The organism is Pseudomonas sp. MD330_10 (assembly GCF_042610415.1).
Lineage (GTDB): Bacteria > Pseudomonadota > Gammaproteobacteria > Pseudomonadales > Pseudomonadaceae > Aquipseudomonas > Aquipseudomonas rhodesiae.
The window spans coordinates 280,698-338,368 of record NZ_JBHGZU010000006.1 but is presented as its reverse complement, the minus strand read 5'-3'; the positions used below and the strand labels follow the sequence as shown (position 1 = coordinate 338,368).

Here is a 57,671-nt window from a genome sequence, read left to right as displayed (position 1 = left end):
CGCGGGGACTTCCACGGGCAGTGGCCCACAGCAGTGTTTCCAGTTGCCGGGGGCGCAAACCAAATACCGCCTGGGCAACGAATGCGAGCAGTACGCCGAACTGGAACTGCGTCAGGACCTGTTGACCTTCGACGATGGCTCGGTACTCAGCGTCGATGCGATGGCCTCGCTCTACAACAAGTACGACCGCGCCCTTAAATTCCAAGGCGAAGACAACGGCTCGGCGCGCATGCCGCAGATGTATGCGCAGTGGTCGAACCTGCCTGCCCTCAACGGTGGTTCGCTGTGGGCCGGTCGGCGTTACTACAAACGTAACGACATCCATATTTCCGACTTCTACTACTGGAACCAGAGCGCCACGGGCGGCGGTATCGAGGACGTGCTGATCGGCGACCTCAAGTACAGCTATGCGATTTCCCGCAAGGACAACCTGTACCAGAAGGAATACGCCACCCGTCACGATTTCAACGTCGCGGGCTTCAAGACCAACCCCGGCGGCGAGCTGGAGCTGGGCTTGAGCTATATCGAAAAGGCCGGTGGGCGCGATACCCACAGCGGTTGGGCGCTGACCGCGCAGCATGTGCAAAAACCCTTCCTGGGCGGCAAGAACAAATTCGCCCTGCAGTACGGCGAAGGCCCCGGCACCGGCCTGGGCTACACCGGCAATACCTTTCTGGACAACAGCAGCAAAAGTTATCGCGCCGTGGAGTTTTTCGACTGGCAGGTGACCCCGCGTTTCGGTGGGCAGATCGAGGCGGTGTACCAGAAGGACATTCGGCCCGGCAGCCAGGATCAGACCTGGATGTCCATCGGCATACGGCCTGCGTATGCGCTCAGCGAACAATTCAAACTGGTCACCGAACTGGGGCACGATCAAGTCGACGCCACCGGCGGCACGCGCAAACTAAGCAAATTTACCTTCGCCCCGACCTGGTCGCCCAAAGGCCCGGATTTCTGGGCGCGACCGGAAGTGCGCTTGTACTACACCTATGCGACCTGGAACGAAGCGGCCAAGCGTGCGGCGAATGAACTGGCGGCGGGCTCGGCGTTGTCCGACACCGGTTCCTATGGCACGGCGCGGCATGGGTCGAACGTGGGCGTGCAGGTTGAATACTGGTGGAAATAAGTCACCCCTGGCATTCGCATCCACCCCGTGATTTTTACAGAACAAAACAGCAGGTGAAGTCATGATCGCAACGCAAACCCTGGAATTGCGGGCGCCCTTGTCGGGTGTACTGCTGGCGCTAGACACGGTGCCCGACCCGGTATTCGCCAGCCGCATGATCGGCGACGGCCTGTGCATCGACCCAACATCGCAGACCCTCTGCGCACCGCTGGCCGGGGTGATCAGCAATATCCAGGACACTGGGCATGCGGTCAGCATCACCGATGACAACGGCGTGCAGGTGCTGATGCATATCGGCCTGGACACTGTAAGCCTGGCCGGCAAGGGCTTCACCCGTCTGGTCGAGGAAGGCCAGAGGGTGGAGGCAGGGCAAGCCCTGATCGAATTCGATGCCGACTATGTGGCGCTCAACGCGCGCAGTGTGCTGACCCTGATGCTGGTGGTCAGCGGCGAGCCCTTCACGCCTCTGGCAAGCGGCCTGGTGGAACTGGGCCAGCCCGTGTTGCAGGTAGCCCCTGGCAATCGGGTAGAAGAGGCCGATGAGGAGGAGGGCGACGCCCTGTTCTCCAAGCCGCTGACCTTGCCGAATGCCAACGGCCTGCACGCCCGCCCGGCGGCTGTATTGGCCCAGGCCGCGAAAGCGTTTAGCGCAAGCATCTACCTGCACAAGCAAACCCAGAGCGCCAATGCCAAATCGCTGGTGGCGATCATGGCCCTGCAAACCTTGCAGGGCGACAGCGTGCAAGTGAGTGCGGCGGGGGAAGACGCCGAGGCCGCGATCGCGGCGTTGGTTGCGTTGTTGACGCAAGGCTGTGGCGAGGCCGTTACGACACCGACAGCACCGGAGCAACCGGTGTTGCCGGCCACGCTACTAAGGGGCGTGTGTGCATCGCCGGGGGCGGCGTTCGGCCAAGTGTTTCAAGTGGCCGAGCCTGTGTTGAACATCACTGAGCAGGGCGCCGGGCAGGCCGTTGAGCAGGCAGCGTTGGCCCGTGGTCTGGCGGCTGCGACCCAAGCGCTTCAAGCCTTGCAGGACGATGCCGTCGGCAGTGCCCAGGCGGAGATCTTTCGTGCCCATCAGGAACTGCTTGAAGACCCGACGTTACTGGAACAAGCCCACGGATTATTGGCCGAGGGCAAGAGCGCAGCCTTTGCCTGGAACCGCGCCACCGCCGCCACCGTGGAACTCTTCCAGGGCTTGGGCAATGCGCTGATCGCCGAGCGGGCCGCGGACCTGGCGGATGTCGGCCAGCGTGTGTTGAAACTGATCCTCGGCATTCAAGACAGCGCTTGGGACTTGCCCGAGCGCGCGATCCTGATCGCCGAGCAACTCACCCCTTCGCAAACCGCCAGCCTGGACACGCGCAAGGTGCTGGGCTTTGTCACGGTCGGCGGCGGCGCCACCAGCCATGTCGCCATCCTCGCCCGGGCCCTTGGCCTGCCGGCGATTTGCGGCGTGTCGCCTGAAGTGCTGGCGCTGGCCAATGCTCGGTATGTCTTGCTGGACGCCGATCAGGGTACGTTGCAGTTGGACCCGGACCTGGCGCAAATCGAGCAGTTGGAAACGGCGCGCGCGCAACAGCTGCTGCGTCATCAGCGGGACATGGCGCAGGCCGGTGTTCCTGCAATCACCCGCGATGGGCATCATGTCGAAGTCACCGCCAACGTTGCTTCGTTGCCGGAAGTGGAGCAGTCCCTGGGCCTGGGCGGCGAAGGCGTCGGCCTGCTGCGTTCGGAATTTCTCTACCTGGACCGCAACCGCGCCCCCAGCCCCGACGAACAAGCCGCCACCTACACCGCCATCGCCCGTGCCTTGGGCACCGAGCGCAACCTGGTGGTGCGCACCCTGGATGTCGGCGGTGACAAACCTTTGGCCTATGTGCCGATGGAGGCCGAGAACAACCCATTCCTCGGTCTGCGCGGCATTCGCCTATGCCTGGAGCGGCCGCAATTGTTGCGCGAACAGTTCCGCGCGATCCTCGCCAGCGCCGGTTTCGCGCGGCTGCATATCATGCTGCCGATGGTCAGCCTGCTCTCTGAGTTGCACCTGGCTCGGCGGATTCTTCAAGAAGAAGCATCGGCGCTCGGGCTCGCGACGCTACCGAAACTGGGCATCATGATCGAAGTGCCGTCCGCTGCATTGATGGCGGACGTCTTCGCTCCCCATGTGGACTTTTTCTCCATCGGCACCAATGACCTGACCCAATACACCCTGGCCATGGACCGCGACCATCCGCGCCTGGCCAGTCAGGCCGACAGCTTCCACCCGGCGGTGTTGCGGCTGATCGACACAACGGTCAAGGCTGCCCATGCCCACGGCAAGTGGGTCGGCGTGTGCGGTGCGTTGGCGTCCGAAGCGCTGGCGGTGCCGGTGTTGATCGGGTTGGGGGTGGATGAGCTGTCGGTCAGCGTCCCGTTGATCCCCACTATCAAGGCCACGGTGCGCGAACTGGACCTGGCTGACTGCCAGATCATCGCCCGTCAGGTCCTGGGCCTGGAAGAAGCCGCCCAAGTGCGCGAGGCATTGCGCATGTACCAGGCGGCCACCGTTGAAACCTCACCTGTCGTGGAGCTTTGAGCATGTTCGAGAAATTGCAGCGGGCGTTCTGGAAGGCCCTTACTCCGGATCTGGTGGCGGAAACCGTAGCCGCGCCAACGCAGAATGAGTTGTCGGCCGAGGTGCTGAGTGCGTTGGGCGGGGCGGATAACCTCAAGTCGCAACAGCGCGTGGCACTGACGCGGGTGCGGGTGCAGTTGGAGGATGCGGGGCGGCTGGATGAGGCAGGGTTAAGGGCGTCGGGTATTGCTGGCGTGATGGTGTTACCGGGCGGCGTAGTCCATCTGCTCACCGGCCTTTGAGCCAAGTAAAGCCAATTGGCGGAGTCTGAAAATATTGCGCTTAGAGTGGCGGGGTGTCTTCCGGCGGCTTGGTCTTGTCGATACCCGGCACATGCAGGTTGCCTTCGACCACCTGGTTGCCTTCCAACTGCGGCTGGGTCACCCAGGTGAGAATGTCGTAGTAGCGCCGGATGTTCGCCACAAAGTGCACCGGTTCGCCGCCCCGCGCGTAACCGTAGCGGGTCTTGCTATACCACTGCTTCTGCGACAGGCGCGGTAGCATTTTCTTTACGTCCAGCCATTTGTTCGGGTTCAGGCCTTCGCGCTTGGCCAACGTGCGAGCGTCTTCCAGATGGCCGGTGCCCACGTTGTAGGCGGCGAGGGCGAACCAGGTGCGGTCCGGTTCGGCGATCTTGTCGTCCAGTTCGTCCTTGATCTTCGCCAGGTACTTGGCGCCGCCCATGATGCTTTGCCGGGCATCCAGGCGGTTGGACACGCCCATGGCCTGGGCGGTGTTCTGGGTCAGCATCATCAGGCCGCGCACGCCGGTCTTGGAGGTGACGGCCGGCTGCCACAGTGATTCCTGGTAACCGATGGCCGCCAGCAGGCGCCAATCGACCTTTTCTGCCTTGGCATATGCCCGGAAGTGCTTTTCATATTTGGGCAGGCGTTGCTGCAAATGCTGGGCGAAGGTGTAGGCGCCGACATAACCCAGTACATCGACATGCCCGTAATAGCGGTCTTTTAGCCGTTGCAGGGTGCCGTTCTTCTGCACCTTGTCGAGGTAACTGTTGACCTCGTTGAGCAGGCTGTTGTCATCCCCGGCGGCCACGGCCCAGCTTTGGTTGCTGGCATTGCCCAAGTCGAAGGCCACGCGCACATTGGGGAAGTACACCTGGTTCATCGCCACTTCGTTGGAGTCCACCAGGGTCAGGTCGATTTGGCCCTCGTCCACCATGCGCAGCAAATCCACCACCTCGACCGCGTCGGATTCTTCGTATTCGATGGCAGGATTTTGCTTTTTCAGCTCGGCCAGTTGTTCGGCGTGGGTGCTGCCCTTGAGCACCATGATCTTCTTGCCCACCAGATCCGCCGCGTTGGTCGGCCGCGATTGGCCGTTGCGGTAGATGATCTGCGGAGTGACTTCCAAATAAGGATGGGAGAAACGCACCTGTTGCTGACGCTGTTCGCTGCTCACCAGGCCGGCGGCGGCGAGCACCGGGCCGTTGGGTTTGCCCAACTGGCCGAACAGGTCGTCAAGGTTGTCGGCGGTCTCGATTTCCAGCTTCACCCCAAGGTCATCGGCAAAACGCTTGACCAGTTCGTACTCGAAACCGGTTTCACCGTTGCGGTCCTGGAAATAAGTGGCTGGACTGTTTCGAGTAACCACCCGCAATACGCCATCCTCCTTGATTCGCTCGAGCGTGCTGGGTTTATCAACACAGGCGCTGAGCATCAGGAAGAGTCCGGTTGCGATGAGCCATCTGGCGCATCGCGGGCGCAAAGCAGTTGGGGAGAACATCTGCGCAGTATACGCAAACGGCCCACGGCGCCATATCTCGACAGCGCAGGACTTGTCTGCTAGCGCCGCCAAAACTGTGCTGCAGCCCGCAGAAATGGGCGTTGGCGGGCGTTTGTGACGGTTAAAATAACTGCGCGGAATGCAGCGGATGACGCCGCGATAAGGTGCAATCGCGGCCAACTGACGTTCGGCAGCGGCCAGCGATGCCGTTTCGGGTGCCGTTGGCGGCGGTTTACGCTAGAATGCACGGCCTCAAAGCACACCCCTTCCCGAGGCTGTCCCGAAGATGTTGATCCTGCGCGGCGCTCCTGCCCTTTCTGCCTTTCGCCACAGCAAACTCCTTGAGCAACTGAGCCAGAAGGTTCCAGCTGTTACAGGCTTGTACGCTGAATTTGCTCACTTCGCCGACGTGAGCGGCGTTTTGACCGCCGACGAACAGCAAGTGATGGCACGCCTTCTGAAGTACGGCCCAAGCGTTCCCGTTCAAGAGCCGACCGGCCGCTTGTTCCTGGTTCTGCCACGGTTCGGCACCATCTCGCCCTGGTCGAGCAAGGCCAGCGACATTGCCCGCAACTGCGGCCTGTCGAATATCCAGCGGCTGGAACGCGGTATCGCCTTCTACGTCGCCGGGCAGTTCAGCGAGGCCGAAGCCGAGCTGATCGCCAGCAGCCTGCACGACCGCATGACCCAGATCATCGTCGGCCAGTTGGAACAGGCCGCCGGTCTGTTCAGCCATGCCGAGCCCAAGCCGCTGACCGCGATTGACGTGCTCGGCGGTGGCCACGCCGCCCTCGAGAAGGCCAATACCGAACTGGGCCTGGCCCTGGCCGAAGACGAGATCGACTATCTGGTCAACGCCTTCAACGGCCTCAAGCGCAACCCCCACGACATCGAACTGATGATGTTCGCCCAGGCCAACTCCGAGCATTGCCGCCACAAGATCTTCAACGCCAGTTGGGACATCGACGGCGAAAGCCAGGAAAAAAGCCTGTTCGGCATGATCAAGAACACCTACGTGATGCACAGCGAAGGTGTTCTTTCTGCTTATAAAGACAACGCCTCGGTAATCGTCGGCTCCGTCGCCGGCCGTTTCTTCCCGGACCCCGAGACCCGCCAGTACGGCGCGGTGCAGGAGCCGGTGCATATCCTGATGAAGGTCGAGACCCACAACCACCCGACCGCGATTGCCCCGTTCCCAGGCGCAGCCACCGGTTCCGGCGGCGAGATCCGCGACGAAGGTGCTACCGGTCGCGGCGCCAAGCCCAAGGCCGGCCTCACCGGTTTCACCGTCTCCAACCTTCAGATCCCGGGCTTCGAACAGCCGTGGGAAGTGCCGTACGGCAAGCCCGAGCGCATCGTCAATGCGCTGGACATCATGATCGAAGGCCCGCTGGGCGGCGCCGCGTTCAATAACGAGTTCGGCCGTCCGGCCCTGACCGGCTACTTCCGTACCTTTGAACAGTCCATCACCACCCCCCGTGGCGATGAAGTGCGCGGTTACCACAAGCCGATCATGCTGGCCGGCGGTATGGGCAACATCCGTGAAGAACACGTCAAGAAAGGCGAGATCCTGGTCGGCTCCAAGCTGATCGTGCTCGGCGGCCCGGCGATGCTGATCGGCCTGGGCGGCGGCGCTGCTTCCTCCATGGCCACCGGCACCAGCTCGGCGGACCTGGACTTCGCGTCCGTACAGCGTGAAAACCCGGAAATGGAACGCCGTTGCCAGGAAGTCATCGACCGTTGCTGGCAACTGGGTGACAAGAACCCCATCAGCTTTATCCACGACGTCGGCGCGGGCGGTCTGTCCAACGCCTTCCCGGAGCTGGTCAACGATGGCGACCGTGGTGGCCGCTTCGAACTGCGCAATATTCCAAACGACGAGCCGGGCATGGCCCCGCACGAAATCTGGAGTAACGAATCCCAGGAGCGTTACGTGCTGGCCGTCGGCGCCGACGACTTCGCGCGCTTCCAGGCCATCTGCGAGCGTGAGCGCTGCCCGTTTGCCGTGGTCGGCGAAGCCACTGCCGAACCGCAACTGACCGTCACCGACAGCCACTTCGGCAACAGCCCGGTGGACATGCCCCTCGAAGTGCTGCTGGGCAAAGCCCCGCGCATGCACCGTTCGGCGGTACGTGAAACCGAACTGGGCGATGATTTCGACCCAAGCAAGCTGGAACTGGCCGACAGCATCGAACGCGTGCTGCATCACCCGGCCGTGGCGAGCAAGAGCTTCCTGATCACCATCGGCGACCGCACCATCACCGGCCTGGTGGCCCGTGACCAAATGGTCGGCCCGTGGCAGGTCCCGGTGGCTGACGTGGCCGTCACCGCCACCAGCTTCGACGTTTATACCGGTGAAGCCATGGCCATGGGCGAGCGTACCCCGCTGGCCCTGCTGGACGCTCCGGCGTCGGGCCGCATGGCCATTGGCGAAACCCTCACCAACATCGCCGCATCGCGCATCGGCAAGCTGTCTGACATCAAATTGTCGGCCAACTGGATGTCCGCCGCCGGCCACCCGGGTGAAGACGCGCGCCTGTACGACACCGTGAAAGCCGTCGGCATGGAGCTGTGCCCTGAGCTGGGCATTACCATCCCGGTGGGCAAGGACTCGATGTCCATGGCCACCCGCTGGAACGAAGACGGCACCGACAAGAGCGTCACCTCGCCGCTGTCGCTGATCGTCACCGGTTTTGCGCCGGTTACCGACATCCGCCAGACCCTCACCCCGCAACTGCGCATGGACAAGGGCACCACTGACCTGGTGCTGATCGACCTGGGCCGTGGCCAGAACCGCATGGGCGCCTCGATCCTGGCGCAGACCCACGGCAAGCTCGGCAAGCAGGCCCCGGACGTCGACGACGCCGAAGACCTCAAAGCCTTCTTCGCCGTGATCCAGGGCCTTAACGCCGACGGCCACCTGCTGGCCTACCACGACCGTTCCGACGGCGGCTTGCTGACCAGCGTCGTGGAAATGGCCTTCGCCGGTCACTGCGGCCTGAACATCGTGCTCGACAGCGTTGCCGAGGATGCGTCCGAGATCAACGGCATCCTGTTCAACGAAGAGTTGGGTGCAGTGATCCAGGTCCGTCAGGACGCCACTCCGGATGTGCTGGCTCAGTTCAGCGCGGCCGGCCTGGCCGATTGCGTCGCGGTGATCGGTCAGCCGATCAACAACGGCGAAATCAATATCTCCTTCAACGGCGACACCGTGTTCAGCGGTCAGCGTCGTCTGCTGCAACGCCAGTGGGCCGAGACCAGCTACCAGATCCAACGCCTGCGCGATAACGCCGACTGCGCCGAGCAGGAATTCGACGTGATCCTGGAAGAAGACAACCCGGGCCTGAGCACCAAGCTCAGCTTCGACGTCAACCAGGACATCGCCGCGCCGTACATCAAGAAAGGCATCCGCCCACAGGTGGCGGTGCTGCGTGAGCAGGGTGTCAACGGTCAGGTGGAAATGGCGGCGGCGTTCGACCGCGCCGGCTTCAATGCGATCGACGTGCACATGAGCGACATCCTCGCCGGTCGCGTCGACCTCAACGAGTTCAAGGGCCTGGTGGCCTGCGGCGGTTTCTCCTATGGCGACGTGCTGGGTGCCGGCGAAGGCTGGGCCAAGTCGGCGCTGTTCAACAGCCGTGCCCGCGATGCGTTCCAGGGCTTCTTCGAGCGCAACGACAGCTTCACCCTGGGTGTGTGCAACGGTTGCCAGATGATGTCCAACCTTCACGAGCTGATCCCGGGCAGTGAGTTCTGGCCGCACTTTGTGCGCAACCGCTCCGAGCAGTTCGAAGCCCGTGTCGCCATGGTGCAGGTGCAGGAGTCCAACTCGATCTTCCTGCAAGGCATGGCCGGTTCGCGCATGCCGATCGCCATCGCCCACGGTGAAGGCCATGCCGAGTTCGAAAGCGAAGAGGCACTGCTGGAAGCCGACCTGTCCGGCACCGTGGCCCTGCGTTTCGTCGACAACCACGGCAAGGTCACCGAGACCTACCCGGCCAACCCGAACGGCTCGCCGCGTGGGATCACCGGCCTGACCAGCCGCGACGGCCGCGTGACCATCATGATGCCGCACCCGGAGCGCGTGTTCCGCGCGGTGCAGAACTCGTGGCGTCCTGAAGAGTGGAACGAAGACGGTGCCTGGATGCGCATGTTCCGCAACGCGCGCGTGTGGGTGAACTGAGGCGGTGTACAAGCTCAGCTTCTTTGTGCCCGACAGCCATGTGGAGACGGTGAAAACCGCCGTCTTTGCAGCTGGCGGCGGGCGCATCGGCGACTACGACAGCTGCGCCTGGCAAGTGCTGGGCCGCGGCCAGTTTCGCGCGTTGGACGGCAGCCAGCCGTTTCTCGGGCAAGTCGGCGAGGTTGAAGTGGTCGATGAGTGGAAAGTTGAGATGGTGGTGGCGGACGATTTGATCGTAGCCGCAGTGGCTGCGTTAAAGGTCAGCCATCCCTACGAAACACCTGCGTATGAAGTGTGGTCGTTGGCGGATTTCTGATCTGCCGGCAGCCACTCCAAGCAACCCGCCGAGCCTTTATGGTCGGCGGGTTTTTTGTGGCCGGTGTTCAGGGGGCCGGTGTCAGTTTCACCTCTTCCCTCAAGGCTTCGATCAGGGTGTTCTGGAACTCGAAGCGCTGTTCTTTCATGTTCCAGCGGTCGATGAAAAACAGCCCGTTGTCATCCACCTGGATGGGCGTGGAAACGATCTCGCCGCTACGGGAGCGGTGCAGGATGTTGGTTTCGGCGGCTGATGGGCGTTCCACCAGAAAGAAACCGGGTCGAGTCAGTTTCGAGCGGTCGGCGGCAGGAAAGGGCAGGGGCGTCTGGGTGCCTGCGATACCGACGTCCAGCTTGAAGTCGCTACGCACGGCAATCCAGTAGGCGCCCTGAATGTCCGTCTCCCAATAACCGCGATGCAGGCTGCGCGACAGGGTGGGCGCGACGTCGCGAATATGCAGGCTGATGGCGCCCTGCAATTCGGCCAGCCCCGGCACCCCGAGCTGAGTATTGGTGTGGCCGCTGCCCACGAACGCCACCCATTTGTGCGGGCCATGGGCCGTCTGGTCTGCCTTGATTACCTGAGCGGCAAAATAGCTGAACAGTTGATTGCGATCGGTGATGCCCTCCAGGCCTTTGACGTGATAGCTGGCGGTACAGTCCAGGGCGCGAACGCGAATGCCGTATTTGCCGGCGGCCTGAATCACTTCGGAATAACTGTTAGGGCCTCGGTACAGCGGCATATGCCCGCTGTCCTGGCGCTTGAGGTAAGCCTTGAGCCCGTCGGGCAGGCGCTGGGTGCGATGGAACAGGTCCAGTTGTGCCTGATGCAGGTCGGTCAGCAGGTGCTCGACATATAAGGTTTTGAAGCCTTGTTGCTTGAGGGTCTTCATCTGTTTGCGCAGGAACGCTTTGCTGGCCTGGGCCGAGTGGGCTTCGCCAATCACCAGCCCCGAGAACGTGCTGTCACTGACCTGCTTGAGGAAAGCTTCCGGTGTGGTGTCCGTTCTCAGGTGCGGCAGTTCCGGTCGGGGCGTGGCGTGATAGTCGGCAAAAAACGCTCGGGCCTTGGCCTTCAACTGCGTGCGTAGCGCCACAAAGGCATCGAATGCTGCACGACTGCGGGCACCGCTGGGGGCGTAACGCGTGTCCAGGCCCCTGGGGTGTTCGGCCAGGCTGGCGATGTCGTCCCTGAAGGTCGGCGCAATGTCGAACTCACTGAAGTGACCGGGCTGGGGTGCACTCTCCGCGATACTGGGTTGGGGGGCTTTGTAGCCGGTGTGCAGGGTCATACGGTAATCGGCCTTGGCCAGTCCATCGCCGGGAATCGCGCCGGGAGTATCCAGCTAAAGGCCGACAGGTTGGTTCGCACCCACGTCGTCGATGCGCAACGCCACCGCATTGTGCAGGTCGGCCAGCCCCGGGGTTTGATTGAAGCTGCGCATCCGGGACGGTTCGACCAAGGCCACCCAGCGTTCATCCATGGCGTCGACGCTGTCGGCTTGAATCACTTTATGGGAGTAGAAGTTTCTCAGGTCATTGCCCCGTGGCGTGGTGGACGGCGTATTACCGAGCAGGGTCAGCGAGTCTTCGAGTTGATAGGACGTCGTGGCATCGAGGGCGCAGATTTGCACCTTTTTTTCCTGCGCTTTACCTAGCAGGGCAGCGTAGGAAAACTCGGCGTCGTCGGCGATGCCGAAGGCGCTGTCGATACTCCGCATATGCTGCTGGATGTGCCGCCAGGACTGGCCCTTGTTGAATTTCTCCAGTTTCGGCCGGAACACGTCCCCCGGCAGGTATTCCACGTACAGGCGCTTGAAGCCTTTTTCGATCAGGGCGTCCATCTGTTGCATCAGCACCTGTTTACTGGCGATGGAGCCAGGTACCGCCCCAATGACCAGGTTCTTGTTGCCGGCGAACACATCGCTGTCGAGCAGTTGCCTGAAGGTTGTGCTCGCCTCTATGGGCGGCGCGGGCGCGCGGGTGGGGATCGGGTCGAGGAATCGGAAAAAATTGCGCGCATCCTTGATCAGCCGCTCGACTTTCTGCACGTAAACCGGCTGCAAGTGTTTCACGCTGTCGGCCGCGGACGACAACACCGTATAAGCCGGCACGTCGCGTTCGCGGCCCAGCCGTATGAGTTCTTCGCGCACGTTCGGGTTGATCACCGTCGTCAGGTCGCGCCAGTGTTTCTCCGGCATTTCATACTGGGCAAACGGTTGTGGTGTCTCTGGCAGCGCTTCATATTTCGGGCCGCCGCCGGCCACTCCGGTACGACGCCAGACGCCCTCGGCATTGGGGGCGGCCACGCGGGTGGTCGAGACCAACTTGCCGCTGAGCGGATCGAGCCGATACAGCAAATAGCGCCCGATCACATCCGGCGTACGGCTCGCCCACAAGGCTTGCCCTTCGAACATCACCGGCTGCATGTTGGCGGGCACCGCAGGGGCGGGCTCCAGTTGCCGGATCAATTTCATGGCGCGCAGGTGTTCGTTCTTGGCTGCGGCCAGACGCAACGGTTTGCCAGTCGGCCTGAGGCCGCGCAATACCGGGCGCAAGTCGGTGAACACCGCGCCGGCGCTGTTGAACAGGTACCCGGCCAGGTGTTCCAGTGTCGCGCCGGTGTCGCCCTGGTGATAGGCGTGCAGGGCGAGCATGGCGTCCTTGAAAGCCAGCAACATCCCGGTGCTCAGGCTCAGCACCGGGTAGGGCGCGGTGGCGATAGCGGTGACCCATTCCACACAGGTCCAGAGAATGCCGGTTACCATTTGCGTGCGGTTGACCGTGGTGCCCGTGACGTTGTCGATCTTGCGTTGCAGTTTCATGTTGTACAGCAGCTGGCGCAGGTCGGTAACAGGCGGCACGCCGGCTATGGCGTCGTAGCGCGCCGGACTGAGGCTGGTTCTATCCAAGTGCGCGGGCAGCAGGCGCCGCGCTTCTTCCAGAAAGCTGCGCACTCGCGCCTGGGATTGAACGCCGACCCGGTTGACCAGGTAGCCGATCCAGCCGGGCTGGGTCTTGAGCAGGTAATTGAACAGCCGAGCCTCGCGAAAGCTGATGCCGTCGGGCGCTTGCGGGGTGTACAGCAGGACCGGGTTGTCGGCGTGGCTGAACAGGTAGGTGTCGATCACCCAATCGCCATCGATCATCAAGCGGTGGATGGCGTAGGTCTTGCGGGTTTGCACGGTGGTGTCGCCCAGGCTGGCGATGCTTTTCTTCAGCCAATTCAAGTCCACCCCGGCGATGTCGCCTTTGAGCTGCGCCTCGATGGCGGCACTGAGCAGCTGGCGTTGGGTGATGGCCAGAATGGCATTGCGCCGGAAGTCATAGGCCGGGCTTTCGGCATTCAGCAGCTCGCGTCTGACTTTGTCTGTATAGCGCTGACCGATCCACACCCCTGTGACCGAGCGCGCGACCTTTTCGGCGGTCAGTGCGCTCAGGTCGATACCCTCCGGGCCCCTGAAGGTGGCCGAGCGGGAAAATTTCTCATCGAGAAAGCCCACCCCGTCGGCGTAGCCGTCGCGAAACAATTGGGTGTAGGTCATTGGTTCGGGGCGCGAGGCAAGAACTAATGTCGGCGGGGCATAGACCCAGACGGTATCCGGGTCGACGTCATTTCCTGGGCGGCCCAGCAGGCCATTCAAGCGTTGTCGGGCCTGGTCATGGAGGTAGGTGTTGAAGCTGTGGAAATTAGCCTCCGAGAGCGGATGTTCGTGGTAGGCCTGCAGCGCCCCTTCGGCGTCCTCGGCGGCGGTCACCAGTTGTTTGCGCACCTCATCGGTGGTCGAGCGGTACCAGTTCGGGGTGCTGAACGCATAGTCGTCGATACGCGCCGACAGCACATGGCGCGACATCGCTTGCAGGCATTCGGCGTGGCTGGCGGTGGTGCTGAAGGTGACCTCTTTGTATTCCTCGGCGTGGTATTTGAGGCTCAGGTTGCTGAGTACGTGCTGCATGGCCGCGCGAAAACGCAGCGGCACGCGGGTGATCAGGTAATCGGTCATGCTCCCCGGCGCGGCCTTCAGGCCGTTGTCCAGGGTCCAGCCGAGGATATGTTGCTGGCAGGCCCGTTCCGTGTCGAAGGCCTTGAATTGCTGGTCGCGTGGCGCTTCAGGGGTGCACAGCAGCACGCGGTCCACGACGCCGCTGGCGTTCGTGCGGCGCAGCACCCACAGGTCCTGAAGCTGTGCGCCGTGCAGCGACAGGGTATTGGCCCCCACGGTGGCGGCGCTGAGCTGCGGGTCGGTGCCTTCGCGCAGACGCTCAAGCAGTTGCAGGTCGCTCTCCAGCAGATGACCCTGCAGGTGGGCGATATACGCCAATGCGACGATACGCTGATCAAGCATGTGCTCGACCGCGCGCCGCACTTCTGCCCGGCCATGCAAATCGCGTTGCGCATCGGCGAAGTCCAGGCGCGGTTGCAGGGTGACCATTTGCTGCGCCAGCCAGGCGACGTTCAGATCCTGATAGGCCGCTGGCAGGGGCGCATCCTGGTAGGTGAGGACGGTGTTGGCGAGGAAGTCGGAGCCCGGCTTTTCATCGTCGGTGTGCAGGCCGCGCAAGGCCAGCTCGATCAGCGTGCGGTCGTGATCGTAATGGCCGACATTGGGGACGAAGCGTCGGGTGCTGACCAGCAGGTGCTGGGGTTCCAGGTCGTGGATGTCCAACTCGTCCGCCAGCCGTTCCAGCCATTGATAGCGTGCCAGCGTGCGGGGGGTGGTGGCCGGGTTCAACACCTCCAGCATTGCCCGGCGCGCCTGATCGTAGCCCTTGAGGCGCTCGGCCAGGGTGCTGCGCGCAACCTCGCTGGCGCTGCGGTACCAGTCCGGCGCGCTGTAACGCAGGCAGCGTTCGAGCAGGGTCTGGGCCCGCAGTTCAAGGCGGGCGGTGAGGTCGGGCAGGGCGGCCTCGATGGCATGCTCGACAGCCTCAATGAGTTGCGCGGCGTTCTGGTCCGGGTTGTCCACAAGGCTTAACGCGCGCTCGATGTCCAGGGTGCGCCGGTCGATCAGCACTTCGTTGACGTGCTCGAACAGCGGCTTATCGCTGATGGGCGACAGCGTTAGCGGCCAGATTCCGCTGCTACCCAGCGCTTGGTAGCGCACTGGCAGCAGCGCCCTGAATTCCTCGGTGCTGGCGGGGTGTTCGAACTGCTGGTGCAGGCGTCTGTCCAGCAGCGCCAATGAATCAAATGACTCGACGCCCCGCGCTGGAGTGAACAGCAGCACCTGGCCGACATCCTGCGGGGCGGTGAGGCTGCTCGGCACGGGATGGTTTTTTTCGGTCACCACAAACGCACCGGCCAGCTCGACGGTCTGCTCCTGATAGCTGAAGCGCAACGCATACAGCCCCGGGCGCAAGGTCGGGTACAGCGACACCTTTTCAAGCATCGCGCCTTCTTGCGGGTGCAACAGCCGATCCTGCACGCCGAGCTTGGCTTCGTGGGTCAGCGCGATGAAGCCGGCGTCGAAGGTCATAAAGGATTTGCGCGGCTTGCCGTCGATCTGGTGGGCCAGATCCAGTTGTCGCAACCGGGTATCGAGGTTGGCCTTGAGGGTGGCGAGCAAGGCTTGTCCTGCTTCGCTGCGCAGATCGCTGTCGCGCAGTGTTCCGTAGTGGACACGCGCATGTTCAAGGTATTGCCGGCGGGCACCACGGATCAGCCCGTTCAAGCGTTCGAGATAACGCAGGTCGGGCGAGGGGGCTTTCTCCGGGATCAACAGTGTGGGGGATTCGAGCAGATGCTGGCCGATCTGATTGAGGTAGGCCTTTATCTCATCGAACGTCGGGGCAATAGGGGGGCTGGACGTGCTCACGGGCACATTCTCCATGCTGAGGGAAAGAACCCTTAGCTTGGAGAATGGCGCCGTGAACGGGCTGTAGATAAGTCAGTGGTGCCCCCCGCCGGTCAGGCGTTGAGCGGGCGGGTCAGGCGTTCCAGCGCCTCGCCCAATCCGGTTGCCTTGTCACCGACCAGCAGGTGCCAAACGCCGCTGTCGAGCTGGCTGACGCCCTGGCAGCCCAGCGCCGTCAGTTGCGCTTCGGACAAGGCTGAATCATCGCCCAGCACCACCCGCAGGCGGGTCATGGCCAGCGCTTCCAATTGGCGCACATTCGCGCGTCCGCCCAAGGCGTTCAGCCATTGCTCGGCGTGCTGCTCATTCACGGCTTTCGGTTTATCCACAGGTGCCGCTGCCACCGGTGCGGTAGCGACGAATGACGGCATGGCCAAGCGAATTTCATCGGCGATGCTATCGGCCATCGGCCCGACCACCACCTGCAGGCTGCCACCGTTGCCGGGGCGCACTACGGCCATGGCGCCCAGCGCCTTGAGGTCGGCATCCAGCGCTTTGTTGCGATCCACCATGTCCAGGCGCAGGCGGGTGGTGCAGGCGCCGACGCTGAGCAGGTTGTCCGCACCGCCCAGGGCGCGGATATAAGCGCTGGCGCGTTGGTTGTCGGTCAGGGTTTGCGTCGGCGCGGCTTGGATATCTTCACGGCCCGGCGTTTTCAGGTTGAAGCGGCGGATGCAATAGCTGAACACGCTGTAGTAGATCAGCGCATACGCCAAGCCGACCGGGACCACCAACCAACCATTGGTGGACTTGCCCCAACCCAGCACCATATCGATAAAGCCACCGGAGAAGGTAAAGCCGAGGTGGATGTTCAACATATTGGTGACGGCCATCGACAGACCTGTCAGTACCGCATGGATCAGGTACAAAAATGGCGCGAGGAACATGAAGGCGAATTCGATCGGCTCGGTCACCCCGGTCAGAAACGATGTCAGGGCCATCGACAGGAAAATCCCGCCCATGACCTTTCGCCGCTCCGGCAAAGCGTTGCGGTACATCGCCAGGCATGCGGCGGGCAGGCCGAACAGCATCACCGGGAACATGCCGGTCATGAACTGGCCGCCCTTGGGGTCGCCGGCAAAGTAGCGGGTCAGGTCGCCAGTGACCACCGCGCCGGTGGCCGGGTCGGTAAAACTGCCGAACACGAACCAGGCCATGTTGTTGAGGATGTGGTGCAGACCGGTGACGATCAGCAGGCGGTTGAACACGCCGAATACGAATGCGCCGAGGCTGCCGCTTTCCATCAGCAGTACGCCGAAGCTGTTGATGCCATGCTGGATCGGTGGCCAGATCAGGCCGAACACCACGCCCAAGCCCACGGCGGAGAACCCGGTAACAATCGGCACGAACCGCCGGCCGCCGAAAAACGCCAGGTACTCCGGCAGCTTGATGTCCTTGAAGCGGTTGTACAGCGCCCCGGCCATCAAGCCGCTGGCGATACCGGCGAGCATGCCCATGTTGATCGTGGTGTCCATCACCTTGAGGGTGGAGATCATCACCAGATAACCGATGGCCCCGGCCAAGCCGGCGGTGCCGTTATTGTCGCGGGCAAAACCCACGGCGATACCGATGGCGAAGATCAGCGCCAGGTTGGCGAAAATCGCCTGACCGGCATCGTGCATCACCGCAATGTTCAGAAGGTCGGTGTCGCCCAGGCGCAGCAGCAGGCCGGCGATCGGCAGGATCGCAATCGGCAGCATCAGTGCACGGCCCAAGCGTTGCAGGCCTTCGATAAAGTGCTGGTACATGGCATGTCTCCCTTTTTCTTGTTGTTGTCAGCTCAGCGGCCAGTGGCGTTGACAGGCTTGGCGAACGGCCGCGGCACTGCTCAGGTCGAGCAGCCCTTGGCTCAGTTGCCGGCAGTGCGCCGCCTCCAGATGGCGGACGCGGTCTTTGATCTCGGCTATTTGAAGCGGGCTGACGGACAGCTCGCTGACCCCCAGCCCCACCAGTACCGGGGTGGCGAGTGGATCGGAGGCCAGGGCGCCGCACACGCCAACCCAACGCCCGTGCTTGGCCGCGCCGGCGCAGGTTTGGGCGATCAGGCGCAACAGCGCCGGGTGCAGGGCATCAACGCGGGCCGCGAGCCCCGCGTGGTCGCGGTCCATGGCCAAGGTGTACTGGGACAGGTCGTTGGTGCCGATGGAGAGAAAATCCGCATGCCGGGCCAGTTGCTCGGCCAATAGCGCGGCGGCAGGCACTTCGATCATCACGCCCAGTTCCGGACGCACGCTCAGTTCCAGCTCCATACACAGTTGGTCGAGACGCTGGCGGATGTGCAGCAGTTCGTCGACTTCGCTGACCATCGGCAGCAGGATGCGGCAACGCTCCAGCGGCGTGACTTGCAACAGCGCGCGCAGTTGTTGATCGAGCAATTGGGGCCGTACCTGGGCCAGGCGAATACCACGCAAGCCCAGCACCGGGTTGGCTTCCGCCGGCAGCGGCAGATAGTCGAGCTGTTTGTCACCGCCCACATCGATGGTGCGGATGATCACCGATTTGTCGCCCATGGCATCCAGCACCGCTTGATAGGCCTGGCGTTGCTCCTGCTCATCCGGCGCGGTGCGACGGTCGACGAACAGGAATTCGGTGCGCAGCAGGCCGACGCCATCGGCACCGTTCTCGAACGCTACCTGTGCCTCGGCGCTGGAGGCGACATTGGCCGCCACTTCAATGCTCACCCCGTCGCGGGTCTGCGCCGGCTGGTGTGCCTGGGTTTGTTGCTGCTGGCGCCGCCGTTTTTGCGCGTCGCGAATCCGATGCACTTCGGCGTGACGTGCCTCGCTGGGCGCCAATTCGAGGCGCCCATTGGCCGCGTCGAGCACCACCCGTTGGCCTTGGGGCACGTCGAGCACTTCAGCGCCGAGGGCGACCACACACGGCAGCCCTTTGCCTCGGGCGAGGATCGCCACATGGGAGGTGGCCCCGCCTTCGGCCATGCATAGGCCCACCGCGTGTTGTGCACTCAATTGCAGCAGGTCCGATGGGGTCAGTTCATGGGCGCTGATGATGGCCCCGGCGGGCAGTTCGAACTGCCAGGCTTCGCCAAGCAATGCACGTAGCACCCGTTGCTGCAGGTCGCGCAGGTCATTGGCGCGTTCGGCGAACAGCGGCTTGCCCAAGCCCAGCAACACCTGGCACTGGGCCTGGATCGCATCGCGCCAGGCGTGGGTGGCCGCGCTGCCGCGTTCGATGGCGGCGTTGGCGGCGTCCAGCAACGCGGGGTCTTCCAGCAAGGCCAAATGGGCGGAGAAGATCTCTTCTTCCTCCACGGCTTTACGGTGGCGGGCCTGTGCCAGGGTGGTGCGGATTTCGCCGCGCACTTGTTCCAGCGCCGCGTCCAGACGCTGCAATTGTTCATCGGCTTGATGATCGCCGGGATCGGGCGCCAGCTCCACACCGGCCATGCGCAACAGCGGCCCGCACACCAGCCCGGGCGCCGCGCACACGCCTTGCAGCACGCCGGCCTCGGCAGTGACCCGCACGGGCGCGGCGGCGGCCGGCGCGTGAGGGGCATCGCCTATAGGCTGGGACAGCGCCGTCACCAACGCTTGCAGTGCGGCTTCGCAATCCTTGCCGCGGCATGTCACGCGCACCTCGTCGCCTTCTCCCACGCCCAGCCCCATCACGCCCATCAAGCTGTCGCACGCCGCCGAGTGCCCGGCAAAATGCAGGCGTGACTGGCTGCTGAACCCCTGCGCCGCCTTGCGGATCAGCGCCGCCGGACGCGCATGCAAACCGCCCCGATGCGTGACGCGCACCTGGGCGCTGGCTTCAGCGTCGCTGTTGTCCACAGCCGTGTGCACCGAAGCGGCCGCGCGCGCCGTAATCTGCATCAACGGCTCGCCGACCTTGACCGAATCAATCCCCAGCGGATGCAATTGGAAGTGCTCGCCATTGGTGATGATGATCAGGCTGATCAGGCTTTTGCAGTGGCGTGCGACGCGGTCCAGGTCGAACTGCAGCAACACCTGGCCCCGGCTGACCCGCGCGCCCTGTTCTACGCGCAGGGCAAAGCCCTGGCCGTTGAGCGCCACCGTGTCGATGCCCACGTGCATCAGCAGTTCGGCGCCGTTGTCGGCGCGGATCGTCAGCGCATGGCCGGTGTGGGCTACTTGGATGATCTCGCCGTCGCACGGCGCGTGCAGGCAATCGTTCAACGGATCGATGGCCAGGCCGTCGCCCATGGCACCGCTGGCGAATACCTCGTCGGGCACATTGCCCAGGGCCAGCACCGGCCCGCTTAAAGGGGCGCTGAGGGTCAGGTCATTGTTGTTATTGGACATGGGCAAGGTACTCATCAGGAAAACACGGCAAGCGACTCAGTGGGTGCGGGTGACTTTGCTCAGGTGGCGCGGCTGGTCCGGGTCCATGCCTCGCGCCACCGCCAGGCCGGCCGCCATCACGTAGAAACTCTGGATCGCCAGGATCGGGTCCAGGCTCGGGTGTTCGGCGCGGCTCAGGGTCAGGTCGCGTTCGGCGATATCGTCCGGCGCGGCCAGCAGCACGCGGGCGCCGCGTTGGCGCATGTCGGCGGCCAAGCTCAGCAGACCAGCCTGCTCGGCGCCGCGCGGGGCGAACACCAACAGCGGGTAGTTGTCATCGATCAAGGCCATCGGGCCGTGACGTACTTCGGCGCTGCTGAAGGCTTCGGCCTGGATCGCCGAGGTTTCCTTGAGCTTGAGCGCGGCCTCCTGGGCAATGGCGAAACCGGCGCCACGACCGATCACCATCAGGCGTTGGCTGTCGCGCAGGGCGTTGATGGCGGGGGTCCAATCCTGCTTGGCGGCGGCGCGCAATTCATCGGGCAATGCGCGGCAGGCGCGCAGCAGCTCGGCTTCCTGGTTCCAGTGGCCGATCAACTGCGCCGTGGCGCTGAGGGTGGCGATAAAACTCTTGGTGGCGGCGACACTCAGTTCCGGCCCGGCGCACAGCGGTACGTGGAATTCGCACGCGGCTTCCAGGGGCGAATCTTCGGCATTGACCAACGAGATGCTCAAGGCGCCACGCTTGCGCAGCAGGCGCAGGCTGTTGACCAGATCCGGGCTCTGGCCCGATTGGGAAAACCCGAACGCCACCTGGCCACTGACCTTCAACGGCGCTTGCAGCAACGTGACCACCGACATCGGCAACGACGCCACCGGCACACCCACATGCTGCATGGCCAAGTAGGCGAAGTAACTGGCGGCATGGTCGGAGCTGCCGCGGGCGATGGTCATCGCCACTTGCGGCGGCTGGCGACGCAGGCGACCGGCAATCTCTTCCAGCAACGGATCCAAACGTTGCAACTGCGCGGCAACCGCGTCAGCGGAGGCCAGGGCCTCTTCAAGCATTTTTGAAGTCAATGGTGTCTCCTTCGACCATTACGTCAGTGAGGTGCAGGGAACGGTCCAGGCGCACGCAGTCGGCAAAGCTGCCGGGTTGCAGGCGGCCGCGTTCTTCCAGGCCCAGGTAATCCGCGGGGAATTGCGACAGGCGCTGCGAGGCTTCGTGAAGCGGCAGGCCGATCTTCACCAGGTTGCGCAGCGCCTGATCCATGGTCAGGGTGCTGCCGGCCAGGGTGCCGTCGGCCAGACGCACGCCGCCCAGGCATTTGGTCACGGTGTGGCTGCCCAGCTTGTACTCACCGTCGGGCATGCCGGCGGCGGCGGTGGAGTCGGTGACGCAGTACAGGCACGGGATCGACCGCAACGCCACGCGGATGGCGCCGGGGTGTACGTGCAGCAAATCCGGGATCAATTCGGCGTAGGTGGCATGGGCCAGCGCGGCGCCGACAATGCCGGGTTCGCGGTGATGCAGGGGGCTCATGGCGTTGTACAAATGGGTGAAGCTGGTAGCGCCGGCGGCCAGGGCCGCAACGCCCTCTTCATAGCTGCCCAGGGTGTGACCGATCTGCATGCGCACGCCGCGTTGGCTGAGGGCGCGGATCAGGCCGTCATGGCCGGCGATTTCCGGAGCAATAGTGATCACCCGGATCGGCGCCAGTCGCAGATAGGCTTCCACTTCGGCCATCAGCGCGGTGTGGGCGAAGTTGGGTTGGGCGCCGAGTTTTCCTGGATTGATGTAGGGCCCTTCCAGATGCACTCCAAGTACCCGGGCGCAGCCAACGGGGCGTTGCTCGCAGAACGCGCCGAGTTGGCCGAGGACACTGGAGATTTCATCCACCGGTGCGGTCATGGTAGTGGCCAGCAGCGAGGTGGTGCCGAAGCGCACATGGGTGCGGGTGATGGTCTCGAAGGCCGTAACGCCTTCCATGATGTCCTTGCCGCCACCGCCGTGTACATGCAGGTCGATGAAACCGGGCAGCAGGTAGGGCAGGTCGTTGTCGGCCGGGTCGCACGGCTGGCCGTGGACGGCGATGACCTTGCCGTGCTCGTGCACCAGGCGGCCGCGCACCCAACCTTGGGGCGTAAGGATATTGTCTTCGGACATGGGCAGTTCTCTGTGTCTGGCAAGGGGTCGCAACGTCGGTGCCGCACGGTGTTTTAACGTCGAAGTTCGGCAACGAAGTCGTAGTAGTCGTTGCGACAGTAGGTGTCGGTGATTTCGATCGGTGTGTTGTCGGCGGTGTAGCCGACCCGGGTCATCAGCAGCATGGCGGTGCCGGGGGCGATGCCCACCAGGTTGGCGAACTCGTCCGAGGCGTTGATCGCCTGAATATGCTGCAGCGCGCGCATGATGGGTTTGTTGACGCCGTCCAGGTATTCGTACAGCGAGTTGCCGACGGACTGCGGCTGCGGCAGTACGCTGGCGGGCAGGGTGGTCATCTCGATCGCCATCACCGTGTCATCGGCCTTACGCAGGCGCTTGAGCCGCGCGACTTTGTCGGTGGGCGACAGGCCCAGGCGGATCAGTTCTTCATGGGTCGGCGGGGTGATCTCGCGCTCCAGCCACTGTGAGCTGGGCACGAACCCCTTGAGGCGCAACATCTCGCTGAACCCCGACAGGCGCGACAACGGCTGCTCCAGGCGCGGCGTGATAAACGTCCCGGAGCCCTGGCTGCGGCGGATCAGGCCCTGGCTGAGCAACACTTCCAGCGCCTTGCGCGCGGTAACCCGCGAAATGCTCAACTGCTCGCTGAGTGTTCGCTCCGACGGCAGAGCTTGTTCGGACGTCCATCGACCGGCATGAATGGCGGCCTCCAGATTGCGCGCCAATTGCAGGTACAGCGGCGTGGATTGTTTGTCGTCGGGGCGCAGGGTGAGGATGTGGTTCATTTGTGAGGTGTCCGATGCGGTTATTGGTGTTCTGGCACTCGGTATGGGGCGCAAGCTAATACCACTTAAATACCATGTCAATGCTGCCAAAACGGTGCGAATCCATGATTTAGGGCGCGATATTGGTGCTGTTTGGTAAGTGGTATTAGAGAGGTCTTTGTGGCGCGCAGAAATGCACAGGCCCGCGCGGTGAACTGGTATTCACCGGTAGGCCTCGCCAGGGGCGATAGAAGTTTTTGAATTATTTTACGAGCGGTCGACGGTTACGGCCGGATCTCGATCAGGGTGCCGTCTTTGACCAGGTTCCAGACTTCGCGCATGTCGACGTTGCGCATGCCGATGCAGCCGTCGGTCCAGTCCAGGGTATGAAACCACTGCTCCGGGTAGTCCTCGGTGTCGGGGGTGCCGTGGATCATGATCATGCTGCCGGGCTTCACGCCTTCACGGCGCGCGCGTGCGGCATCGCTGATATTGGGGTAGGAAATGTGCATGGCCAGGTTGAAGCGCTCGCTGGTCTTGCGCCAGTCGATCCAGTACAGCCCTTCGGGGGTACGGCGGTCGCCTTCGATCAGTTTGTGGCCTTTGGGGTTTTTGCCCAGGGAAATGCGATAAGTCTTGAAAGGCTTGCCGTCATTGATCAACTGCAATTGATGAGCGGACTTGAGCACCAGCACCTTCTCGACCGTTTTACCGCTCGCGGTTTGCAGGGTGGAGGCTGACGACAACATGGCGAACGACAGGCAGAACAGAGCAAGCAACCAACGCATTGAAACGATTTCCCTTTGAAGGCCGTCTGCCGTTGTTATTGGGCGGGTTTGGCAAGTGGCGGCACCGACTCGCTGCGCACTGGGTAGGCGTGCTGGCGGCGGTCAGCGAAGAAGCATTCTAAGGTACGCCCGACGGTGCGGAAAGCCAGCTCGGACCAAGGGATGTCAGCCTCGGCGAACAGCTTCACTTCCAGGCTTTCGGCGCCGGCGGCGAAGTCCAGGTCGATCAGCTCGGCACGGTAGAAAATATGCACCTGGCTGATATGCGGCACATTGATCAAGGTATAGATGCTCAAGTCCCGTACGCGGGCGCAGGCTTCCTCCAGGGTTTCGCGCATAGCGGCCTGTTCCACGGTTTCGCCGTTCTCCATGAAACCGGCGGGCAGGGTCCAGTAACCCAGGCGCGGCTCGATGGCGCGGCGGCACAACAGCACTTGATCGCCCCACACCGGCACGGTGCCGGCGACGATGTTGGGGTTCTGATAATGAATGGTCGAACAGTGATCGCACACATAGCGCAGGCGCGCGTCGCCGTCGGGAATGCGTTGGGTCACCGGTTTACCGCACTGGCTGCAGAATTTCATGCTGGGGTTCCTGGAAAGTCCATCCATCTTGGCTTGGGGTCAGGCGTTCCTGCAAGTTGTCGTTTCGCGACACGGTCATGGTTTTGGGGTTGGGCGCCTGCACGCTTTGGTGCATGATGCCAGGTAGCCAACAGATCGAGATGACTCATGCTGGACGAGCTACTTCGCCGGGTAAGCAACCACACGCCGCACACGTTGGAGACCGACGGACGTTTCCCCGAGGCCGCCGTGCTGGTGCCGATTACCCGCAGTGACGAACCTGAGCTGATCCTGACCCTGCGCGCCAGCGGCCTGTCGACCCATGGTGGCGAAGTGGCCTTTCCCGGCGGGCGTCGCGACCCGGAAGACCCGGACCTGGTCTTTACCGCCCTGCGTGAAGCCGAAGAAGAAATCGGCTTGGCGCCGGGCCTGGTGGAGGTCATCGGGCCACTCAGTCCGCTGATCTCCTTGCACGGTATCCGCGTCACCCCCTACGTAGGTGTGATTCCGGATTACGTGGAGTACCTGGCCAACGATGCCGAGATTGCCGCGGTCTTCAGCGTCCCGTTGGATTTTTTCCGACAGGACCCGCGGGAGCATACCCACCGAATCGATTACCAGGGCCGCAGTTGGTACGTGCCCAGCTACCGTTTCGGTGAATACAAGATTTGGGGGCTGACGGCGATCATGATCGTCGAGCTGATCAACCTGCTCTATGACGACGCGCAGATCAGCCTGCACCAGCCGCCCAAGAGCTTTATCCATAAATAAGCCATCCATTCAATGGCAACGCCGTGAGGGAACACCATGAAATACCGCCTGGGCGATGCCCGCGTCGAGACCCATCCACACAGCTGGGTGGCGCCCAACGCCACGCTGGTGGGCAAGGTCAAACTGGAGGAGGGCGCCAACGTCTGGTTCAACGCGGTATTGCGCGGCGACAACGAACTGATCCTGATCGGCAAGAACAGCAACGTGCAGGATGGCAGCGTGATGCACACCGACATGGGCTACCCGCTGACCCTCGGCACCGGCGTGACCATCGGCCATAACGCCATGTTGCACGGCTGCACCGTCGGCGATTACAGCCTGATCGGCATCAATGCGGTGGTGCTCAACGGCGCGAAGATTGGCAAGCATTGCATCATCGGCGCCAACTCGCTGATCGGCGAAGGCAAGGAGATTCCCGATGGCTCGCTGGTGATGGGGTCGCCGGGCAAAGTGGTGCGTGAGCTGACCGACGCGCAAAAGAGGATGCTTGAGGCCAGTGCCGCGCACTATGTACACAATTCGCAGCGTTATGCCCGTGACCTGGCTGAGCAGGAAGAATGAGTGCAGTTGAACGACCTGTTGCATCGCCCTGCGTGAGCATTTGCGCGCTGGATGATGACGACATCTGTACCGGCTGCCAGCGTACCGTGGATGAAATCACGCGTTGGAGTCGCATGGATAATGCCGAGCGCCGGGTAGTGTTGGGCTTGTGCCATGAGCGGGCCTTGGCGAATGGGTTGGTGTTTATGGCTTCTGGTAAATCTGGCGCCTGAACCATTGCTATCGGGGGCAAGCCCCCTCCCACATTTGAAAGCGTGTGGGGAGGGGCTTGTCCCCGATAAGGCCCCCCAGACGACATCTGTCTTAATGTGAAGTACCCTGTGCCCCTTATACACAGGGCCCATCCCGCCATGCTCTTCCTGATCGCCTATATCAGCAGCGTCGTGCTGATCAACTTCGCCTTCTCCACCGCCCCGCACCTGGATGTGATCTGGTCCGCCTGGGGTGGCCTGGTGTTTATCCTGCGCGACATGGTGCAAACCCGCTTCGGCCACGGTGCGATCATCGCCATGCTGGCCGCGCTGGTGCTGTCCTATATCACCTCCGACCCGTCCATCGCCCTGGCCAGTGCCACGGCATTCGCGGTGTCCGAGTGCATCGACTGGCTGGTATTCACCATCACCAAGCGCCCGCTCCACGATCGCCTGTGGATAAGTTCGGCGCTGAGCATCCCCCTCGATACGTTCATCTTCTTCGGCCTGATCGGCGCGTTGACGCCGATGGTGGTGGGCACCGCGCTGGTGTCGAAATTCGCCGGGGTCACTGCGGTGTGGCTGATCATGGCCTGGCGCGTGCGCAAACGGGCGGTCGCCAACTGAGGCCAATTTTTACAGTTCATGTAAAATGCCGGCCTTTCTCCCCATGATCCGCTCCCCTGAGGACCTGAGATGACCCGAATCGGAACTCCATTGTCGCCAACCGCGACCCGCGTTTTGCTGTGTGGCTGCGGTGAACTGGGCAAGGAAGTGGTAATCGAACTGCAACGCCTGGGCGTTGAAGTGATTGCCGTGGATCGTTACGCCAATGCGCCGGCCATGCAGGTGGCCCATCGTAGTCATGTGATCAACATGCTTGACGGCGCCGCCTTGCGTGCGGTGATCGAAGCGGAAAAACCGCACTTCATCGTGCCGGAAATCGAAGCCATCGCCACCGCTACCCTGGTGGAGCTGGAGGCCGAAGGCTTCACCGTGATCCCGACCGCACGCGCCACGTCGCTGACCATGAACCGTGAAGGCATCCGTCGCCTGGCCGCCGAGGAACTGGACCTGCCGACCTCGCCGTACCACTTCGCCGACACCTTCGAGGACTACAGCAAGGCCGTTCAGGACCTGGGCTTCCCGTGTGTGGTCAAGCCGGTGATGAGTTCGTCGGGCAAGGGCCAGAGCCTGTTGCGCAGCGCCGATGACGTGCAGAAAGCCTGGGACTATGCCCAGGAAGGCGGACGTGCCGGTAAAGGCCGGGTGATCATCGAAGGCTTTATCGATTTCGACTACGAAATCACCTTGCTGACCGTGCGCCATATCGGCGGCACCACGTTCTGCGCGCCGGTTGGTCATCGTCAGGAAAAAGGCGACTACCAGGAATCCTGGCAGCCACAGGCCATGAGCCCGATTGCCCTGGCCGAATCCGAGCGCGTGGCCAAGGCCGTGACCGAGGCTCTGGGCGGACGTGGTTTGTTCGGCGTGGAATTGTTCATCAAGGGCGATCAAGTGTGGTTCAGCGAAGTATCGCCGCGCCCTCATGACACCGGCCTGGTGACCCTGATTTCCCAGGACCTGTCGCAATTCGCCTTGCACGCACGCGCCATTCTCGGCCTGCCGATCCCGTTGATCCGACAGTTCGGGCCATCGGCGTCGGCGGTGATCCTGGTGGAAGGGCAGTCGACCCAGACCGCTTTCGCCAATCTCGGCGCGGCATTGAGCGAGCCGGATACGGCATTGCGTCTGTTCGGTAAGCCAGAAGTGAATGGCCCGCGCCGCATGGGTGTGGCGTTGGCGCGGGATGAGTCGATTGAAGCGGCTCGGGCCAAGGCTACCCGTGCTTCTAAAGCCGTTGTTGTAGAACTCTAAAAGCATCGGGGGCAAGCCCCCTCCCACATTTGACTGTATTCACAAATCAAAGTGGGAGGGGGCTTGCCCCCGATAGCGGCCTATCAGCCCACCCTGTTCAAATCGTTATCCCGCGTCTCTTTCAGGCACAGCACCGCAATCAAACTGAGCAGTGCCGCCGCCGACACATATCCACCGACATAACTCAGCCCGCCCATCGCCACCAGCTTGGTCGCGAAAAACGGCGCGGCCGATGCGCCAACGATGCCACCCAGGTTATACGCCGCCGAAGCCCCGGTATAACGCACGCGGGTCGGGAACAGCTCCGGCAGCAAGGCGCCCATCGGTGCGAACGTCACGCCCATCAGAAACAGCTCCAATGCCAGGAACAAGGCCACGGCCCAGGTGGAACCATGGGTCAGCAGTGGTTCCATGGTGAAACCGGACAGAATCGCCAGAATCGCACCGACGATCAGCACGGGTTTGCGGCCATAGCGGTCGCTGGCCAAGGCGGCAATCGGCGTGGCCAGGCCCATGAACAACACGGCGAAGCACAGCAGGCCGAGGAACGTCTCGCGGCTGTAACCCAGGGTGGAAACACCATAGCTCAGAGAAAATGCGGTGGTGATGTAGAACAGCGCATAGCACACCACCATCGACGCGGCGCCCAGCAGCACTGGCAACCAATGCTGGCTGAACAGCTCCACCAGCGGCACTTTCACTGGTGCTTGCTTGGCTACGGCCTTGGCGAACACCGGCGTTTCATGCAGCTTCAGACGCGCATACAAACCGACCATCACCAGCGCGGCGCTGAGGATGAACGGGATGCGCCAGCCCCAACTGCGGAACTGTTCGTCGCTCAGGCTCATGGCCAGGATAAGAAACAGGCCGTTGGCCGCCAGGAAGCCAATCGAGGGGCCTAGTTGCGGGAACATACCGAACCAGGCGCGCTTACCCTTGGGCGCGTTCTCGGTGGCCAGCAGCGCCGCGCCACCCCATTCGCCGCCAAGGCCCAGGCCTTGCCCGAAACGCAGCACACACAACAGGATCGGCGCCCAGGCTCCAATGCTGTCATAGCCGGGTAGCAAGCCGATCAGCGTCGTACACACGCCCATCAGCAGCAACGAAGCCACCAGTGTGGACTTGCGGCCGATGCGATCGCCGAAATGGCCGAACAGTGCCGAGCCCAGCGGGCGGGCAATAAAGGCGATACCGAAAGTGAGGAAAGACGCCAGCATCTGCGCGGTGCCCGAACTCTGCGGGAAGAACACCGGGCCGATCACCAGTGCCGCAGCGGTGGCATAGATATAGAAATCATAGAACTCGATGGCAGTGCCGACGATGCTCGCGGTGGCGACCCGTGCGGTGGAGTTGCTCGGGGCGGCGGTCGCGGCCTCGTTATAGGTGGTGCTCATGGCGGTATCCCTGACGGTCGTTGCGCGTTTGGACGCGGATTATTATTGGTCGAACACCCATGGATCAGGGTTGCACGCGGGGCGGCTCGGGATGGGAGCGAACACCGGTCGGACATGGTGAATCGATGCCTGGACGCGCTGAGTGCGGGTAGCACGCGGTCTGGCAGAGCTTGGATAAGCCGCAGGGATTATAGGAAGGGGCGTGGAATTGTAACAAGGCCTGACACGGTGCAAATCAACCTGTGGAGAAGGGGCCCACGTTTAATTTTGGTTGATCAGAAGTTATGCGGCGACAGGCATTCTGCTGGTATGCCAGATCAACACCTTGCTCACGCGGTTATCTTCGGTCTCGAGGATTTCCAGGCGGTAACGCCCGATCTTCAGGCACACCGCGCAATCCGGGATGGTTTCCAGCGCTTCGGTCACCAGGCCGTTGAGGGTTTTGGGGCCGTCGCTGGGTAAGTGCCAGCCCAGGCTTTTGTTCAGCTCACGGATCGAGGCGGCGCCGTCGATGATGTAACGACCATCCGGCTGGGCCTGGATGTGCGGGTTATCCGCGCTTTGCTCGCTTTCGAATTCGCCGACGATCTCTTCGAGGATGTCTTCCAGGGTGACAATCCCCAGCACTTCACCGTACTCGTCCACCACCATGCCCAGACGACGCTGCTGCTTGTGGAAGTTCAGCAGTTGCAACTGCAGCGGCGTGCTTTCCGGAACGAAGTAGGGGTCGTGGCAGGCGGCGAGCAATGCCTCTTTGGTCAGGCTGGCGTCGGGCAGCAAATGCTGGATCTGCCGCGTATTCAACACCGCCTGCACCTGGTTGATATCGCTGTGGAACACCGGCAAGCGCGTACGCTCGGAGGCGCGCAGTTGTTCGATGATCGCTTCGATCGGCTCGTCCAGGTTGATGCCGTCGACTTCACTGCGCGGCACCAGGATGTCATTGACCGTGATGTTGTCCAGGGCGTGGATGCCGGGCATGCCGTGGGCTTGGCTTTTATCGGTTGCCTGCTCCGCTTCGTCATCGTGATCGGGCAGCGGCTCGTCGCTTTTTTTGACTGCGCCGGTCTTGCGGGCGAAGGGGCGCAATAGCATCAGGCTGATGCCATTGAGCAGCCAGGCCAGGGGATAGAGGAGCTTCAGTGGCACGCCCAGCAACGTATTGCCAAAGCCGAGCACCGCTTGCGGATGACGGGTAGCCAGGGCGCGGGGCAGGTAGTCGGCCAGCACCAGGAGGACCGCGCAAGAAATCAGCCAGCCCAGCCACGGACCGTTTGCCGCCCAGGCGTAAATCGCCAGCAGCGTACACAGGATGACCACCACCCCACGGCACAGCGTATTGCACAAGATCAGGCTGTCACGCGGGAAATTCAGGCGGGCGGCGGCCTTGTCGCCCTGGCGCGTGCCGGGGCGCAGGGCCAGCAGGTGTTGCTGGGCGGCTTCTATGGCGGTAAACAGCCCGGCCCATAACACCAGCAGGGCGATTACCGCGAGCATCGGCCCCAGGGGCAAATTGTCCATGATCGCTGCCCGTCAGATATGCAGGATGTATTCGCGAACCAGCTTGCTGCCGAAATAGGCCAGCATGAGCAAGCAGAAACCGGCCAGGGTCCAGCGGATTGCCTTATGCCCGCGCCAACCGAGACGGTTGCGGCCCCACAACAACACGCTGAACACCACCCACGCCAGGCAGGCTAGCAGGGTTTTGTGCACCAGGTGCTGGGCGAACAGGTTCTCGACGAACAGCCAGCCGGAAATCAGCGACAGCGACAGCAGCGTCCAACCGGCCCACAGGAAGCCGAACAGCAGGCTCTCCATGGTTTGCAGCGGTGGGAAGTTCTTGATCAGGCCCAATGGGTGTTTGTGCTTGAGCTGGTGGTCCTGCAACAGCAGGAGCAGGGACTGGAACACGGCAATGGTGAACATGCCGTAGGCCAGGATCGACAGCAGGATGTGGGCGAGAATGCCCGGTTCTTCGTCGATCACCTGCACGGTGCCGGTGGGTGCGAACTGCGCCAGCAGCACCGTCAACATGCCCAGCGGGAAGAGCAGCACCAGCAGGTTTTCTACGGGAATGCGGGAGCAGGCGAGCAGCGTTAGGGCAATCACCGCGGCGGCGATCAGGCTGGCGGCGCTGAAGAAGTCCAGGCCCAGGCCGACCGGCGTCATCAAATGGGTGAACAGGCTCGCGGCATGTGCCAGCAGGGCGAGGACGCCCAGGCCGACCAGCAGGCGTTTGTCGGCCTTGGCGCATTGGGCCAGGCGGGTGCCCTGGTAGAGAGTCGCAGCGGCATACAAAAGGGCGGCGGCGAGGCTGGGTAGCAAACTGGGTGGCAAAGGGAGCATAAATCCTGTTAGGCAAGCCCGAAAGGCGCTGAGTTTGGCATACACCTGCGTTCCACGAAAGACTCCCGCGCCAGACAGCGGGTGTGCATGGGCGCAGTCTTCGCTATAATCCGCGACCTGCCCCCGCCGCAGGCTCGCCGGCCGCTGTTTCTAATAGCGATTTACCACAGCCTGGGCCGCCATTACCTCGGTCTACCATAGGGCCTGAAAGGATCGCGCATGTTTGAAAACTTGACTGACCGTCTCTCGCAGACGCTGCGCCACGTTACCGGCAAGGCCAAGCTGACCGAGGACAATATTAAAGACACCCTGCGCGAAGTGCGCATGGCACTGCTGGAAGCCGACGTCGCCTTGCCTGTGGTCAAGGACTTCGTCAACTCGGTCAAGGAGCGCGCAGTCGGCACCGAAGTGTCCCGCAGCCTGACTCCGGGCCAGGCGTTTGTGAAAATCGTCCAGGCCGAACTCGAAAGCCTGATGGGCGCTGCCAACGAAGACCTCAACCTCAGCGCCGTGCCACCGGCCGTCGTGCTGATGGCCGGTCTGCAAGGCGCGGGTAAGACCACTACCGCCGGCAAGCTGGCGCGCTTCCTTAAAGAGCGCAAGAAGAAGTCGGTGATGGTGGTGTCGGCCGACGTGTACCGTCCGGCGGCCATCAAACAGTTGGAAATGCTTGCCGGCGAAGTGGGCGTGACCTTCTTCCCGTCCGACCTGAGCCAGAAGCCGGTCGACATCGCCAACGCTGCTATTAAAGAAGCCCGGCTGAAGTTCATCGACGTGGTTATCGTCGATACTGCCGGTCGTCTGCATATCGACGAAGAGATGATGGGCGAGATCAAGGCGCTGCATGCCGCGATCAACCCGGTCGAAACGCTGTTCGTGGTTGACGCCATGACCGGCCAGGATGCGGCGAACACCGCCAAGGCATTCGGCGATGCGCTGCCACTGACGGGCGTGATCCTCACCAAGGTCGACGGCGATGCCCGTGGCGGTGCTGCTTTGTCGGTGCGCTCGATTACCGGCAAGCCGATCAAGTTCATCGGTATGGGCGAGAAGAGCGAAGCGCTCGAACCGTTCCACCCTGAGCGTATCGCCTCGCGCATCCTCGGCATGGGCGACGTGCTCAGCCTGATCGAGCAGGCCGAAGCCACTCTCGACAAGGACAAGGCCGACAAGCTCGCCAAGAAACTGAAGAAGGGCAAGGGCTTCGACCTCGAAGACTTCCGCGACCAGCTGCAACAAATGAAGAACATGGGCGGCCTCGGCGGCCTGATGGACAAGCTGCCGAACATCGGTGGTGTGAACCTGGCGCAGATGGGCAATGCCCAGGGCGCGGCAGAGAAGCAGTTCAAGCAGATGGAAGCCATCATCAACTCCATGACCCCGGCCGAGCGCCGCGACCCTGAGCTGATCAGCGGTTCGCGCAAGCGTCGGATCGCCATGGGTTCCGGCACTCAGGTGCAGGACATCGGCCGCTTGATCAAGCAGCACAAGCAGATGCAGAAGATGATGAAGAAGTTCTCCGCCAAAGGCGGCATGGCCAAGATGATGCGCGGCATGGGCGGTATGTTGCCCGGCGGCGGCATGCCGAAAATGTAAAGAATTCGAGCAAGGGCTCGCTCTTGCTCCGCCCCACAGGGATGTGGGATCTCCAGCAAACCCGCCGTTGGCGGGTGCTGACTCGCTGTTTTAACCGACGGCTCTCCAGCAGATCTGAGTGGTACGCCCATAGGCGCCAGAAAAAGACATTTGCAAAAGTCCGGATATTCCTTAGAATATGCGGCCTTTCGGGCACCTATGCCCGCTGTGCATTTAGATTTGCAGCACCGACTACAGGAACGATGTTCACATGCTAACAATCCGTCTTGCCCTTGGCGGCTCCAAAAAGCGCCCGTTTTACCACTTGACCGTAACTGACAGCCGCAACCCACGTGACGGCTCTCACAAGGAACAAGTTGGCTTCTTCAACCCGATCGCTCGTGGTCAAGAAGTCCGCCTGTCCGTGAACCAAGAGCGCGTAGCCTACTGGCTGAGCGTTGGTGCACAGCCTTCTGAGCGTGTTGCCAAGTTGTTGAAGGACTCGGCTAAGGCCGCAGCCTGAGCAATATGAGCGCGACGCCAGCGGTTGCTGATGATTTGATCGTTATCGGCAAGATTTATTCTGTTCATGGCGTTCGCGGCGAAGTGAAGGTGTATTCCTTTACTGATCCGACTGAAAACCTGTTGCAGTACAAGACCTGGACGCTCAAGCGCGAAGGTAGTGTGAAACAGGTCGAGCTGGTCAGTGGACGCGGGAGCGATAAGTTCCTGGTCGCAAAGCTCAAGGGTCTTGATGATCGTGAAGAAGCGCGTCTTCTGGCCGGTTATGAGATCTGCGTGCCGCGCAACCTGTTCCCTGAATTGACCGACGGCGAGTACTACTGGTACCAGCTGGAAGGTCTGAAGGTTATTGATCAACTGGGGCAAATGCTCGGGAAAATCGATCATCTTCTGGAAACCGGCGCCAATGATGTAATGGTGGTCAAGCCTTGCGCTGGCAGCCTGGATGATCGCGAACGCCTATTGCCCTATACCGAGCAATGCGTGTTGGCCGTCGACCTGGCAGCGGGCGAGATGAAGGTGGAATGGGACGCGGACTTCTAAGCGTGGCTAATTTGCGCATTGAAGTGATCAGTTTGTTTCCCGAGATGTTTTCCGCCATCAGCGAGTACGGCATCACCAGTCGGGCGGTGAAGCAGGGGCTGTTGCAGCTTACCTGTTGGAACCCGCGAGACTACACGACGGATCGACATCACACTGTGGACGATCGCCCATTTGGCGGTGGCCCGGGCATGGTGATGAAGATCAAGCCCCTGGAAGACGCGTTGGTTCAGGCCAAGGCAGCAGCCGGGGAGAAGGCGAAGGTAATTTACCTGTCCCCTCAAGGCCGTCAGCTGAAACAGGCGGCGGTGCGCGAACTGGCGAATGAGGAAGCATTGATCCTGATTGCCGGTCGCTATGAAGGCATTGACGAGCGGTTTATTGAAGCTCATGTCGATGAAGAGTGGTCGATTGGGGACTATGTTCTGTCTGGCGGCGAGCTGCCGGCGATGGTCCTGATAGATGCGGTTACACGACTGCTGCCTGGAGCTTTAGGGCATGCGGACTCCGCGGAGGAAGATTCCTTCACGGATGGTTTGCTGGATTGCCCGCACTACACCCGACCGGAGGTGTATGCGGATCAGCGTGTTCCCGACGTATTGCTAAGTGGCAATCACGCACACATCCGGCGTTGGCGTTTACAGCAGTCCCTTGGTCGGACCTATGAACGACGCGCCGATCTTCTGGAAAGCCGCTCGCTTTCTGGAGAAGAGAAGAAGCTGCTCGAGGAATACATCCTCGCGCGGGACGATAGTTAACAACGTATCGATGGTAGGTCCATTGACTTACCTTAGGAGCACAGCATGACTAACAAAATCATCCTTGCACTCGAAGCAGAGCAGATGACCAAAGAGATCCCTACCTTTGCCCCGGGCGACACCATTGTCGTTCAGGTGAAAGTGAAGGAAGGCGACCGTTCGCGTCTGCAAGCGTTCGAAGGCGTGGTAATCGCCAAGCGTAACCGTGGTGTGAACAGTGCTTTCACTGTTCGTAAAATCTCCAACGGTGTTGGCGTAGAGCGTACTTTCCAGACCTACAGCCCGCAGATCGACAGCATGGCCGTTAAGCGTCGCGGTGACGTACGTAAAGCCAAGCTGTACTACCTGCGTGACCTGTCCGGTAAAGCAGCTCGCATCAAGGAAAAACTGGCTTAAGTCCAGCTTCCGATGCAGAAAAAAGCAGCCTACGGGCTGCTTTTTTGTGCCTGCGATTTAAGGTCCGCGCTAGGATCTCTTTTCTATCTATTTTCCTGTTCGAGCCCCCATGTCTGCCATTGACCACCCTCTGATCGACCGTTTCCTCGACGCCCTTTGGTTGGAAAAAGGCCTGTCGGATAACACTCGTCAGGCTTACCGCAGTGACCTGGCTCTGTTCAATGGCTGGCTGCAGGAAAAGAACCTCGAACTGATCAACGCCGGGCGTGAATTGATCCTTGATCATTTGGCCTGGCGCTTGGAGCAGAACTACAAGCCGCGCTCCACGGCGCGATTTCTCTCGGGCGTGCGAGGTTTCTATCGCTATCTGCTGCGGGAAAAACTCATCGCTCTCGACCCGACCTTGCAAATCGATATGCCGCAGTTGGGTAGGCCGCTGCCTAAATCCCTGTCGGAAGCCGACGTGGAGGCCTTGCTCAATGCTCCTGATCTGAGCGAAGCCATCGGCCAGCGCGACCGCGCGATGCTGGAGGTGCTTTACGCCTGCGGTCTGCGGGTGACCGAGCTGATCAGTCTGACCTTAGAGCAGGTCAACTTGCGCCAGGGCGTGTTGCGGGTGATGGGCAAGGGCAGCAAGGAGCGCTTGGTGCCGATGGGGGAGGAGGCGATTGTGTGGGTCGAGCGCTACATGCGTGACGCGCGCAGTGAACTGCTCGGCGGGCGGCCCAGTGATGTGCTGTTCCCCAGTCAGCGTGGCGAACAGATGACCCGTCAGACGTTCTGGCACCGCATCAAGCACCAGGCCAAGGTTGCCGGGATCGGCAAGGCGTTGTCGCCCCACACGTTGCGCCATGCTTTCGCCACGCATTTGCTCAATCATGGTGCGGATTTGCGCGTGGTGCAGATGCTGCTCGGCCACAGCGATTTATCCACAACCCAGATCTACACCCATGTGGCGCGTGCGCGCTTGCAGGATATGCACGCCAAGCACCATCCGCGCGGCTGAAAACCGCCAATTTATTCCGCCACGGGCTGCCCTGCGGCCCAACTGTGGTAGGCTTTGCCGGTTAGCAAAGGGGACGGTCCCGGCCCGTGTTTCCAGATCGGTGTTCCTTCCCGTCCCTGCATCTGCCTTCAGGAGTTCCCATGCGCTTGACCCAGATTATTGCCGCCGCAGCCATTGCGTTGGTTTCCTCGTTTGCCTTCGCTGATGATGCTGCCGAGCAGACCATTCGCAAGAGCCTGGCCAATCTGCAGCTCGACACACCGATCGAAAGCATCAGCGCCAGCCCCATGGCCGGTCTGTACGAGGTCAAGCTCAAGGGCAGCCGCGTGCTGTACGCCAGCGCCGATGGTCAGTACATCGTCCAGGGCTACCTGTTCCAGCTCAAGGACGGCAAGCCCGTCAACCTGACCGAGAAAGCCGAGCGCCTGGGCGTGTCCAAGCTGATCAATGGCATTCCCGTGGCTGAAACCGTGGTCTACCCGGCCATCGGCGAAACCAAGACCCACATCACCGTGTTTACTGACACCACCTGCCCGTACTGCCACAAATTGCACGCCGAAGTGCCTGAGCTGAACAAGCTGGGTGTGGAAGTGCGCTACGTCGCGTTCCCGCGTCAGGGGCTGGGCTCGCCGGGCGATGAACAATTGCAGGCCGTGTGGTGTTCAGCCGACAAGAAGGCGGCGATGGACAAGATGGTCGACGGTAAGGAAATCAAGGCCGCCAAATGCGCCAACCCGGTATCCAAGCAGTTCGCTCTCGGCCAGTCCATTGGCGTGAACGGTACACCGGCCATCGTATTGGCGGACGGTCAAGTGATTCCGGGCTACCAGCCGGCACCACAAGTTGCCAAACTGGCGCTGAGTGCCAAATAAACCAGCATCGTCGAATCTTTGACGATCGTGGTCCGCCGATGAGTCGACGGACCATTAATTGAAAGCCGCAGTTGTGCGGCTGTTTTCCACGGCCGACCTAGCGTCGGCCGTTTCATGGGGAGTTCTTCAGTGAAACCGGTCAAAGTAGGCATCTGTGGGTTAGGGACCGTCGGTGGCGGCACCTTCAACGTCCTTCAGCGTAACGCTGAAGAAATTTCGCGCCGTGCAGGGCGTGGAATTGAAGTGGCGCAAATTGCCACGCGTTCGCCAAAGCCTCAGTTCCAAACGACCGGTATTGCGATTACCAACGATGTCTTCGCCGTGGCCACCAACCCTGAAATCGATATCGTCATCGAGCTGGTCGGGGGCTACACCGTGGCCCGCGAGCTGGTGCTCAAAGCCATCGAGAACGGCAAGCATGTGGTCACCGCCAACAAGGCGCTGATCGCCGTGCATGGCAACGAAATTTTCGCCAAGGCCCGCGAGAAGGGCGTGATCGTGGCGTTCGAAGCCGCAGTGGCCGGCGGTATCCCGGTGATCAAGGCGATCCGTGAAGGCTTGTCTGCCAACCGTATCAACTGGGTGGCCGGCATTATCAACGGCACCGGTAACTTCATCCTCACCGAAATGCGCGAGAAGGGCCGCACCTTCGAAGACGTGCTGGCCGAAGCCCAGGCTCTGGGCTACGCCGAAGCCGATCCGACCTTCGACGTGGAAGGCATCGACGCGGCGCACAAGCTGACCATCCTGGCGTCCATCGCCTTTGGTATCCCGCTGCAATTCGACAAGGCCTACACCGAAGGCATCACCAAGCTGACCACCGCCGACGTGAATTACGCCGAAGCCTTGGGCTATCGCATCAAGCACCTGGGCGTGGCTCGCAGCACGCCGGCGGGTATCGAGTTGCGTGTGCACCCGACGCTGATCCCGGCCGACCGCCTGATCGCCAACGTCAATGGCGTGATGAACGCGGTGATGGTCAACGGTGACGCCGCAGGTTCGACCCTGTTCTATGGCGCCGGCGCCGGCATGGAGCCTACGGCTTCGTCAGTGATCGCCGACCTGGTGGACGTAGTTCGCGCCATGACCAGCGACCCGGAAAACCGTGTGCCGCACCTGGCCTTCCAGCCGGACTCGCTGTCGGCCCACCCGATTCTGCCGATCGAGGCTTGCGAAAGCGCCTACTACCTGCGCATCCAGGCCCAGGATCACCCGGGCGTGTTGGCTCAGGTGGCCAGCATCCTGTCGGAGCGGGGCATCAACATCGAGTCGATCATGCAGAAGGAAGTCGAGGAGCAAAACGGCCAAGTGCCAATGATCCTGCTGACCCACCGTGTGCTCGAACAACACATTAACGATGCCATCCAGGCACTGGAAGCGCTCCAGGGTGTGGTTGGGCCGGTTGTACGGATTCGCGTCGAACATTTGAATTAATCCAGCTGCAAGCTATTAGCTGCAAGCTGCAAGTAAAAGCCGATCAGCTTTAACTTGCCGCTTGTAGCTTGAAGCTTGAAGCTCAAACCAAAGGTTTGCTTTTATGCGCTACATCAGCACCCGCGGCCAGGCACCGGCCCTGAATTTCGAAGACGTTCTGCTGGCAGGTCTTGCCACCGACGGCGGTCTGTACGTGCCGGAAAACCTGCCACGTTTTACCCAGGAAGAAATAGCCTCCTGGGCTGGCCTGCCGTACCACGAGCTGGCGTTTCGGGTGATGCGCCCGTTCGTCACCGGCAGCATTCCGGATGCGGACTTCAAAAAGATTCTAGAAGAAACCTACGGCGTGTTTTCCCACAGCGCCATCGCACCGTTGCGTCAGTTGAACAGCAACGAGTGGGTCTTGGAGCTGTTCCACGGCCCGACCCTGGCGTTCAAGGACTTTGCGCTGCAACTGCTGGGTCGCCTGCTGGATTACGTGCTGGCCAAGCGTGGCGAGCGCGTGGTGATCATCGGTGCCACCTCCGGTGATACCGGTTCGGCGGCGATTGAAGGCTGCAAACACTGCGAAAACGTCGACATTTTCATCCTGCATCCGCACAAGCGGGTGTCGGAAGTGCAGCGCCGTCAGATGACGACTATCTTCGGCGACAATATCCACAACATCGCCATCGAAGGTAACTTCGATGACTGCCAGGAAATGGTCAAGAACAGCTTCGCCGACCAGAGCTTCCTCAAGGGCACGCGTCTGGTGGCGGTGAACTCGATCAACTGGGCGCGGATCATGGCTCAGATCGTCTACTACTTCCACGCAGCCCTACAGTTGGGCGGCCCAGCGCGTTCGGTGTCGTTCTCGGTGCCGACCGGCAACTTCGGCGACATCTTCGCCGGTTACCTGGCGCGCAACATGGGCCTGCCGATCAACCAGTTGATCGTCGCCACCAACCGCAACGACATCCTGCACCGCTTTATGAGCGGCAACCAGTACGTCAAGGAAACCCTGCACGCGACCTTGTCGCCGTCCATGGACATCATGGTGTCGTCGAACTTCGAGCGTCTGCTGTTCGACATGCACGGTCGCAACGGTGCGGCTATTGCCGGTTTGATGGACAACTTCAAGCAAGGCGGCGGTTTCAGCGTCGAGCAAGAGCGCTGGACCGAAACCCGTAAGTTGTTCGATTCCCTGGCCGTGGACGATGCACAGACCTGCGAAACCATCGCTGAAGTCTATGCCCAGACCGGCGAGCTGCTCGACCCGCACACTGCCATCGGCGTGAAGGCCGCACGGGAGTGCCGTCGCAGCCTGGACATCCCGATGGTGATCCTGGGCACCGCCCACCCGGTCAAGTTCCCGGAAGCGGTGGAAAAGGCAGGCGTTGGCAAGGCACTGGAATTGCCGACGCACCTGGCGGACCTCTTCGAGCGTGAAGAACGCTGCACCGTGCTGGCCAATGACCTGAAGACCGTGCAGGCGTTTGTCAGCCAACACGGTAACCGAGGCAAGCCGCTGTAAGGCAGATTTGCCCGCGTAGAAACGCCGCTTTCCCATTCTTGGGGCAGCGGCGTTTTTTTTTCGTTCGCCTCCGATGAACCCGCCAACACCCGCCATCGCGTGATCAGCGATGAGCCGCCGTTTTTTGTCTGTCATGTTCCAAGCGCAAGCTGAACTGAACACCCCGGATGTCCATAGCGACGAAAAAGCGAACTTTCCTACATGGCAATCGGTCATTTAGAAAAGACGCAGCGCTCGTTGAAACGATTGTTCCCGAACTATTGAATGGTGATCGAGATGGAAAGTATCAGCCTATTGCTCGAAGAAGCACTGAGCCCTTACCGGGTTACGCTGACCACCGTTGGCGTGCAAGGCGAATGCCTGGTAACCGTGAAGAATCCTGCCGGCGCTATCGTGGTGGAACGTGAAGTCGACCGCGCTCAGTTGATGGATAAGCGGGTGCTGGTGGATGTGGTCGATTGCCTGCTGCGTGACCTGAAAATCGCTGAAGGCCGCTTGGAACCTTCCGTGATCGCTGCTCTTCGCAATGCCGCCCAAACCCGGGGCGCTGCCTGCGCATGAAGAATTATTCACTCATGGAAACTTCCTACTGCATGCCCGGTCAGATTTCGTAACAGCAAGAGCGAACATTGTGCTCCGGTGTTTGTGGCTTGCTGTACTGGTCTTTAGATAGGCCACGTTTAACCCCGAAGTGTCTCCCCACTCTTCGGGGTTTCTTTTTGCCTGCGATTTGTCAGGGCTCGTTCCAGTCTTGAAAAAATACCGGGTTGTCGCGCAGGTAATCCTGACGCATCAGTGGGTCCAGCCAGGCGGCGTAGGCTTGTTGTATCTGCTCCTGCGGGATGTCACGCACCGCTTGATTGATGCGGGTGATGGCCTGGCGCCCTTGGGGGGTGTTCGAGCAGCCGATATGGGTGTGCTGATAGGGTGGGGCGCCTTTGATCGGGTAGAAACTCAAATTGTCAGGGGCAATGCCTTGTTGCTGGGCGTGATAGCGGATCTCCGGCCAATAGCCGAGCACCGCTTCCAGTCTGCCCAGACGTTGCATTTGCAGCAGGCTGCCCATGGCATCGTTGCCGTAGTGCAGGGCCAGGTGCTGGGTGTCGGTCTGCTTGAGTGCTTCATCGATATTTGGTCCATAGCTTCGTTCCGCAACAGCGCCTACCCGAGCTTCATGGGCAGCCAGAAACGCCTGCAGGTCCAACTGACCGTGGCTGATAAATCGCGCCAGTTGCTCACCCTGGCTGCTGCGAATGGCCGCGCCATTGCTGGCGACGACAAAGGCCTGTTTGGAAAACGCAACGTATGCCGCACGCTTCGCTGTCCATAGCAACGAGGGATCGCAGATGAGCGTCCCCTCGCGCAGCATTTGCGTTCCGCGTGCGCGATTGACGTGCAGCACTTCGTGGCGATAGTCCGGCAGGCGCTCGATCAGCAGCGGCAGCAACTGATCCAAGGCGCCCTGGCCTTTGCCGGGGCCGTCGAAAATCGTCAGTGGCGGCAAATCACGCAGCAGCCAGATCAAGGTGTCTTGCGCGTGAGCCGATGCAGGCCACCCACCGGCCACTGTTGTCGCCAGGCAGAGCTGCACCAGCCACTGTTTGCACCGATGGCGCATCAGATTGCGCCTGCCTCACGCAAGCGTACAATCGCTGCGGCGTCATAGCCCAGCTCACCCAGTACAGCGCCGCTATGCTCGCCCAGTTGCGGGCCCACCCACTCGCAACTGCCGGGGGTATCCGACAGTTTGGGCACGATGCCGGGCATCTTGAAATCCTTGCCACCCGGAAGCTGCGCCTTGAGGAACATCTCGCGGGCCAGAAATTGCGGGTCGCCCAGCATGTCCTCAGCGCTGTAGATGCGGCTGGCGGGCACCTCGGCGCCATTCAATTGCTCGATCACCTGCTCCAGTGGCAGCGAATTGACCCAGCGATCGATTACGCCGTACAGCTCGTCACGGCGGCTGTCGCGCCCGTCATTGCTGGCCAGTTGTGGATCGTTGGCCAGGTCTTCGCGGCCGATGGCGGCCATGAAGCGCTTGAAGATCGCATCGCCATTGGCGCCGATCTGCACATGCTTGCCGTCCGCACTGGTATGGATCGAGGAGGGCGTGATACCCGGCATGATGTTGCCGGTGCGTTCGCGGATAAACCCGAACACGTCGAACTCGGGAATCATGCTTTCCATCATGGCGAAAATGGCTTCATACAGCGCGACATCGACCACCTGGCCCAGGCCGCCGTTAACCTCACGATGCCGCAGCGCCATCAGCGCACCGATCACCGCCCATAGCGCTGCAATGGAATCTCCGATGGAGATCCCGGTACGCACCGGCGGGCGGTCCTCGAAACCGGTGATGTAACGCAGCCCGCCCATGGACTCGCCCACGGCGCCAAACCCTGGCTGGTCCTTCATCGGCCCGGTCTGGCCAAAGCCCGAGAGGCGCACCATGACCAGTTTCGGGTTGAGCGCGTGCAGGGTTTCCCAACTCAGGCCCAGTTTTTCCAACACGCCGGGACGGAAGTTTTCGATCAGGATGTCGGCGTCCGCCAGTAGTTGCTTAAGAATGGCCAGGCCATCCGGGTGCTTGAGGTTCAGCGTGAGGGATTTCTTGTTGCGCGCCTGCACGAACCACCACAGCGATGTGCCTTCATACAGCTTGCGCCATTTGCGCAGCGGATCGCCGCCGTCCGGGGATTCGACCTTGATGACCTCGGCGCCGAATTCTGCGCAGATACGTGAGGCGAACGGGCCCGCGATCAGGGTGCCGAGTTCGATGACTTTCAGGCCGGCAAGCGGTTTGGCATTAAACGACATGGGGATCCTTGGCTGCGCAGAACAGGTGTGAGATGCCTTTTAACATAGGCGAGGGGCCCAGGGATAAGGGTGTTGCAGCGCAGGATTCGTTGATTGGCCTCGCCATCGGTTAGACTGGCCGCCTTTCCTTGTCTCTAGAAGCCCGTTCATGGCCCAGCCGTCCACGACCTACAAATTCGAACTCAACCTCACCGACCTCGACCGTTCGGTGTACGAGAGCGTCAAACAGACCATCGCCCGCCACCCGTCGGAGACCGAAGAGCGCATGACCGTGCGTTTGCTGGCTTATGCCCTCTGGTACAACGAACAGTTGTCGTTTGGGCGTGGTCTGTCAGATGTAGACGAACCGGCCCTGTGGGAAAAAAGCCTGGATGACCGGGTTTTACACTGGATTGAAGTCGGCCAACCCGATGTCGATCGCTTGACCTGGTGCTCGCGCCGCACCGAGCGCACCAGCCTGCTGGCCTACGGCAGCCTGCGCGTATGGGAAGGCAAAGTGGTGCCGGTCGCCGCTAATCTGAAGAACGTGCACATCGCGGCTGTGCCGCAGGAAGTCCTCGAAACCCTGGCCAAGGACATGCCCAGGGTGATCAAGTGGGATGTGATGATCAGCGAAGGCACGATGTTCGTCACCGACGACCGTGGCCAGCATGAAGTGCAGCTGCAGTGGCTGGTCGGCGAGCGTGGTTGAAACGGTCGGAAGGGGCCTGACCCTCCCACGTTGCCTGTCAGTCGATTTCAGCCTTGCCGTTTAACCGTCTTATTAAAGAGAAGTTTCCTTCACCCCATGCGTATCGATCCTCGTCCGTTGCCCGCCGTCCTGCCGTTTCTCGGTGAATTGCCGCCCCTGTTGACCCGCCTTTACGCCGCGCGCGGGGTGCAGTCCGAGGCCGAGCTGGACAAGAGCCTGGCGCGGTTGATTCCCTACCAGCAGCTCAAGGGTATCGATACCGCGGTGGACTTGCTGGTGACCGCGCTGGAGCAACGCCAGCGCATCCTGATCGTGGGCGACTTCGATGCCGATGGCGCCACGGCCAGCGCCGTCGGCACCCTGGGCCTGCGGTTGCTGGGCGCGGCCCATGTCGATTATCTGGTGCCCAACCGCTTCGAATACGGTTATGGCCTCACGCCGGAAATCGTCGCCGTGGCCCTGCAGCGCGAGCCGCAATTGCTGATCACCGTAGACAACGGTATCTCCAGCGTCGAAGGCGTGGCAGCGGCAAAAGCGGCGGGGCTGAAGGTGCTGGTGACCGACCACCACTTGCCGGGGGATGAGCTACCAGCGGCGGACGCCATCGTCAATCCGAACCAGCCTGGCTGCACGTTCCCCAGCAAAGCCCTGGCCGGTGTCGGCGTGATTTTCTACGTATTGATGGCCCTGCGCGCGCGCCTGCGCGAGTTGGGGTGGTACGCGAACACACCACAGCCCAATATCGGCGACCTGCTTGATCTGGTAGCCCTGGGCAGCGTCGCCGACGTGGTGCCCCTGGACGCCAACAATCGCATCCTCGTCCATCAGGGGCTGGAGCGTATTCGCGCCGGGCGCGCGCGACCGGGGATCAAGGCAATCCTGGAAGTGGCCAAGCGCGATGCGGCGCGAATCACCTCCACCGACCTGGGCTTTATCCTCGGGCCACGGCTCAACGCCGCCGGGCGCCTGGACGATATGAGCCTGGGTATCGAGTGCCTGCTGACTCGCGATTTCGCTGCGGCGCGTGAGATGGCCGTGCAACTGGACGGTATGAACCAAGACCGCAAATCCATCGAGCAGGGCATGCAGCGCGAGGCCCTGGCCCAGCTCAAGGACTTGCCGGTGGACTCCATGCCCTATGGCCTGTGCCTGTTCGATCCGGAGTGGCACCAGGGGGTGATCGGCATCTTGGCGTCGCGCATGAAAGAACGCTATTTCCGCCCGACCATCGCCTTTGCCGACGCCGGTGACGGCCTGCTTAAAGGCTCAGGGCGATCTGTGCCGGGTTTCCATATCCGTGACGCGCTGGCCGTAGTCGCTAGCCAGCATCCCACGCTGATCGCGAAATACGGCGGACACGCCATGGCGGCGGGGCTGACGTTGCCTGAGGAAAATTTCCCGCTGTTCGCCGAAGCTTTCGATGCCGAAGTGCGTCGGCAATTGCGTGAAGAAGACCTCACCGGGCGCCTGCTGTCCGATGGCACCTTGGCGGTGGAGGAATTCCACCTGGAACTGGCCCGTGCTCTGCGGCATGCCGGCCCTTGGGGCCAGCACTTTCCCGAGCCGTTGTTTCACGGGGTGTTCCAGTTGGTAGAGCAGCGGGTGGTGGGGGAGCGGCACCTGAAGGTGGTGCTCAAGAGTGAGTGCGGTTCGGTGAAGCTTGACGGCATCGCGTTCGGGGTGGATCGGGAAGTCTGGCCGAACCCGACGGTGCGTTGGGTGGAATTGGCCTACAAGCTGGATGTGAACGAGTTTCGTGGGAATGAAACCGTGCAGCTGATGATTGCCCACATCGAACCGCGCTAGATTTTACTAAGACCGCCAAACAAACTGTGGGAGGGGGGCAAGCCCCCCTCCCACAGTTTGTTTGGCGTACAGCCCGCAATTACTCGGACTTGACCTGGTGCTTGACGATGATATCCACCAGGCGTTTGGCAAGTGCCGGGTAGTTCTCGTCGAAGTGATGGCCGCCGGGCAACTTCAAGGCTTCGCCCACGGCAGTCTTATCGGTGCAGCCGCTCTCATCGACTTCTTCGGCACCGTAGATGCACACCACTTTATCCGCTGGCAACTTGGCCATTTCCGGCCCGGTGGCAGCTTCTTTGCCGGCGTTACCCAGCCAGCCTTCCACTTCGATTTCAAAGCTGCCGGTGCGGGCGAAGGCCAGCAGGATGATCGCATCGACCCGCTGTTGCTCGTTTTCCGGCAGGCGGTTGTAAATGGCGGGCAGGACGTCGGCGCCGAACGAGTAGCCAGTCAGCACGAAGCGTTTGGTGCCCCACTTCTGCCGGTAGTGCTGCATCAGCTCGGTGAGGTCCTTGGCGCTTTGTTCCGGGGTCTTGTGTTGCCAGTAGTAGCGCAGGGTGTCGATGCCGACCACCGGGTAACCGATCTTAGCCATCTCGCTGGCCACATCGCGGTCCAGGTCGCGCCAGCCGCCGTCACCGGATAGAAACAGCGTGACGGTGTCCTTGGCTTGCCCGGCAGGCACTTCAACCACCGGGATCGCCAGGCCGCCGTTGTCCGAACCCACCAATTGCTTGCGCAGTTCGTTGTTCAGCACTTGCGGGTAATGAATGTCGTAGTCGCTGATGCTGGTGGTGGCGCGCGGCGTATCGCGTACGAAACTGGCGCTTTCGTCGTCAGGGTTGTCGTTCCAGGCCACCAGCCAGTTGCCGTGGGCGGCGGTCTTCGGCAGCGGATCCTTGCAACCTTCCTGCACCAGGGCAAAGCCTACGGAGATGGCATTGGCCTTATCGTCGTTCTGTGTGGCCAGCCAGCGCCACGCGAGGGCTGCGCCGGGGCCGATGCCGCTGACTAGGGTCGCTGGGCCTTTGAGCTGCGCCAGAGCGCCTTGCAAGGCTTGTTCTTGTAGCTTGCAGTCGTCCTTGGGCAGCACCACCTGCACGATCTGCGCTTTACCGCCCTGGCTCAGGGCAAGCAATTGACTGTCGGCCAACACGTCGTCGGCCATCACCGCCACGATCACACGGGCTTTGGCATTGCCGTTCGGGGTGACGCGGGTCATCGCCGCGCCATCGGCCTGGGGCAACTGCTCCAGGGTGGGCTGCGGGGCAGGGCGGTTCCAGTACCAAAAGCCGCCACCCAGGATCAGGGCGAGCAGCACTACAAAGGCCAATACATACCGCCAGGAGCGTCGAATCATCAGCGTTTCACCAATCCAGTCAAGCCGCCCGCAATCAGGGCGGCGGTATCGGCCAATGCCACCAGCGGATCGAGTCCTGCGGGCACGGCCATGTAACGAGGTTCCCAGTCGGGCTGGAACTTGTCTTTGAAGCGGCGCAAACCTTGGAAGTTATACAGTTGCTCGCCGCGGCGGAACACCATCGAGCCCAAGCGCTGGGTCAGCGGAGCGCCGCGTCGCGGTTGCAGGCCCGACAGCGGCACCATGCCGAGGCTGAAGCGGGCGTAGCCGTGGGTTTTGTAGTGTTGAATCAGGCCGACCATCATAAATTCCATGGTCAATTTGGGCGCGTCCGGGTGCGCGCGCATCAGGTCCAGGCTGGCCAGGTCGTGGCTGTACGTTTCGAGCAGGTTGGCAAAGGCCACCGGGCGCCCTTCGAAGCGAATAATCGCAATGCGAAAGTGCTTAAGGTAATCGTCGCTGAAGCGCCCCAGGGAAAAGCCTTTTTCCCGCACGTTCTTACCGGTCAGCCAGGCATCGGAAATGACCTTTAGCTCGTCCATCGGCGCCGTGCCCGGTTCGCAGATCTCCAGGGACAAACCGTCCCGGGTGCCGCGGTTCCAGGTGTAGCGCAGATCCTTCATCTCTTTGCCCTTGGCTTCCAGGTCAAAGCGCTTGAGGTCGACGCGGGCTTCTTCGCCCAACTTGATCGCGGTCAGGCCGATATCCATGTAGTACGGCAGGTTCTCCGCCCGCACTTGGTAGAACACTGGGCGCGCGTGGTGGATGTCACACAGGTCGCGGAATTGCCAGATCATCTCGGCCCGTTGCTGGGTCGGGCCGATCGGGTCGTACAAAGCCACCAGGCTGCGTCCGCGTCGGGCGTACATCAGAAACGCTTCGTCGTTGGGGTGAAACAGCAGGGCTTTGTCGCCGGTCAACGCCAGGCCGCCGTCGGGTTGGGACGAAGCCATTAAAATCTTGGTGGCGCGCTCCAGCTCTTCCGGCGTCGGTAAATGGATCACCGGGCGCGCGGTGCGCAGCAGCCAGGTCAGCGACACAATCACCAGCAACACCGCTGCGCCCAGCAACGAGCGCAGGCCACGCGGCGCGTTGGCGTCGAGGGTGAACTGCCACCACAGTTGATGGCTGTAGGGGACATCTTGATAGGCAAACAGCAGCAGCCAGATTGAAGCCCCCAGCACGCAGACGCTGGCCACCAGGTATAGCGGCGAAAACGGTAGCTCGGTCAGTCGGCTGGCGCGGTAGAACGAGCGCCGGAAGATCGCCAGCAGCACCGCAGTCATGGTCATCAGGGTGGCTTCTTCCCAGTCGAAGCCTTTAAGCAGCGAGAGCAGGGCGCCCACCAGCAGCAGCACCATGGTCAGCATCCAGGCGGCCGACAAACGTCGACGCAACCCTTGAGCGAGCAGCAGGCACAGCACGCCGATCAGGCTGGCGCCGAAGTGGGACGCGTCAATCAGGCGGTGGGGAATCAGGAAGCCGATGTTTTCCAGGCGTGAATCGATTTCCGGCGTGGCGCCGGAAAACAGCAGGACCACGCCGGACAAAAAAACCAGTACGGCCAACACCGGTGCCGCCAGACCCGAGGCAACCCGCAGGCTCTGCTGGGTCTGGAACAGGCGCTGGGCCTCGTTGACCAGCAGGAACACACAGGCAATCAACAGCGGCAGTACCACATAGATCATGCGATACAGCAGCAGCGCGGCCGCCAATGGCGCGGCGCCGAGCTTATCGGCGAAGGCGGCGAGCAGGATCGCCTCGAACACCCCCACACCGCCCGGTACATGGCTGAGCACGCCCGCGGCCAGGGCCAACAGGTACACCAGCAGGAACGGCCCGAAAGGCGGCGCTTCCGGTAGCAACATATAAAGGACGGTGGCTGCGGCGGCGACGTCCAGCGCGGTGATGATCAGTTGCAGGAAGGTCAGGCGACGCCCGGGAAGCCGCAGCGTGCGGCGGCCGACTTTGACCAGCAGGTTGTCAGCAAACGGTTGTTCCGGCAGGCGACGGCGATAAATGCCGATGCACAGCACCGTCGACAGCAACAGCACGGCGCCGGCTATGCCGCCGAGCAGTATCTGCGGCAGATGCAGGTAGGTGGCGGCGGCCGGCAGGTTGCTCAAGGTCGCCAGAGCGGCCAACGGCGGCAGGGCAGTGCCCAGGGCCAGGCTGGCAAACACCGTCATGCGCGCCACCTCCGAAGCCCCGATGCCGTGGCGGGCATAGAGACGGTAACGCACCGACCCGCCCGAGAGCATCGACAGGCCAATGGCGTTGCCGATGGCGAATGCGGTGAAGCCGCCGAGGGCCAGAGTCTTGGCGGGCAGGTTCACCCCTGCGTAGCGGGCGCCGGAAAATTCATAGCCCAGCAGGATCACAAAGCCGGCGACGGCCGCGGCGAAGGCTCCCAGCAAAGCTGGCTTGGGCACTTCCAGGATGGAGTCGTGGAGAGCGTAGAGATCCAGCTCCAGCAACAGGTGTCGACAGGCGATCAGGGCGATTGCAAACAGCAACAACGTAACGGCCAGGCCGATCGGCTGTCGGTATTTGCTCAATAGATCGAGCCAACGCAAACGGGTGGGGGCGATCGGTTGGGTTGCAGTCACGGAGTCTTGTGGTTCAGACGAGTTGGCGCGCATCAATCACCTCTAGGATTGTGCGCGACAGGATGGGGGTATCCAGCCAAGTTACCAATCCCTATGGACAAAATAATTACAAATATTAACGCGTATCACCGGGGGCGGCGACTGCGACCATGGGTCGTAGAGGAGTAAGCATAGCGTGTGCTGAGATGGACTCCACAAACCCTGTACGGTTTCATGAAAGATGCCATGTCATTGTTTCAGAAGAACTTTTTCGCCAGATACAAAAAAGGCCACTCTTTCGAGTAGCCTTTCTTGATGTTTGGTTGCGGGAGCCGGATTTGAACCGACGACCTTCGGGTTATGAGCCCGACGAGCTACCAGACTGCTCCATCCCGCGTCTGTGGGCGGCATTCTACAGTCAGACGGCGAGGTGTCAACCGTTAATAACCTAATGGGTCAAATAAGTGTGAATCGATGGCCTTGCCTGCGCTTCGCACGGTAAGTCTACGGCGGGTAAAGATTTTTTTGTCTTACAATTTCCATACATGTCAAAACAGACGCACACAAAAAAGGCCACTCTTTCGAGTAGCCTTTTTTGATGTTTGGTTGCGGGAGCCGGATTTGAACCGACGACCTTCGGGTTATGAGCCCGACGAGCTACCAGACTGCTCCATCCCGCGTCTGTGTGGCGGCATTCTACAGAGGAACGCGAGTGTGTCAACCCGTAAATCCAAGAAAAGCGCTTTGGGTTCAATTGGTTAGCGTTCTGTGAGGTGCGCCGCAAACACCGCGGGCCCAGTCAGGCCGAGGCTTTCAGCTCTATCGAGGTGGTAAATTCGATTAAGAAAATAAATCCATAGAGGAGAATTCCTACCGTTCAGACGGAAGATTCAAACTACTGGTGCTATATACAGGGGTGAATGCGATACTGATCGCCCGTTGAATTGCCCCTTCTATTTATGACGCAGCGCAAAATCATCCACGTTGACTGTGATTGCTTCTACGCCGCCATCGAGATGCGCGATGACCCGAGTCTGGCGCAGAAGCCTCTGGCGGTCGGTGGTTCAGCCGAGCGTCGAGGGGTGATTGCCACCTGTAACTATGAAGCGCGGGCCTACGGGGTGCGATCGGCGATGTCGTCACGGCATGCCTTGAAGCTATGCCCGGACCTGACCATCGTCAAGCCGCGCATGGACGCTTATAAAGAGGCGTCGAAGGAAATCCAGACCATCTTTCGCGACTACACCGACCTGATCGAACCGTTGTCGCTGGATGAAGCCTATCTGGACGTTTCCGACAGCCCGCATTTTGGCGGTAGCGCCACACGCATTGCCCAGGACATCCGTCGTCGCGTCTCAAACCAATTGCACATCACCGTGTCCGCTGGCGTGGCACCGAACAAGTTCCTGGCCAAGATCGCCAGCGATTGGAAGAAGCCCAATGGCCTGTTTGTGATTACGCCGGATCAGGTCGAAGCGTTTGTCTCGCAGTTGCGCGTCAGCAAGCTCCACGGCGTGGGCAAAGTTACCGCTGACAAACTGGCGCGCTTGGGCATTGAAGACTGCCTGCAACTGCGCGAATGGAACAAGCTGGCGCTGGTGCGGGAATTCGGCAGTTTTGGCGAGCGACTCTGGAGTCTGGCCCGTGGCATCGATGATCGCTTGGTACAGAACGACAGCCGTCGGCAATCCATCAGTGTGGAAAATACCTACGATGTGGATCTGCCGGATCTCTCAAGCTGCCTGGCTAAATTGCCCGAACTGATGGAAACCCTGGCCGGGCGTATGGCACGCATCGACAGCAGTTATCGCGCGGGCAAGCCGTTCGTGAAGGTGAAGTTTCATGACTTTACCCAGACCACCTTGGAGCAGGCCGGGGCAGGGCGGGATCTGGAGAGTTATCAACAGTTGATGACCCAAGCGTTCAATCGCGGCGGCAAGCCCGTGCGTCTGCTGGGGATCGGGGTACGGTTGTTGGACCTTAGTGGCGGTAACGAACAGCTAGAGTTCGCCTGGTAGAGACCGCCAATCAAAATGTGGAAGGGGCTCCTCCCACATTTGATCTCCAGCCCTGTGAGCGTCTCAGCGTGCGCCTGGATCCGCTACGAGTCGCCCCGCATCCTTGGTTAGCGCTTGCAGGAATTCCTGCTGCAACTCCGGATCATTGCGGGTCAGTTCGATCAGGCTTTGTTCCAGCTCGCTGGCTTCTTCTTCCAGACCCAGCTCCGACAGGCGCTTGACCCGGTGTACCCACTGGCTGACTTCGTCATCTTCCAGATCGTCGTAGATCAGGCCATGGGCTTCGAGCAACTTGCCGCGCAGGGTGTTGCTGATGGCCAGGGTCGAGTCCGAGTGCACGTCGTCCTGGCCATCCTCCACGCTGATCTTCAAGGTGGTGACATGGTTAAGGTCCTGCTCGGCGAACGGGCTGTCCAACAGGTTCAGGCGCAGCACGCCGTTACGGTCGGTAGTCAGCTCGTGGGTGTGTTTGCCGGCGGTGACTTGCACGGGACGCTCGCTCCACGGCAGGCTTGAATACTCCAGGCGCTTGTCGCGCTGAACTTCATCGATACCCGCCAGGTTCTGTTGCGCGCGTCCATGGGATTGCACGTTCATGAACGGGTTGAGCCCGTCTATGCCGTAGATCAGCCAGTCGTGGGTCATGCTTGAAGGCAGGTTGCCGAGGGCGAAGATGTTCGCCACATTGGCGCCCGCGCCCGCCACCAGTGCCACCGCGCCCAGGGGCATCTCGTAGACTTTGCGCCAGGGCTGATAGGGGGTGTAGCGGTCGTAACGCCGGGTGACTTCGAACTCGGTGACCTCGAAGGTCTTCTGCTCGTGAATGCGAACCCGGCGTTGCGGCAGTTCCAGCACTTTGGGTTCGCCTACATCAATCTGCAGACTGTGATCGAGCAATTTGCGCTCGACTCGCTCCTCGTGCTCACTGCGTTGCGACATATGATTGGCGCAGCCGCTGACCAGCAGGGCGCCGCACAAGGCGGCGCCCCCCAGGGCTCTGGTGTTTCGCTTGAACATGACTTCTCTTGATCTGGTTTTCAGCGACGAATACGCGCCTGAAGGAAAGACAGCACGTCAGCCACCGGCAACGGTTGGGCTTCGGCTTCGGTCCGGCTCTTGTATTCCAGATTGCCATCGGCCAGGCCGCGGTCGCTGACCACGATCCGGTGTGGGATGCCAATCAGTTCCATGTCGGCGAACTTGATGCCAGGGCTGGTTTTCTTGTCCCGGTCATCCAGCAGCACTTCAAAACCGGCGGCCGTCAATTCGGCATACAGTTTGTCGGTGGCTTCGCGTACTTGCTCGGTTTCGTAGCGCAGCGGTACCAGCGCCACTTGGAATGGCGCCAGGGCGTCGCTCCAGATGATGCCTTTCTCGTCGTTGTTCTGCTCGATGGCAGCCGCCACTACGCGGGATACGCCAATACCGTAGCAACCCATTTCCAGGGTGATCGGCTTGCCGTTCTCGCCCAGCACTTCGCACTTCATCGCCTTGCTGTACTTGTTGCCCAGCTGGAAGATGTGCCCGACCTCGATGCCGCGCTTGATTTCCAGGGTGCCCTTGCCATCCGGGCTTGGGTCGCCGGCCACCACATTGCGCAGGTCGGCCACGGTCGGAACCGGCAGGTCACGCTCCCAGTTCACGCCGAAGTAGTGCTTGTCGTCGATGTTCGCGCCGATACCGAAGTCGCTCATCAGCTCGACCGAGCGGTCGATGATGATCGGCAGCGGCAGGTTCAGCGGGCCCAGGGAACCGGCGCCGGCGCCAATGGCGTCGCGCAGTTCGGCATCGCTGGCCATGACCAGTGGGCTGGCCACGCCTGGCTGCTGGGCTGCCTTGATTTCGTTGAGTTCGTGGTCGCCACGGATAACCAGGGCGATCAGCTTGCCTGCTTCCTCAGCGTGCACGATCAGGGTCTTGATGGTCTTTTCAATCGGCAGATTGAATTTCTCCACCAGGGCCGCGATGGTCTTGGTGTCCGGCGTGTCCACCAGGCGCAGTTCTTCGGTCGGGGCAGGGCGCGAGGTTTCCCGTGGCACGGCCTCAGCTTTCTCGATGTTCGCCGCGTAGTCGGAACCGTTGCTGAACACGATATCGTCTTCGCCGGACTCGGCCAGTACGTGGAATTCGTGGGAGCCGGCGCCGCCGATGGAACCGTTATCCGCTTCAACCGGGCGGAATTTCAGGCCCAGGCGCGTGAACACATTGCAGTAGGCCTGGTGCATGCGGTCGTAGGTGACCTGCAGGGACGCCTGGTCGGTGTGGAACGAATAGGCATCCTTCATGATGAATTCGCGGCCGCGCATCAAGCCGAAACGTGGGCGGATTTCATCACGGAATTTGGTCTGGATCTGATACAGGTTCAGCGGCAACTGTTTATAGCTGCTCAGCTCGTTGCGCATCAGGTCGGTGATAACTTCTTCATGGGTCGGGCCAGCGCAGAAGTCGCGGCCATGACGATCCTTGAAGCGCAGCAACTCAGGGCCGTACTCTTCCCAGCGCCCGGATTCCTGCCACAGTTCAGCCGGTTGGGTGCTCGGCATCAACACTTCCAGGGAGCCGGCGGCGTTCATTTCTTCACGAACGATGGCTTCGACCTTGCGCATCACCTTCAAGCCCATGGGCAGCCAGGTGTAAAGGCCGGAGGCCAGCTTGCGAATCATGCCGGCGCGCAGCATCAGCTGGTGGCTGATCACGACCGCATCGGAAGGCGTTTCTTTCTGTGTGGCGAGCAAATATTGACTGGTACGCATGGTAGGCCGTTGTCGGTTGCTTGGACTTGAAATGACTTGGGATTGTACGGGCGCGGGCTGCAGGAGTACAGGCATCAGAATGCAGAGGGGCATGTGGGATGGGGCTTGCCCCCGATAGCAGGGTGTCAGGTGCTAATGTGTTACTGAGCTACCGGGGGCAAGTCCAATCGTCGCAATGCCCCTCCCACATTGTCAGTCTTCAGCCGGCGGACTCAATCGAATCCGCCGATTTTCCTGGAACCAGTGCAACGCAATCAGCAGCAGCGTCGGCACACCCAGCATGCAGGTGATCAGGAAGAAGTTGTGGTAACCGAATTTCTCCACCATCACGCCCGAGTAGCCGCCAATCAAGCGGGGCAGCAGCAGCATGATCGAGCTGAGCAACGCATATTGGGTGGCGGAGAACTTGAGGTTGGTCAGGCTCGACAGATAGGCCACGAAGGCCGACGTGGCCATGCCCGAGCTGAAGTTATCCAGGGAGATGGTGAAAATCAGCATCTGCAGGTCCGGGCCCATATCGGCGAGCATCACGAACAGCAGGTTAGTGCCGGCCGACATGACGCCGCCGATAAACAGGATCGGCAGGATACCAAAGCGCACGATCAGCAAGCCGCCCATACCGGCGCCGAGCAGGGTCATGATCAGGCCGAAAATCTTGCTGACGCCCGCAATCTGGTCCTTGGTAAAGCCCTGGTCGATGTAGAACACGTTGGCCATCACGCCCATCACCGTGTCGGACATGCGATAGGTGGCGATCAACCCGAGCAGCAGCAGGGCCTGCCAACGGTAGCGCAGGATAAAGTCGTTGACTGGCGTCAGCACCGGCGCCAGGCCACGGCGGCCCATGGTCGACAGGCACAGGCAGGTCAGGGTGATATAGAGGATTGCGCGCAGGAAGGCGCGGTCTTCCATCAGCAAATCCCACAGGCTGACGCCCTGGAAGAGCACGCTGGCGAAATCGGTGTTGTACAGCTGAGTGAACATCGCCGGCACTGACACCAGCAGTACGATCAGCACGAACACCGAGGCCAGTTGATGCACGAAGCTGTAGCGGCCCGCCTGCAATTGGGTACGCAGCGGCACATTGGGCTCACGCATGAACAGCGTGGTCAGCAGGGCAGGGATCATCAGCACGCCGAACAGCACGTAAGTGCCGGTCCATGCCGAGTGTTTATAGTTGAAACCGGTGGAGCCGAAACCTTCGGCAAAGAACAGCGCGCCTGCGGTGGCCAGCAGCGCGGCGATCCGGTAGCCGGACATATAGCTGGCGGCCAAGGCCGCCTGGCGGCTGTCGTCGGCGATTTCCAGGCGATAGGCGTCAACCGCGATGTCCTGGGTGGCGGAGGCAAAGGCAACGATCACAGCAATGGCTATCAGCCAGGACAAATGCTTCTGCGGATCGCAGAACCCCATGCCGATCAAGCCCAGGATGACCAGCGACTGGGCGAGCACCAGCCAGGAACGGCGGCGCCCGAGCCTGCCCAGCAGCGGCAGGCGCCATTGGTCGAGCAGCGGCGACCAAACCCACTTGAAGGCGTAGGCCAGCCCGATCAGGCTGGCATAGCCGATGGTTTCGCGGGCCACACCGGCTTCGCGCAACCACACCGAAAGCGTCGAGAACACCAACATGTAAGGCATGCCGGCGGCGAAGCCGAGCAACAACAGCACTAACGTCGAGGGGCTGGCATAGGCAGCGAGCGCGGCGCGCCAGGTTTTACGGGGCATGGGCTGGAGTCTGCCTCAGATTCACGGAAACAAAGCGCGCACTCTAACCGCTGTGCTCTACCGGGCGCCAGCCATGGCGCTGAATATCAACGCGATTGTTCAGGATACTGACACCTTCGCCGCGCAAACGCGCACGTTGTTCGTCACCCGATGCGCTGCCCGCCGGCAGACTTATCCGACCGCCGGCACCCAGCACGCGATGCCAGGGCAACCGCGTGTCCTTTGGGAGCTGGCTCAAGGTCCGCCCCACCCAGCGCGCCGCCCGCCCGAGACCGGCCAAGTGCGCCAGCTCGCCGTAGCTCACCACGCAGCCCTCGGGCACTTGCGCCAAGGTCAGGTACAGCGCGGTGCGGCGCATATCGGCAGCGGTTTGTGGTGTATCGACAGGCAATTTCACTGTGGGACTATCCGTTGAATATGTCGGCGTTTTTGTAAGAAACGGCTGTAAACATGGCGGTGAGAATTGAACTCATCTGCGATCCCTGAGTCAGTCCTTGCTAAGACGTTATCTAACACGATAATGCCCTCTTTTTCGCCAAGCCCGAGCCTCGAATCCGCTTATGTTGTCCAGAACCTTGCTGTGCCTTGCTGTTTTAAGCGCTTCCACACCCTTGCTTGCGGACACCGTCTGGTTGAAGAACGGTGACCGCCTGACCGGCAAAATCAAGGTCTTCGACGGCGGCAAATTGCTGATCCAGACCGCGTATGCCGGTGCGATTCCAGTGGACTGGAAGCAAGTCAAAACCCTGGAAAGCGACCAGGAGCTGCTGGTTAAGCAGGATGCCTACAGTGGCGAGAAAGCCAAGTCCCTCCATGCGGCAGAAGACGGCAAGGTGGTGCTGGCCAATGGCGAAGCGCCCAAGACCGTTGAACTGGCAAGCATCCAACAGATCATCAAGCCTAAACCGGTGATCGAGGACCTGGTGTGGAAGGGCAATGTCGATCTGGCGCTGGACTACAAGCGCGCCGAAAAAGACACCAACGACTACGACGTCGACTTCAAGACCACAGCCCGCCATGGCCAATGGCGCCATACCGGGCAGGGCGAGTACAACCGCGAATTCCAGGATGACGTGACCACCACCGACAACTGGGCCCTGGAGTACGACCTGGACCGCTTTATTACCGAGCACTGGTTCTGGCAGGGGCGCCTGACCTACAAGCGCGACAAAGTCGAAGACCTGGCGCGTCAGCGCACCGTGGGTACTGGCCCTGGCTACCAGTTCTGGGATGACGAGTTGGGCGCTTTCTCCCTCGGCTCGCTGGTCAACCGCACCGACTATGAATATGCCGATGGCGGCAAGGACAACTTCTATTCCCTGGCCATGAAGTGGAACTACAACCGCTACCTGGTGGGCAAGACCGTTGAGTTCTTCACCAATGGCGAACTCGGCAAGCCTATCGATGCGCCGGCCGAGTACTCCCTGGATGCGGAAATGGGCCTGCGCTACAAAGTCACCGAGTGGGCATCGCTCAACCTCAAGGCCGAGCGTGACGTGATCAGCGGCGATTCGGAGAGCAGCCTGAGCAAGACCCGTTATACCGCCGGTTTCGGGGTGGCTTGGTAGTCGCGTCCCTGGCAACCGCTGCTTATATTGATTACCTTGTGTTGAGATCCATTCCCATACGTTATGGGCGGCTGAATACCCGAGGAGTCATACGTTGAGCGCACAGGTTGCCAAGAACGCCCGAGAGCTGTTGCTCAAGGAGTACCGTGGGGCTCTCTCCACATTGTCCAAAGCCATGCCTGGCTTTCCATTTGGATCGGTG

General features: G+C 61.4%; 46 protein-coding genes and 2 tRNA genes (2 of these 48 cut by a window edge). 25 read left to right on the top strand and 23 right to left on the bottom strand.

All coding sequences use genetic code 11. The annotated features are described in order from the left end of the window. The 3 genes from ACFZPT_RS12745 to ACFZPT_RS12735 form a co-directional block, all read left to right on the top strand. Nucleotides 1-1,126, top strand: the 3' portion of a protein-coding gene (locus ACFZPT_RS12745) for a carbohydrate porin (RefSeq protein WP_034115021.1). It extends 95 nt beyond the left edge of the window; the window shows 1,126 of its 1,221 coding nt (coding positions 96-1,221); its start codon lies off the left edge, out of view; it ends in the stop codon at nucleotides 1,124-1,126. 61 nt (nucleotides 1,127-1,187) lie between these two features. Continuing rightward, nucleotides 1,188-3,704, top strand: coding sequence for a phosphoenolpyruvate--protein phosphotransferase (gene ptsP / locus ACFZPT_RS12740; RefSeq protein ID WP_034115020.1), 2,517 nt, complete (start codon nucleotides 1,188-1,190; stop codon nucleotides 3,702-3,704). Between the two features lie 2 nt (nucleotides 3,705-3,706). Next, a complete protein-coding gene (locus ACFZPT_RS12735) occupies nucleotides 3,707-3,985 on the top strand; it encodes a PTS transporter subunit EIIB (RefSeq protein WP_034100369.1) in 279 nt (92 codons plus the stop codon). A 40-nt stretch (nucleotides 3,986-4,025) separates the two neighbouring features. Here the strand turns inward: ACFZPT_RS12735 and mltF are convergent, their stop codons facing one another. Continuing rightward, on the bottom strand, nucleotides 4,026-5,486 hold the full coding sequence (gene mltF, locus ACFZPT_RS12730; protein ID WP_034100367.1) for a membrane-bound lytic murein transglycosylase MltF: 1,461 nt from the start codon (nucleotides 5,484-5,486) through the stop codon (nucleotides 4,026-4,028). 286 nt (nucleotides 5,487-5,772) lie between these two features. Here mltF and purL point away from each other — a divergent pair, with 286 nt between their 5' ends. After that, a complete protein-coding gene (gene purL, locus ACFZPT_RS12725) occupies nucleotides 5,773-9,669 on the top strand; it encodes a phosphoribosylformylglycinamidine synthase (protein ID WP_034115019.1) in 3,897 nt (1,298 codons plus the stop codon). Nucleotides 9,670-9,673: 4 nt separating this feature from the next. Further along, nucleotides 9,674-9,985 (top strand): YqfO family protein, encoded by a 312-nt coding sequence (locus ACFZPT_RS12720; RefSeq protein WP_034100364.1) that lies wholly within the window; start codon nucleotides 9,674-9,676, stop codon nucleotides 9,983-9,985. A 67-nt stretch (nucleotides 9,986-10,052) separates the two neighbouring features. Here the strand turns inward: ACFZPT_RS12720 and ACFZPT_RS12715 are convergent, their stop codons facing one another. From ACFZPT_RS12715 to ACFZPT_RS12675, 9 genes are all read right to left on the bottom strand, one after another. Continuing rightward, nucleotides 10,053-11,276, bottom strand: a complete 1,224-nt coding sequence (locus tag ACFZPT_RS12715) for a membrane-targeted effector domain-containing toxin (RefSeq protein ID WP_256593255.1) — start codon at nucleotides 11,274-11,276, stop codon at nucleotides 10,053-10,055. Nucleotides 11,277-11,330: 54 nt separating this feature from the next. Then, complete coding sequence (locus ACFZPT_RS12710; protein ID WP_256593256.1) at nucleotides 11,331-15,800, bottom strand: membrane-targeted effector domain-containing toxin; 4,470 nt, start codon at nucleotides 15,798-15,800, stop codon at nucleotides 11,331-11,333. 92 nt (nucleotides 15,801-15,892) lie between these two features. Then, complete coding sequence (nagE, locus tag ACFZPT_RS12705; protein ID WP_034115018.1) at nucleotides 15,893-17,587, bottom strand: N-acetylglucosamine-specific PTS transporter subunit IIBC; 1,695 nt, start codon at nucleotides 17,585-17,587, stop codon at nucleotides 15,893-15,895. A gap of 27 nt (nucleotides 17,588-17,614) precedes the next feature. Continuing rightward, nucleotides 17,615-20,125 carry a phosphoenolpyruvate--protein phosphotransferase gene (gene ptsP / locus ACFZPT_RS12700; RefSeq protein WP_034115017.1) on the bottom strand — a complete coding sequence of 837 codons (2,511 nt, stop codon included), beginning with the start codon at nucleotides 20,123-20,125 and terminating at the stop codon, nucleotides 17,615-17,617. A 36-nt stretch (nucleotides 20,126-20,161) separates the two neighbouring features. Further along, nucleotides 20,162-21,184 carry an SIS domain-containing protein gene (locus ACFZPT_RS12695; protein WP_099313005.1) on the bottom strand — a complete coding sequence of 341 codons (1,023 nt, stop codon included), beginning with the start codon at nucleotides 21,182-21,184 and terminating at the stop codon, nucleotides 20,162-20,164. After that, entirely contained in the window at nucleotides 21,165-22,271 is a 1,107-nt protein-coding gene (nagA, locus tag ACFZPT_RS12690; RefSeq protein WP_034100355.1) for an N-acetylglucosamine-6-phosphate deacetylase, read from the bottom strand. The genes ACFZPT_RS12695 and nagA overlap by 20 nt, the downstream gene beginning before the upstream one ends. A gap of 53 nt (nucleotides 22,272-22,324) precedes the next feature. Further along, nucleotides 22,325-23,056 carry a GntR family transcriptional regulator gene (locus ACFZPT_RS12685; RefSeq protein WP_034100353.1) on the bottom strand — a complete coding sequence of 244 codons (732 nt, stop codon included), beginning with the start codon at nucleotides 23,054-23,056 and terminating at the stop codon, nucleotides 22,325-22,327. A 263-nt stretch (nucleotides 23,057-23,319) separates the two neighbouring features. Beyond that, nucleotides 23,320-23,823, bottom strand: coding sequence for a murein L,D-transpeptidase family protein (locus tag ACFZPT_RS12680; RefSeq protein WP_034100351.1), 504 nt, complete (start codon nucleotides 23,821-23,823; stop codon nucleotides 23,320-23,322). Between the two features lie 35 nt (nucleotides 23,824-23,858). Continuing rightward, nucleotides 23,859-24,407 carry an NUDIX hydrolase gene (locus tag ACFZPT_RS12675; RefSeq protein ID WP_034115015.1) on the bottom strand — a complete coding sequence of 183 codons (549 nt, stop codon included), beginning with the start codon at nucleotides 24,405-24,407 and terminating at the stop codon, nucleotides 23,859-23,861. Between the two features lie 147 nt (nucleotides 24,408-24,554). Between ACFZPT_RS12675 and ACFZPT_RS12670 the strand changes: the two genes are divergently transcribed. The 5 genes from ACFZPT_RS12670 to purT all read left to right on the top strand — a co-directional run bounded on the left by ACFZPT_RS12670 (nucleotide 24,555) and on the right by purT (nucleotide 27,787). Continuing rightward, nucleotides 24,555-25,157 (top strand): CoA pyrophosphatase, encoded by a 603-nt coding sequence (locus ACFZPT_RS12670; RefSeq protein WP_034100348.1) that lies wholly within the window; start codon nucleotides 24,555-24,557, stop codon nucleotides 25,155-25,157. Nucleotides 25,158-25,193: 36 nt separating this feature from the next. Next, nucleotides 25,194-25,718, top strand: coding sequence for a gamma carbonic anhydrase family protein (locus ACFZPT_RS12665; RefSeq protein ID WP_034100346.1), 525 nt, complete (start codon nucleotides 25,194-25,196; stop codon nucleotides 25,716-25,718). Then, a complete protein-coding gene (locus ACFZPT_RS12660; protein ID WP_034115014.1) occupies nucleotides 25,715-25,930 on the top strand; it encodes a DUF1289 domain-containing protein in 216 nt (71 codons plus the stop codon). The genes ACFZPT_RS12665 and ACFZPT_RS12660 overlap by 4 nt, the downstream gene beginning before the upstream one ends. A gap of 138 nt (nucleotides 25,931-26,068) precedes the next feature. Next, the gene (locus tag ACFZPT_RS12655; RefSeq protein WP_034100344.1) at nucleotides 26,069-26,536 is read left to right on the top strand and encodes a VUT family protein; all 468 of its coding nucleotides are present in this window, start codon (nucleotides 26,069-26,071) and stop codon (nucleotides 26,534-26,536) included. 69 nt (nucleotides 26,537-26,605) lie between these two features. Further along, nucleotides 26,606-27,787: a formate-dependent phosphoribosylglycinamide formyltransferase gene (gene purT / locus ACFZPT_RS12650; protein ID WP_034115013.1), complete on the top strand. Its 1,182-nt coding sequence runs from the start codon at nucleotides 26,606-26,608 to the stop codon at nucleotides 27,785-27,787. Nucleotides 27,788-27,870: 83 nt separating this feature from the next. Here the strand turns inward: purT and ACFZPT_RS12645 are convergent, their stop codons facing one another. From ACFZPT_RS12645 to ACFZPT_RS12635, 3 genes are all read right to left on the bottom strand, one after another. Next, nucleotides 27,871-29,181 carry an MFS transporter gene (locus ACFZPT_RS12645; RefSeq protein WP_034100341.1) on the bottom strand — a complete coding sequence of 437 codons (1,311 nt, stop codon included), beginning with the start codon at nucleotides 29,179-29,181 and terminating at the stop codon, nucleotides 27,871-27,873. Nucleotides 29,182-29,463: 282 nt separating this feature from the next. Then, nucleotides 29,464-30,702 (bottom strand): transporter associated domain-containing protein, encoded by a 1,239-nt coding sequence (locus tag ACFZPT_RS12640; RefSeq protein ID WP_034100340.1) that lies wholly within the window; start codon nucleotides 30,700-30,702, stop codon nucleotides 29,464-29,466. Between the two features lie 12 nt (nucleotides 30,703-30,714). Then, nucleotides 30,715-31,527 carry an inner membrane protein YpjD gene (locus ACFZPT_RS12635; protein ID WP_034100338.1) on the bottom strand — a complete coding sequence of 271 codons (813 nt, stop codon included), beginning with the start codon at nucleotides 31,525-31,527 and terminating at the stop codon, nucleotides 30,715-30,717. Nucleotides 31,528-31,746: 219 nt separating this feature from the next. Here ACFZPT_RS12635 and ffh point away from each other — a divergent pair, with 219 nt between their 5' ends. From ffh to ACFZPT_RS12585, 10 genes are all read left to right on the top strand, one after another. Further along, nucleotides 31,747-33,123: a signal recognition particle protein gene (gene ffh, locus ACFZPT_RS12630; RefSeq protein ID WP_034100336.1), complete on the top strand. Its 1,377-nt coding sequence runs from the start codon at nucleotides 31,747-31,749 to the stop codon at nucleotides 33,121-33,123. A gap of 250 nt (nucleotides 33,124-33,373) precedes the next feature. Next, entirely contained in the window at nucleotides 33,374-33,625 is a 252-nt protein-coding gene (gene rpsP, locus ACFZPT_RS12625) for a 30S ribosomal protein S16 (RefSeq protein ID WP_003238923.1), read from the top strand. A gap of 5 nt (nucleotides 33,626-33,630) precedes the next feature. Then, entirely contained in the window at nucleotides 33,631-34,167 is a 537-nt protein-coding gene (gene rimM / locus ACFZPT_RS12620; protein ID WP_034100333.1) for a ribosome maturation factor RimM, read from the top strand. Beyond that, nucleotides 34,149-34,922: a tRNA (guanosine(37)-N1)-methyltransferase TrmD gene (trmD, locus tag ACFZPT_RS12615; protein WP_024077235.1), complete on the top strand. Its 774-nt coding sequence runs from the start codon at nucleotides 34,149-34,151 to the stop codon at nucleotides 34,920-34,922. Before rimM ends, trmD begins: the two co-directional genes overlap by 19 nt. Before the next feature lie 45 nt (nucleotides 34,923-34,967). Further along, nucleotides 34,968-35,318 carry a 50S ribosomal protein L19 gene (gene rplS / locus ACFZPT_RS12610; protein ID WP_003175895.1) on the top strand — a complete coding sequence of 117 codons (351 nt, stop codon included), beginning with the start codon at nucleotides 34,968-34,970 and terminating at the stop codon, nucleotides 35,316-35,318. 109 nt (nucleotides 35,319-35,427) lie between these two features. Then, nucleotides 35,428-36,324, top strand: a complete 897-nt coding sequence (gene xerD, locus ACFZPT_RS12605; protein WP_034100332.1) for a site-specific tyrosine recombinase XerD — start codon at nucleotides 35,428-35,430, stop codon at nucleotides 36,322-36,324. Nucleotides 36,325-36,464: 140 nt separating this feature from the next. Further along, a complete protein-coding gene (gene dsbC, locus ACFZPT_RS12600) occupies nucleotides 36,465-37,196 on the top strand; it encodes a bifunctional protein-disulfide isomerase/oxidoreductase DsbC (protein ID WP_034100330.1) in 732 nt (243 codons plus the stop codon). 129 nt (nucleotides 37,197-37,325) lie between these two features. Next, a complete protein-coding gene (locus tag ACFZPT_RS12595) occupies nucleotides 37,326-38,630 on the top strand; it encodes a homoserine dehydrogenase (RefSeq protein WP_034100328.1) in 1,305 nt (434 codons plus the stop codon). A 103-nt stretch (nucleotides 38,631-38,733) separates the two neighbouring features. Beyond that, nucleotides 38,734-40,143 (top strand): threonine synthase, encoded by a 1,410-nt coding sequence (gene thrC / locus ACFZPT_RS12590; protein WP_034100326.1) that lies wholly within the window; start codon nucleotides 38,734-38,736, stop codon nucleotides 40,141-40,143. A 264-nt stretch (nucleotides 40,144-40,407) separates the two neighbouring features. Next, nucleotides 40,408-40,704 carry a DUF3509 domain-containing protein gene (locus ACFZPT_RS12585; RefSeq protein WP_034100324.1) on the top strand — a complete coding sequence of 99 codons (297 nt, stop codon included), beginning with the start codon at nucleotides 40,408-40,410 and terminating at the stop codon, nucleotides 40,702-40,704. 172 nt (nucleotides 40,705-40,876) lie between these two features. Here the strand turns inward: ACFZPT_RS12585 and ACFZPT_RS12580 are convergent, their stop codons facing one another. Continuing rightward, the gene (locus tag ACFZPT_RS12580; RefSeq protein WP_034100323.1) at nucleotides 40,877-41,761 is read right to left on the bottom strand and encodes a TIGR02285 family protein; all 885 of its coding nucleotides are present in this window, start codon (nucleotides 41,759-41,761) and stop codon (nucleotides 40,877-40,879) included. Then, nucleotides 41,761-42,960, bottom strand: coding sequence for a CaiB/BaiF CoA-transferase family protein (locus ACFZPT_RS12575; protein WP_034115011.1), 1,200 nt, complete (start codon nucleotides 42,958-42,960; stop codon nucleotides 41,761-41,763). The genes ACFZPT_RS12580 and ACFZPT_RS12575 overlap by 1 nt, the downstream gene beginning before the upstream one ends. A 148-nt stretch (nucleotides 42,961-43,108) precedes the next feature. Between ACFZPT_RS12575 and ACFZPT_RS12570 the strand changes: the two genes are divergently transcribed. After that, nucleotides 43,109-43,651, top strand: coding sequence for a YaeQ family protein (locus tag ACFZPT_RS12570; RefSeq protein WP_379555286.1), 543 nt, complete (start codon nucleotides 43,109-43,111; stop codon nucleotides 43,649-43,651). A 96-nt stretch (nucleotides 43,652-43,747) separates the two neighbouring features. After that, nucleotides 43,748-45,457, top strand: coding sequence for a single-stranded-DNA-specific exonuclease RecJ (gene recJ, locus ACFZPT_RS12565; RefSeq protein WP_034115009.1), 1,710 nt, complete (start codon nucleotides 43,748-43,750; stop codon nucleotides 45,455-45,457). Nucleotides 45,458-45,536: 79 nt separating this feature from the next. Here the strand turns inward: recJ and ACFZPT_RS12560 are convergent, their stop codons facing one another. The 4 genes from ACFZPT_RS12560 to ACFZPT_RS12545 form a co-directional block, all read right to left on the bottom strand. Next, nucleotides 45,537-46,817 carry a virulence factor family protein gene (locus ACFZPT_RS12560; RefSeq protein WP_034100316.1) on the bottom strand — a complete coding sequence of 427 codons (1,281 nt, stop codon included), beginning with the start codon at nucleotides 46,815-46,817 and terminating at the stop codon, nucleotides 45,537-45,539. Further along, on the bottom strand, nucleotides 46,817-49,459 hold the full coding sequence (gene mprF, locus ACFZPT_RS12555) for a bifunctional lysylphosphatidylglycerol flippase/synthetase MprF (protein WP_034100314.1): 2,643 nt from the start codon (nucleotides 49,457-49,459) through the stop codon (nucleotides 46,817-46,819). The genes ACFZPT_RS12560 and mprF overlap by 1 nt, the downstream gene beginning before the upstream one ends. Nucleotides 49,460-49,725: 266 nt before the next feature. Then, nucleotides 49,726-49,802 (bottom strand) — tRNA-Met (locus ACFZPT_RS12550). A gap of 206 nt (nucleotides 49,803-50,008) precedes the next feature. Beyond that, nucleotides 50,009-50,085: transfer RNA gene (locus ACFZPT_RS12545), tRNA-Met, on the bottom strand. 279 nt (nucleotides 50,086-50,364) lie between these two features. On the opposite strand from ACFZPT_RS12545, the gene dinB reads away from it, so the two are divergent. Further along, entirely contained in the window at nucleotides 50,365-51,423 is a 1,059-nt protein-coding gene (gene dinB, locus ACFZPT_RS12540; protein WP_034100312.1) for a DNA polymerase IV, read from the top strand. A 63-nt stretch (nucleotides 51,424-51,486) separates the two neighbouring features. On the opposite strand, the gene ACFZPT_RS12535 is transcribed toward dinB, so the two are convergent. The 4 genes from ACFZPT_RS12535 to ACFZPT_RS12520 all read right to left on the bottom strand — a co-directional run bounded on the left by ACFZPT_RS12535 (nucleotide 51,487) and on the right by ACFZPT_RS12520 (nucleotide 56,259). Continuing rightward, nucleotides 51,487-52,440 carry a hypothetical protein gene (locus ACFZPT_RS12535; RefSeq protein ID WP_034115008.1) on the bottom strand — a complete coding sequence of 318 codons (954 nt, stop codon included), beginning with the start codon at nucleotides 52,438-52,440 and terminating at the stop codon, nucleotides 51,487-51,489. Between the two features lie 20 nt (nucleotides 52,441-52,460). Further along, the gene (locus ACFZPT_RS12530) at nucleotides 52,461-54,176 is read right to left on the bottom strand and encodes a proline--tRNA ligase (RefSeq protein WP_034100308.1); all 1,716 of its coding nucleotides are present in this window, start codon (nucleotides 54,174-54,176) and stop codon (nucleotides 52,461-52,463) included. Between the two features lie 192 nt (nucleotides 54,177-54,368). Next, entirely contained in the window at nucleotides 54,369-55,901 is a 1,533-nt protein-coding gene (locus tag ACFZPT_RS12525; RefSeq protein ID WP_034115007.1) for an AmpG family muropeptide MFS transporter, read from the bottom strand. A 43-nt stretch (nucleotides 55,902-55,944) separates the two neighbouring features. Continuing rightward, entirely contained in the window at nucleotides 55,945-56,259 is a 315-nt protein-coding gene (locus ACFZPT_RS12520) for an MGMT family protein (protein WP_047882009.1), read from the bottom strand. A 202-nt stretch (nucleotides 56,260-56,461) separates the two neighbouring features. Between ACFZPT_RS12520 and ACFZPT_RS12515 the strand changes: the two genes are divergently transcribed. Both ACFZPT_RS12515 and ACFZPT_RS12510 read left to right on the top strand, forming a co-directional pair. Continuing rightward, on the top strand, nucleotides 56,462-57,469 hold the full coding sequence (locus ACFZPT_RS12515; protein WP_034115006.1) for a DUF481 domain-containing protein: 1,008 nt from the start codon (nucleotides 56,462-56,464) through the stop codon (nucleotides 57,467-57,469). Nucleotides 57,470-57,563: 94 nt separating this feature from the next. After that, nucleotides 57,564-57,671: the 5' portion of a HugZ family protein gene (locus tag ACFZPT_RS12510; protein ID WP_034100300.1), read on the top strand. The gene runs 624 nt beyond the window's last position; 108 of the gene's 732 nt are visible here — the first part of the coding sequence; it begins with the start codon at nucleotides 57,564-57,566; the stop codon falls past the right edge of the window.

Bases quoted from the DNA above. Each gene is read 5' to 3' on its own strand.
- ptsP (WP_034115020.1), top strand. From the start codon at position 1,188: ATGATCGCAACGCAAACCCTGGAATTGCGGGCGCCCTTGTCGGGTGTA.
- ACFZPT_RS12735 (WP_034100369.1), top strand. From the start codon at position 3,707: ATGTTCGAGAAATTGCAGCGGGCGTTCTGGAAGGCCCTTACTCCGGAT.
- mltF (WP_034100367.1), bottom strand. From the start codon at position 5,486: ATGTTCTCCCCAACTGCTTTGCGCCCGCGATGCGCCAGATGGCTCATC.
- purL (WP_034115019.1), top strand. From the start codon at position 5,773: ATGTTGATCCTGCGCGGCGCTCCTGCCCTTTCTGCCTTTCGCCACAGC.
- ACFZPT_RS12715 (WP_256593255.1), bottom strand. From the start codon at position 11,276: ATGACCCTGCACACCGGCTACAAAGCCCCCCAACCCAGTATCGCGGAG.
- nagE (WP_034115018.1), bottom strand. From the start codon at position 17,587: ATGTACCAGCACTTTATCGAAGGCCTGCAACGCTTGGGCCGTGCACTG.
- ptsP (WP_034115017.1), bottom strand. From the start codon at position 20,125: ATGTCCAATAACAACAATGACCTGACCCTCAGCGCCCCTTTAAGCGGG.
- nagA (WP_034100355.1), bottom strand. From the start codon at position 22,271: ATGTCCGAAGACAATATCCTTACGCCCCAAGGTTGGGTGCGCGGCCGC.
- ACFZPT_RS12685 (WP_034100353.1), bottom strand. From the start codon at position 23,056: ATGAACCACATCCTCACCCTGCGCCCCGACGACAAACAATCCACGCCG.
- ACFZPT_RS12680 (WP_034100351.1), bottom strand. From the start codon at position 23,823: ATGCGTTGGTTGCTTGCTCTGTTCTGCCTGTCGTTCGCCATGTTGTCG.
- ACFZPT_RS12675 (WP_034115015.1), bottom strand. From the start codon at position 24,407: ATGAAATTCTGCAGCCAGTGCGGTAAACCGGTGACCCAACGCATTCCC.
- ACFZPT_RS12670 (WP_034100348.1), top strand. From the start codon at position 24,555: ATGCTGGACGAGCTACTTCGCCGGGTAAGCAACCACACGCCGCACACG.
- ACFZPT_RS12665 (WP_034100346.1), top strand. From the start codon at position 25,194: ATGAAATACCGCCTGGGCGATGCCCGCGTCGAGACCCATCCACACAGC.
- ACFZPT_RS12660 (WP_034115014.1), top strand. From the start codon at position 25,715: ATGAGTGCAGTTGAACGACCTGTTGCATCGCCCTGCGTGAGCATTTGC.
- ACFZPT_RS12655 (WP_034100344.1), top strand. From the start codon at position 26,069: ATGCTCTTCCTGATCGCCTATATCAGCAGCGTCGTGCTGATCAACTTC.
- purT (WP_034115013.1), top strand. From the start codon at position 26,606: ATGACCCGAATCGGAACTCCATTGTCGCCAACCGCGACCCGCGTTTTG.
- ACFZPT_RS12645 (WP_034100341.1), bottom strand. From the start codon at position 29,181: ATGAGCACCACCTATAACGAGGCCGCGACCGCCGCCCCGAGCAACTCC.
- ACFZPT_RS12640 (WP_034100340.1), bottom strand. From the start codon at position 30,702: ATGGACAATTTGCCCCTGGGGCCGATGCTCGCGGTAATCGCCCTGCTG.
- ACFZPT_RS12635 (WP_034100338.1), bottom strand. From the start codon at position 31,527: ATGCTCCCTTTGCCACCCAGTTTGCTACCCAGCCTCGCCGCCGCCCTT.
- ffh (WP_034100336.1), top strand. From the start codon at position 31,747: ATGTTTGAAAACTTGACTGACCGTCTCTCGCAGACGCTGCGCCACGTT.
- rpsP (WP_003238923.1), top strand. From the start codon at position 33,374: ATGCTAACAATCCGTCTTGCCCTTGGCGGCTCCAAAAAGCGCCCGTTT.
- rimM (WP_034100333.1), top strand. From the start codon at position 33,631: ATGAGCGCGACGCCAGCGGTTGCTGATGATTTGATCGTTATCGGCAAG.
- trmD (WP_024077235.1), top strand. From the start codon at position 34,149: ATGGGACGCGGACTTCTAAGCGTGGCTAATTTGCGCATTGAAGTGATC.
- rplS (WP_003175895.1), top strand. From the start codon at position 34,968: ATGACTAACAAAATCATCCTTGCACTCGAAGCAGAGCAGATGACCAAA.
- xerD (WP_034100332.1), top strand. From the start codon at position 35,428: ATGTCTGCCATTGACCACCCTCTGATCGACCGTTTCCTCGACGCCCTT.
- dsbC (WP_034100330.1), top strand. From the start codon at position 36,465: ATGCGCTTGACCCAGATTATTGCCGCCGCAGCCATTGCGTTGGTTTCC.
- thrC (WP_034100326.1), top strand. From the start codon at position 38,734: ATGCGCTACATCAGCACCCGCGGCCAGGCACCGGCCCTGAATTTCGAA.
- ACFZPT_RS12585 (WP_034100324.1), top strand. From the start codon at position 40,408: ATGGTGATCGAGATGGAAAGTATCAGCCTATTGCTCGAAGAAGCACTG.
- ACFZPT_RS12580 (WP_034100323.1), bottom strand. From the start codon at position 41,761: ATGCGCCATCGGTGCAAACAGTGGCTGGTGCAGCTCTGCCTGGCGACA.
- ACFZPT_RS12575 (WP_034115011.1), bottom strand. From the start codon at position 42,960: ATGTCGTTTAATGCCAAACCGCTTGCCGGCCTGAAAGTCATCGAACTC.
- ACFZPT_RS12570 (WP_379555286.1), top strand. From the start codon at position 43,109: ATGGCCCAGCCGTCCACGACCTACAAATTCGAACTCAACCTCACCGAC.
- recJ (WP_034115009.1), top strand. From the start codon at position 43,748: ATGCGTATCGATCCTCGTCCGTTGCCCGCCGTCCTGCCGTTTCTCGGT.
- ACFZPT_RS12560 (WP_034100316.1), bottom strand. From the start codon at position 46,817: ATGATTCGACGCTCCTGGCGGTATGTATTGGCCTTTGTAGTGCTGCTC.
- mprF (WP_034100314.1), bottom strand. From the start codon at position 49,459: ATGCGCGCCAACTCGTCTGAACCACAAGACTCCGTGACTGCAACCCAA.
- dinB (WP_034100312.1), top strand. From the start codon at position 50,365: ATGACGCAGCGCAAAATCATCCACGTTGACTGTGATTGCTTCTACGCC.
- ACFZPT_RS12535 (WP_034115008.1), bottom strand. From the start codon at position 52,440: ATGTTCAAGCGAAACACCAGAGCCCTGGGGGGCGCCGCCTTGTGCGGC.
- ACFZPT_RS12530 (WP_034100308.1), bottom strand. From the start codon at position 54,176: ATGCGTACCAGTCAATATTTGCTCGCCACACAGAAAGAAACGCCTTCC.
- ACFZPT_RS12525 (WP_034115007.1), bottom strand. From the start codon at position 55,901: ATGCCCCGTAAAACCTGGCGCGCCGCGCTCGCTGCCTATGCCAGCCCC.
- ACFZPT_RS12520 (WP_047882009.1), bottom strand. From the start codon at position 56,259: ATGCGCCGCACCGCGCTGTACCTGACCTTGGCGCAAGTGCCCGAGGGC.
- ACFZPT_RS12515 (WP_034115006.1), top strand. From the start codon at position 56,462: ATGTTGTCCAGAACCTTGCTGTGCCTTGCTGTTTTAAGCGCTTCCACA.